Below are 42,057 nucleotides of genomic sequence, written 5' to 3'. Positions count from 1 at the left end.
TGTTTCGGATTTCCTGCCCAAACAATCCCCACTTTAAACTGTGCCGATTCAAGGGGAAATTGCCGGGAATGGGGAGGATGAATATAAGGAATTGTAGCGGGAATTGTGGGTAAAATTGTGCCAAAAATTCGAGGCAAATTCATCAGGGGAATCCAACTCTCAAACTGTTTTAACTCCTCCTGATTGGAACTAATTACATCAATACCCGAAACCGTTTTTAAGACAGAAACCAGAGGCGAAGCAACCAATGCGACTACGCGGATTCCCTGTTGGGCAAGTAAGCTGGCATAGCGGATAAATTGGAGGGTATCCCCTAAGCCTTGTTCACTATATAATAGGAGTGTCTTCCCGGTTAAATCCGCACCCTCCCATTGAGGAACGTCAAAGTGAGGTGGGGCGGGGTATCCTGTGACGCGCCAACGCCATTCGTATTCGGCAAAACCTCCGGGCAAGTCTCCGCCAATCAGCAGACTGAGGGCGAGGTTGAGGTGAGCTTCGGCAGAGTCGGGCTGGATTTGGAGGGCGCGGTGATAGGCAGCGATCGCCCCGGTGGTGTCATGTTGTTCCTGGAAGGCAATTCCTAGATTAATTTGGGCGTCAATATACTCGGAATCCAGGGCAGTCGCCCGATGAAAACAAGCTATTGCCTCGGCAATTCTGCTTTCCTCCAGGAACAGCTTACCCAATGTATTATGGGCTTCTGTATAGCTAGGGTCAAGGGTAGTCGCCTCCTGGATATGGGTGACTGCCTCCGTCACATTTCCCAACTCTTTGAGGGCATTTCCTAGATGGTAATATGCTTGACTATGATGGGCATCCAGGGCGATGACTTGGCGATAGTGGGCGATCGCTTCCTGGAAATTGCCCTCGTCAGACAAGGCATTTCCCAGATTATAATGGGCAGGCAGACAGTGAGAATCCACGGCGATCGCTTGAGCTAAATAGGAAATCGCCTCACCAGTTTTCCCAAAACTGCGTAAGGCTGCCCCAAGATTGATATAGGCAGGGAGATAGCGCACATCGGCAACGATCGCTTGCTTGTAATACCCCACGGCGGTATTAATTTTTCCCCCTTGATGGGCGATCGCGCCTAACAGTTGCCACCCTTGCGCCTGATTGGGATATTGACGCAGCAACACGCGACAACGGCGTTGAGCTTCGGCAAAGTTACCCGCTTCGTAATCCTGGCGGGCGAGGGCAAATTCCGGGCTGATTGTCGGAGGTTCGGCGAAGACAACCCGCGTCGCCAACACCTCGGTTAAACTCTGTGCCACCTCATCAAATACCCCCTGCCAATCCCCTCGTTCCTCCTGGCGAAACAGGCGCATTGTCGGATACCAAGGGGAATCTGTGCGATTCAGCATCCACCGCCAATCCGGGGCATAGCTTAACGCTACCCAGACGGGTTTACCCAAGGCACCGGCTAAATGTGCGACTGAAGTATCCACCGTAATCACTAAGTCTAATTGAGCAATAATGGCTGCTGTATCGGCTAAATCCTGCAAGTGCGGGGCTAAATCTTGAATCGGGAGATTTTGCTGGCGAATTCGGGTTTCTTCCTGACCTTTTTGTAGACTATACCACTTAATGCCGGGAATGTTGAGCAGGGGGAGAAAATAGCGCAAGGGACAGGAACGATGGCGATCGCCCTTATGTTGCGGATTCCCCGCCCAGACGATGCCCACCTTAAATCCCGGTTCATTGAGCATCACCGGCGCTAAATGGGTGGGAGTGAGATAGGGAATCTGCCCAGGGATAGTAGCTAAGGTAGTCCCCATGATGTGAGGCAAACTCAACAGCGGAATCCACACATCAATCGGTGCCAATTCGGACCAATAGGCACTGACGCGACTAATGCCCGGTACGCTTTCAAATAAGCGCACTAAGGGTTGGTTAACCAAGGCAACGACTCGCCCCCCGCGTTTGACGAGTAAGGCGGCATAGCGGATGAATTGGATACAATCTCCCAATCCTTGTTCGGCATGGAGTAAAATCGTCTTACCTTGGAGATCGGAACCGTCCCAAAATGGCCCAGGAATCGGGGGTAAATCCGGTGCCGCTTTTACCCGCCAACGCCATTCATATTCCCGAAATCCTTGGTGTAAGTCACCTTGAATCAGTAAGGCAAGTCCCCGGTTGTTATGGGCTTCGCAGTAGTCCGGTTGCAGGCGTAGGGCGGTATCATAGCAGGCGATCGCATCCTCGACTCGTCCCATGTCGTGCAGTACCAACCCTAAATTATTGTATCCTTGGGCATAGTTGGGATTCAGGGTGATTGCCCGTTCAAAGTGAGGAATGGCAGAGTCTAATTCGTCCAATTCATGTAACACCATGCCCAGATTATTATACCCCTCCACATGGTTCGGTTGCAAGACAATCACCCGATGAAATTGGGCGATCGCCGCTTCCCGATTCCCCAGTTCCCACAGGGCATTTCCTAAGTTATAATGCAACCCCACTTCTTGCGTGGCGTAAGGTAACGCTTGGTGATAACAAGCGATGGCTTCTGCAAAGTTTCCCTGATTTTTCAGAATCATTCCCAAATTCGTTAAAGCCACCGGATGGTTCGGCATCTTCTCCAACACTTGCCGATATAACCGTTCCGCCGCTGTTAAATCCCCCTCCTGATGGGCAGCAATCCCTCGTCCTATTTTTGCCCTTAATTCGTCGGGGATTTTTGCGGAGTTTGCCGTCTCATCCAACGCCTCAATTAAGGCTTGTTTCACTTCCTCAAAAACACTCTGCCAATCCCCCGGCTGGCGTTGGCGAAACAGGCGCAGGGTCGGATACCAAGGCGAATCGGTGCGATTCAGCAACCAGCGCCAATCCGGTGCAAAGGGCAACAATACCCAAGCCGGTTTTCCCAATGCCCCAGCTAAATGTGCCACGGCGGTATCCACGGTAATAATTAAGTCTAATTCCGCCATCACTTCAGCGGTATCTCGGAAATGATTCAATTGAGTAGCTAAATCTTGAATCGGGACTTGAGGAGAGATTTCAACTAATTCATTTGACTCTTTTTGCAAGCTATAGAAGCCAATTGAAGAAGTTGCAAATTCTTCTACTAATTGGAGAAAATAACTGAAGGGACAAGAACGTTTGATAGAGGTGGGATTTTCATGATTTGCAGCCCAAACTACTCCAATTTTGAAAGAGTGAGAATGGACTGAATTTGGGGGGGTATCATTCAGAATATATCCCCCCCAACCCCCCTTAAGAAGGGGGGAGTCAGAGGCATTTTGGTCGTTGTTTACTAAAGATACATCAGCCCGCGCCCGCTGGCTTTGTTCGGATAGCCCCAGCCGGGAAGGGTGCGGGGGACGCACCATCAGATAGGGAATCTCACAGGGAATTGTTTCTAACGTTGTGCCAAAAATTCGCGGTAAACTCATCAAGGGCGCATGAACATCAAATGCCGGTAAAGGTTCATCCCGCAGAACCAGGATATCCACCCCTTCTAGCTGTTTGAATAAGGGAAATAGGGCAGGATAACACTCCAGGATTACCCGCCCGCCCTGGGCAGCGACAAGGGGAATATAACGGATAAATTGTAGGGTATCTCCGAATCCCTGTTCACTATGAAGGAGAATGGTGCGCCCGGTGAGGGGGGAACCGTCCCATATCGGTTGCGAAAATGGGCGGGATTTGAGGGTTTCTGTTTGCCACCGCCATTCATATTCAATGAATCCCCGTGGGTAGTCTCCAGATATGAGGAAGGAGAGGGCACGATTCCAATGGAACATCACGGTGTGAGGTTCGATCGCGATCGCCCGATTATAACAAGCGACTGCCTCAGCTAACTCCCCAGCGTCATGCAATGCCACCCCGAGGTTATAGTGAAATTCCGCTGAATCTGGACAGCGATCGCAGACTTGCCGATACTGGGCGATCGCCGCCTCTAAATCTCCCGCTTCTTTCAAGGCATTGCCGAGATTTGTCTGGATTTGCTGATCCTGCGGATCTAAGGCAAGGGCTTTCTGATATTGAGCGATCGCCAATTGAATCTCTCCCCTTTCCAGGTGCAAATTGCCTAAATTATAGAACGCTTTGGTATAATTACCCCGCAGAGTAATCGCTTGGCAGTAATGGGCGATCGCCTCTGCCTGTTGTCCCTCCAACTTCAGGGCATTTGCCAGATTGTAATGAAACTCCGGCACATTCGGATGGATTTTGACCCCTTGCTGATACCAAGCGATTGCCCCGAGATTGTCTCCTTCTTGGGCGGCGATCGTCCCCAACAGGTTCAATGCCAGAAGGTTCTCCGGTTCCCGATGCAGAATTTCCCGACAGAGGGTTTGTGCCTGGGCAAAATTCCCGGTTTCGCACTGTTTTTGAGCCATTTCTAAACATTGCGAAATAGAGAGTTGTGAGTAAGGGTTCGCAGATTGATTCACGTCCATTATTTAAAGGCTATCGGGGAGGGTGATGATCTGAAATTTATGCCAACAAACAAGCCACGGGAAACATGATATATTCCAGGAAAAATAGTTTCCAAATAAATTGATAGCAAGCGGCGATCGCCACTTTATCCTCTAAATCCACCTCACGACTGCGCCACCATAACCCAGTCAATGCCACGCTATGGGCGATCGCCAAGACGAAGGGATTGACTTGAGGTAACCACAAAAACGCAGCTACACTGGTAGCAATATAACAGACAATAATCACCCATCGCGCCCAATCGAAGACAGTACGCGCCCCCAACCGCAGGGTTAAGGTGCTAATTTGATAGATGCGATCGCCTTCCATATCGGGAATATCTTTAAAAATGGCGATCGCAAAGGTAAAGCCCAAAACAAACAGCGTCAGCGCCCATACCGACGGGGGAATCATCAAATCCGCGTCACCTTGCATCACCCATTGGTAATGTAAAAATAACCCTAAATTAACAATAATCCCGCGCACGGTGAAAATGCAAAAAGACGCCCAAAATGGAAACCGTTTTAAGCGAATAGGCGGCACAGAATAAGCCGTTCCCAATCCTAAACTAATGAGTACCGTTGCCAACAACCAAGGACCTTGTAACCAGGCTAATGCAACGGCTAAAATCCCCGTGATTGCTACAATAATTTGCCCTTGTTTGCGGGAAAATTCACCGGCGGCAACGGGTAACTCGGGCTTATTAATTTGGTCAATTTCAATATCAAACAGTTGGTTTAATCCAACAATATAGACATTTCCACAGAGACAGGTAAACCAAGTTCCGAATAAGGGCAAGAGGGCTTGAGCGGTGAGGCTGTCCCCAGAAAAAGCTAGGGCGATCGCAAACAAGCCAATCGCACTCAAACTGGTGCCAATAATCGTATGGGGACGGGTAAATTTCCAGAACGAATAGAGCCAAGGGGCATATTTCTGGACCACATTCATTTCAGCCGGTTGAGAAACCAAAGGGGGAGAAGGAGAAAGTTGGCTCATAATCTCGTTAAAAATACAATCATCACAACAGCAAAGACCGAAAAAACTGTCAATAAAAGTTAGGATTTTGTCCCACAGAGTAACCCATATCGAATTAACCCTTGCTTGTATCCATCGCGCATCAGCCCTAGAGCCAGCGCCCCTTGAATAGTTTGCCAACCGGACAATAATAATCCCAAAAGGGCCGAGGGGTCAAAGGCAGAATCAATGACTAAATCCCAAAATGGAGCTACTGCTGTGGACCAATCTGCAACCTGAATTCCTTGGAATCCAATTTCTCGGGCAATTGTCTCATATTCGGGTAAAGAAATCACATAAGGCAGACAATAAACCTTGTAAATTTCCATTAATTGATGCCGTTCGCGATCGCTCAGGGGTGCAGCAGGGGGAGCAACGGGACGATGACACCAGGTTGCCATCATCAACGCGCCTCCGGGTGCCAAAACCCGATAGCATTCCTGTAAAAACTTCTTTTTATCCGGCATATGTTCGCCGCTTTCCAGGGTCCAAACGAGATCAAAGGAATTATCTGCAAAGGGCAATTCTAGGGCATTGGCGACGCGAAACTCCGCCCTTGGACCTGGGGTCATGCTCCCCGCTTCTGGAGTCAAAAAGGTGGAAATTTCCGCTTCTGTAGCTCGTTCTGTAGCCCGGGCTGCCTGAACCGGACTCAGAGTAATTCCCGTTGCGCTGGCATTAAACTTTTGTGCTAAGTATAAAGAGCTACCACCGATGCCGCAACCTACATCTAAGATTGTCGAGACCTGGCCGTTGAGGTCCTTGGACAACTGCACCCCTGTCCAAGTCAGGAGTTCCTCAATTAAGTCAATCTGTGCCTGTCGTCGATCCAACCGGCGATCGCCCCTCTCTCCGTAATACCCGTGATGCATGTGTTCCCCCCAAACCCGTTCCCATAATCCGGAGGAAGCATCGTAAAACTGCTGAATTTGCTCGGACAAGTTGCTCGTCATCATGGCTGGTAAAGAATCAAAAGCCTTTAGATTTCAGTAAAGCAGCCTCTATTGTAAACGATTATGAACCCATTGGAGAAATTTGCCTTATGTTAGTAAAACGGTTACCCTTTAGCTGGGATTTTTCAAACATGAAAGTGACTTACCAGATTTTTGGGGGATACGCTGTTCCTATTTTTCTCTCAATTTGTGCGGCGATTTTGGTATATTTCAATGGGGTTAGGCGAGTCAATGACACATCAAATCAGTTAGATGCAGTTCGTGGGCGTGTGGATGAAGTCGAAGCCTTAGCTTATAGCATTATATCCATGCAAAGAGCGGCTCGGGCTTATATTATTTCTCGGGATATTAATGAATTAGAAGGGTATGAGCAGTGGGATAATATCTTTTATGAACAGTCGGAAAAATTGCGATTTTTAATTCAAAGCCCGGACCAACGGGAGAATTTAAAACAGATAATTGAACTAGGCGATCGCGTCAATGAATTTGACCGACGCTTAATTTCTTATATCGAACTGGGCAAAAGAAATAAAGCCGATCAAACCGCTCGTAGTGGAGAAGGCAAGCAAGCTGCAACCCGCCTGAAAGAACTGGTAGAAAAGTTTACTGCCACAGAACAAGTGATTTTAGAACAGCGAAATCAAGAGCGTGCGGATGCCTTAACGTTTCTATCTCGGGTTGTTTTTGGAACCGCTGGAATTACTGCCTTGTTAGGAATGACCATTGGCGCTAAAATTTCCACGGCGATCGGCCAACAAATCAACCAACAAGCGGCGGCGATCGCCAAATCCGCTGCGGATATTGCCGCCACCATCGAACAACAGGAACGCAGCGCCGCTTTTCAATCCGCTGCCACCACCGAAACCACTACCACCCTCGATCGCTTAAGCTGTTCCTCTCAACAAGCGGCGAACGAAACCACCCATTCCTCCGCCTGTGCCGATCGCGCCCTCACCCTCGCTAATCAAGGGACCGAAGCCGTTACCCAAACTTTAGCGGCAATGGCAACTTTAGAACAGAAAGTGCAGGATATTGCCGGGGAAATCGGCTGTTTAAACAAACAAACCCATCAAATTGCCAACATTGCCCAATTAGTCGGCCAGTTAGCCACCCAAACGAATATGCTGGCCTTAAATGCGGCGATCGAAGCCGTTCATGCTGGGGAGAAAGGCAATGGATTTGGGGTTGTTGCCACCGAAATCCGCAAACTCGCCGATCGCAGCAAAGAATCCGCAGATAAAATTCACATCCTACTCAGAGATATCGAAGCGACTCTCGGTTCTACCATCAAAGTTACCCAGGAAGGAACCATCAGCGTCACCGCCAGTAGTCAGATTACTCAACAAACTGCTGAGGCATTTCAAGGAGTTCGTACAGCCATTGATGAAGTTGTTGCGAGTACCGCCGAAATTGCCCTCGTTGCTAAACAACAAGCTACGGCAATCCATGAAGTGCTTGATGCCACCAATACCATTGATATCTCTGCCCGAGAAAATGCCGCCGGTATCACTCAGGTCAAAATCGCCATCCAACAACTTAATCATGCTGCCCAAGAGTTGAAAGCAATGGTCTAGGATGCCGGTATAGTATTCGTTAAAAACCGGGTTTATAGCCTAGGAAATATCATCTCTACCCAATTCTCCCAATTCTCCCAATTGTAATATGCTTCAAACTAACCCTTTATCACGCCCCAAAAATCATAATTTATCCTCAGTTTTCTGTAGTTGTGGCCGGATTCATTCCCCAGGGAACTGCGACATAAATCCCCCCGCAGATGTCCTGAATTTGAGAGAGGCTTGGCAGAAATTGTCCAACCATTCTCTAGGGGAAATTGTCACCGGAAATCATCACTGCCCTGAAAATTTTCCCCGCAGTAGTGAATCCCTGCTCAATCCCTTAATCGCCGAGTCGGAACAGTGGGCTGGCGAGGCGATCGCCCGGTTTGGGGGAATTGAGGCAGTGATGGCTTCAGCTTATGGAGTTGACGCCGAGGGCGGCATTCGAGATACCCTGCCAGACAGTCCGTTTACCCGGCGTAAATTTTTGCAACAAGTGGCGATCGCTGCTGCCTTGACTGTTTTAACTAATTGCGCTATTCCTGACCCTGAAAACCCCGACTCATCCCCGGTTAGCCAGTTAGAAAAAACCAATCTCAAAATCGGCTTTATTCCCATCACTTGTGCCACACCGATTATTATGTCCCAACCCCTAGGTTTTTATCAGAAATATGGATTAAACGTAGAACTGGTAAAAATGGAGAGTTGGGAACAGGTCAGAGATTCGGCGATCGCTGGGGAACTAGATGCCTATCATATGCTCTCCCCCATGCCGATCGCCATGACTTTGGGCTTGGGGTCTCAACCCTTTCCGATTAAACTGGCAAGCATTGAAAATATTAACGGTCAAGCGATTGTTTTGGCGCTTAAACATCAGGATAAAGTCAAAGAAGCCAAAGATTTTAAAGGCTTAAACCTGGGCGTTCCCTTCCGCTATTCGATGCATAACTTATTATTACGGTATTATTTGGCGAGTAATAATATTAATCCAGACCGAGATATTAACCTGAAAATAGTACCGCCTCCCCAGGCGATTGAATTGATGAAAGCAGGAGAAATTGATGGCTTTCTGATGCCCGATGGCAATGCTCAACAAGCGGTTTATGAAAAAGTGGGGTTTATTTACCTGCTGACCAAAGACCTATGGGAGGGACATCCCTGTTGTTCTTTTGCAGCATCTAAACCTTGGATTGATGAACATCCCAGCACCTTTCGCGCTTTGAATAAAGCCATTATTGATGGCTGTAATTATGCCCGAAATCCAGGCAATCGCCTGGAAATTGCTCAGGCGATCGCCGCGCCGGAATACCTGAATCAGCCGCAATCGGTATTAGAAGCCGTCTTAATTGGAAAATTTGACGATGGATTAGGGAATATCCGGACCGTGAGCGATCGCATTGATTTCGACCCCTATCCCTGGAAAAGCTTTTCCTACTGGATTACTACCCAGTTTGCCCGATGGGGAATATTGGACCGGCAAAATGTCCCCCACGAGGCGATCGCTGACGAAGTATTTCTGACCGGATTAGCCCGACAACTTGCCAAACAACTGGGACAGACCCCACCCACCCTCATCCTACGGGATGAAAAACTAAAATTTGGCCTTTTCGACCCCAGCGAACCCGACGCCTACCTGCAAGCGCAAATTCAAAAACATGGATTTTAGAAGGGAGCATCTCAATTTTGCCTAAAAACCGATCTGACCTCTCCCCCCTGCCCCCCTCCCCTGCAAGGTCCGGGGGGAATTGACGTCTTTCTCACCCTTCCCTACTAGGGAAGGGGGCTGGGGGGTTAGGTCTCTTTTCAAAATTGAGATGCTCCCCCCCAGACTTGTACTGACTTGATCGGCGATCGACGCTTCACCCTAAAATCAAAACAATCTCAAAGCTAAAATATCATGACTGTTGCTAGAACGATTTGTCTCGGCTTTCTGGTGATAATTGCGATCGGCACATTTCTGCTGCTGCTGCCCGTCTCCACCAGTGAGGGGACCTGGAACAATTTCGTCACTGCTTTATTTACCGCCACCTCTGCTGTCTGCGTCACCGGCTTAATCGTCGTTGATACCGGCACCCATTATTCTGGATTAGGCGAATTTTTCATTGTCTTGCTGATTCAACTGGGTGGACTCGGTTACATGACTGCCAACACCTTTCTGCTGCTGCTACTCGGACGGCGCTTGGGATTGCGAGACCGAATAGCTATTCAAAAATCCTTAGATACCGCAGAAATGTCCGGGGTGGTCCCCTTGGTGCGTTCCATTGTTGCCATGACCCTAGTTTTTGAACTAACCGGGATGTTCGTACTCCTGTTGATTTTTACCCCAGACTTCGGCTTTAACAATAGCCTGTGGCTGGCAATTTTTCATAGCATTAGCGCCTTTAACAATGCTGGGTTTAGTTTGTTTGCCGATAGTTTAATGGCTTATGCCGGATCCATCCCCATGAATTTGGTCATCACCTTATTGGTGATTTTTGGGGGGATTGGCTATCAAGTCATCATGGAAATGTATATGTGGGTGCGCGATCGCATTTCCCGAAATCCCGAACGAGTCGTCTTTTCCCTTCATTTTAAAATTGTCACCAGCACCACCCTGTTACTGTTGATTCTAGGCACGATCGCCTTCTTCTTCACCGAATCCTCAAATCCCCGAACCCTAGGAAATGCAGATTTCCTCGAACGGATACTCAGTGCATGGTTTCAGTCCGTCATCACCCGTACTGCCGGATTTAATACCCTTGATATCGGTCAAATGACCACAGCGGCCCTGTTTATCACCATTGCCTTAATGTTTATCGGGGCCTCTCCAGGCAGTACCGGAGGCGGCATCAAAACTACCACAGTCCGTGTACTGGCAAGCTGCACCCGTTCCGTACTCCAGGGACGCAACCAGGTCCTCTGTTTTGAACGCCAAATTCCCCCCGAACTGATTTTGAAAGCCGTTGCCGTGGTCCTCAGTTCCCTCGGCGTCGTCGTGGTTGCCACCATTTTGCTGGCGATCAGCGACCCCAACATAGAATTTATCGAGCTTTTCTTTGAAGTCATCTCCGCCTTTGCCACCGTCGGTTTGTCTATGGGGATCACCGGCAGCCTCTCCACCCTCGGCCAACTGGTGATCATCGTCACGATGTATGTAGGCCGGGTGGGAATGGTCATACTAATGAGCGCCATGATTGGAGACCCCAAACCCTCCAACATCCGCTATCCAGAGGAAAATTTGTTAGTAGGATGATGGGATAATGGGATTGGGGAGAGTTCCCTCTTCTCAATCCTCCCCAATTCCGATATTCCTAAGTACAAATCTCCCCAAAAAGTTGGTACTCTAACAAAAGTAAATCATGCTCTTGCCGTCACCACCTCTCAGCTGAGGGGGCGCAATGGATTCCAAAGCCTGGATTCACGAAGCAGTTGGCGGCATTCACGAATGAGATGGCATTTCTAGTGGCATCTGAATCCATTGATTCCAATCCAAGGTAGCGCCTGTGAATCTATCGTCTCTGAATTTCTTTCGCAATCTGCGTTCAGACAATAAGCAATTTGCCGTGATTGGGTTAGGGCGCTTCGGTCGCGCCGTCTGTGATACCCTACATGGATTGGGGTATGAAGTCCTCGCCATTGACGTAGATGAAAAAAAAGTCACCCAAGCAGTGAGCGAACAAATTTCAGCACACGCATTGCAACTGGACACGACCGAACCCTCGGCGATTCAACAGGCAGGAATGACGGATTTCGATACGGTGATTGTGGCGATCGGGAATTTCTTGGCCCAGAGTATTATTACAACTCTTAACCTCAAAGAGGCTGGGGTTAAGCACGTTGTTGCAAAAGCTTCCTCGGAAATTCACATGAAATTGCTCAAGAAAGTAGGGGCCGATCATGTGGTGTTTCCAGAACGGGAAATGGGTTGTGCCTTGGCGCGGACCATTACCACTCCCAGTATCCTCGATCGCTTTGAACTTGACCCAGAACATAGCATCGTAGAAACCATTGTACCCCCCACCTTCCACGGTAAAACCATTGCTGAACTCGAACTTCGCAATCGCTACGGTCTAAATGTCCTAGCTGTTAGTCAAGATGAAAAATTTGAGATTAATCCTCCCGCGAACCGGCGACTCCTGGGGGGAACGGTGATGGTCGTGATTGGATCGAATAAGGCGATCGAGCGATTGAGACCTTGAGAGAACGCTGGGGGACAGGTAGCAGATTCGGTGTCTATAGCAGATCCTTTATCCGTTGTGGAATGCCCTCACCCCCAACATAAGGCGGCCCAAAGGGGGAGAGGGGAGATGAAGATGCCATAAATCATTTAGGATTGCTATAGGACTCTAAAACAATCCTTATAGTTACTAAGTTCGTTATCCCTCTTAGGTTCGTAGTAACGATTGAAGTCGTTACTACGAACATTGGAAGAAATAACGACTGAAGTTATTGCTGATGTTTGCCCGGGTTGAAAATTATCTGATTACCCTACCCCCCGATGAACCGTTTGATAAACTCCAACTTGTTTTTATAAGGCGGGTAGCGGAAATTTAAATCAAAGCGGAAAGACTTTTCTAACACACTTTTGGAGTGAGAAAAGGTATCAAAACTGGCTTTACCATGATAAGAACCCATACCACTGTCCCCGACGCCACCAAAGGGTAATTCAGAAACCCCCAGATGCATGATGGTATCGTTGAGGCAAACGCCACCGCTTGAGGTTTCTCTGAGGACTTGTTGCTGCTGTTGTTTATCGGTGGAAAACAGATAAAGGGCGAGGGGTTTAGGTCGTTGGTTGATGATGGCGATCGCCTCGTCTAGTTTATCATATTCCAGAACCGGCAAAATTGGCCCAAAAATTTCCTCTTGCATAATCGGGGAGGTGAGGGAGACGCCATCGAGAACCGTGGGCGCAATATAGCGATCGCCTGCATTAGTTTGACCCCCAACCAGAACTTCTTCATCCTGGAGTAACCCCCGCAGACGCTCAAATTGTTTGTCACTAATAATCCGGCCATAGTCAGGATTATTGGCCGGATTTTGACCAAAAAATTCGGTAATCGTCCGTTCAATTCCCACTAACAAATCTCGTTTAATCCGGCGATTAACCAACAGATAATCTGGGGCGATACAAGTTTGACCCGCATTGATAAATTTCCCCCAAACAATCCGCTTGCAAGCAGTCGGCAGGTCAATATCAGTTTCGACAATACAAGGACTTTTTCCGCCAAGTTCTAAGGTGACAGGGGTAAGATGTTTGGCCGCCGCTTCCATGACAATTCGGCCAACTTGAGTCCCGCCAGTAAAGAAGATATGGTCAAATTTTTGGGATAATAACTCCTGAGAAACTTCCACCCCGCCTTCCACTACGGCAATATAACTTGGGTCGAAGGTTTTGCGGATTAAGTCGGCGACAAGGCGCGAGGTATGACCCGAAATTTCCGAAGGTTTTAAGGTGACACAATTCCCAGCAGCAATGGCCCCGAGTAAGGGAGAAATAGTTAACTGAAAGGGGTAATTCCAAGGGCTGACAATAAAAACAACGCCTAATGGATCGGGATAAATTCGCGCCACACTCGGGAATTGGTCGAGGGGACGGGCGACAGTTTTAGGTTTGGCCCAGGATTTAAGATGTTTGAGGACATAATTGATTTCTCGAATGACGCCGACTTCGGTCAAATAGGCTTCCAATTCAGACTTTTTTAGGTCTTTATTCAGGGCATCAATGACGAGTTCTTTGCTATCAATAACGGCTTGTTTAAGCCGTTTCAGTTGTTCGATGCGAAAGTCGAGGTCTTTGGTTTTACCTGTGGCAAAAAATTGGCGTTGGGCCTCAATCACGTCACGAATGCGGGTGGTAGTCAGCATGAAGGATATCCTTAATTGATGGTAGAGGTGAACCCAGGGCGATCGCCCCTCTTCTATTGTATCTATTGTAGAGACTCTTGGAGCGTTGCTGACCTTTAAGCTAAATTCCGGATTGATAGGAAGATGTTATCCTGGAGATTGGCTGAAGTGATCAACCACAGCGATGAGCCCCCTCGGGACTGTTACAAGGGGTTTTTCGCGAGAGAATTGCTGGGAGGTGAGGAAGTAGAAAAAGGCTGTAACCATTGCTGGGACTGCTGAATGGCATAGTCCAAAGCGGTCTGATAAGCGGTGATTTTTTGTGCGACTAAGGGATGTTTACTATGAGTGGGAGGGACGGTTTGCAGGAGGGCGATCGCCTCTTGCCATTGAGAGGCGATCGCATTCCAGTCATAGAGGGAAAAGGCTGATTTTGTGAGTTGGCTGGCCGTTTCCGCAGTCGCCACAGCGCGCTCAAAGGGGTCAGTTTGCTCGATTTGTTCCCCTGTGTAAGCCAGATTTAGCTGAGATTCGGCTAAGAGTTGTTCCGCCAAGGCTCGTTTGGAATGGCTGGGAGGGACGCTTTTGAGGTGAGCGATCGCCTTTTGCCACTCCCCCCTCACCGCTTCCCATTCCCCCATTGAATTCGCCGTTTTTTCCAGCTTTCGGGCGCTTTCCACTTGATCGACTGCCCGACTATAAGGGTCAAGCTGGGCAATTTGCTGATGCACTTGAGTGAGATGGCTTTCGTATTCTGGGATTTTTGGGGCGGCTAAGGTTGCTTTTTCATCGTCCGGGGAAATGCTGACTAAGATGGCAAGGGCTTGTTTCCACACCAGGGCAACTTTCTCCCATTGTTCCATCGTTGAGGCAGTTTTAGTCAGTTCCTTGGCTTCCTCTGCTTTAGCTATTCCCTGATAAAAGGGGTGAAATTCCAAGAGTTTTTGTTCAGAAAAAGTGAGGTTTCTCTCATATTCCACCCGCTTTTGTTGAATGAGAGAATACTGGGGATAGGTTGCCGGGATTACCTGTAACTGCGTCACTGCGTCCTGCCAAGCCTGTACACCTTCCTCCCAGTCCCGTTTATCACGGGCAACGCGAGTGAGAACAGAGGCTCGACCTCCTTTAGTGAGGGCGGGTTTCAAGGGGTCTAATCGGTCAAATTGCTGGCGGGCATAAGTGAGGTTTTTGCGATAAACCGGGAGTCTTTGTTGGGCAAAATCCCAGTGAGAATGTTCCCTGGATACGGTTTCCAATCGGGCGATCGCCTCCTGCCAATGCTGTGCCACCCTATCCCACTGTTCCCATGTCCTGGCACTTTGGGTTAAATTAGCCGCTAGGGTTGCCTTGGCGACTGCTTCCGAAACCGGGTCGGGATTCTCCTCAGCAGACTTGGAAATCGACTCCACCGCCGGTGCAGCAGTTGCCTCGAATAGGATACTCGGATTACATCCGGCAATCATCACCGACAGCAGGGCGATCGTAATCGGGGGAAGGTATATCCCCAGGCAGGCGGGGGATATGCCATTAAAGGGAGACAGACTTGGTAGTTGCATAACCTGATTTGGAGATAGAGACTTGGCGATCGACAGAGGCAATTTACGCTCTTTGTATCGTTTTAGCGCGATCGCCAGACGATCGGGGCACTCCCAGTAATTTTTCTGCCTTTCGACTGATAGCGGCCTCCGTCTTTAGGTCTTATAAATTCATGTCGGCGGTGATTACATCTATCTATAGACATAAATTACAGCTATCCTCTCCCTCCAACTAACAGGATTGGGACAGGGATTAAGGAGAAATTGCTGGAAACACTCGATTCAGGTCCAGGATTAATTCCTCAAACCCGGGAATAGAAACCGTTTCATTCGGTAACTTGACTTGTTTTTGCCGATAGTCAAAGGTTCCGCTTAATTTTTGATAAGGAGTCGTATAAATTTCCAGTTGCTTTTCTAATAAATTAACAATCCAATAGTCTGAAATTCCCGCTTCAGCATACAAGGGTAATTTCACCTGGCGATCGTAGTCCAAAAAAGAATCGGCAATTTCGATAATCAGCAAAATATCATCTGGCATCGGATGATGGGAGAGGTAGTTATCGTCCCGGTTTCTTACCAGGGTAAAATCTGGTTCCGGTTCGGTATGATTCGGCAGGGTAATCGGGTCCTGACAGCGAATTTTAGCTTGACCTGACAACATTAAAATAAGTAGTTCGTTCAGGTTCATACAACAAACAGCATGGGGTTTACCTTTCGAGACCATTTCAATTGCTTCTCCTTGGATTAATTCAGTGCGATCGCCTTCCGGGAAAAATCCCAGTTCGATGAGACGATGATACTCTTCAATAGTAAAGCGTTTGGCCGTAGCGAGGGTCATAGGACTGCGGGAGTTAACGACTCTCTCAATTCTACCATACCATTTCCCAACTTCCAATTATTCCGCTACAATTAAACCAGTCAAATTAATCAAATCAATTTATGAAACGGATTGTTTTAATTGCGGGATTTGAATCCTTTAACGCCGACTTGTACCGGCAGGCCGCACAAGTGGCAATTTCGCGCTGTCCTGAGTTGGATATTCGGGTTTTTAGTGACAGAGACCTCACTGCAAAACCGGACGAGGTAGCAACGGCACTCCAAGACGCCGATGTATTTTTGCCAGTCTAATTTTTGACTATGATTCTGTCATCGAGTTGCGTTCCAAGGTCCAGCAGATTCCCATTCGCCTTGTCTTTGAGTCTGCCTTGGAACTGATGATTCTAACACAGTGTGGCCGGGTAATAATATTTTCAAAAACCCCAAAAATATAAAGTTTTTGCAGAATTTTTAGAGCAAAAATTTGGTGGGTTGGGAGGAGGTTTAATTTTTTAGGCTAAATTCCCTAGGTATTGCGATATAGCTCAATCAATTCAAGAGTGTTGAAAAAGCAAGGAGACATATTTTAGAAGCGATTTTATGTTGTTTAGAAATCAGAAAAAAAAGGAATGTTCGTGACAGTTACCTCTGCTCCAGTAGAGATTTCCGCTGAATGGCTAATTTAATTTAATTTAACCATTTTAAAAATTAGAGAGTAAGTTGCAAAAAATCCTACAATATGCTAGTCTAGTCTAGTAAAAAAACTAACAAGAGAGGTATAATGCTTGGCAAAAGCAAAAGCTCCAGATAGCTATGATAGGCGTTTACAATTAGGTGCTTCCCGTCGTCGGCTAGAAGATGCGGAATCATTGTTTGATAGTCATCGGTGGACGGGTTCTATGTATTTAGGCGGTTATGCTATCGAATGTTCCTTGAAATCATTAATTTGTTATAAAGAAGAAAAATCGAATTTAAAGGAAACTAAACCCTTTAAAGATGGACTCCAGGGTTCAAATTTGCACAATCTGACCCAATTATTAGGAAATGTTGAGTCGATTGAAAAAGCTATTGAGCTGGATAGAACCAAAGGTTATAAAACTGCCTGGACTACGGTTTGCTCCTTATGGCGTAGTGATGATTTGCGCTACTCAAATAAATTAGGGGATGAACAGGAATGTAAAAATTTTATAGAGGCGGTTAAAAAAATATACCAATTAATTTTAAGTCAACAAGGAGAATAATTAGTGGATTTTACAAATGTTCCTCAAGAAATCATAACTCAGTTGGAAAAAGAACTTTACCTAGAAGATGAGCAAGCCAATGTCCGGGTAAAACGGACATCATTGGGGTGGATAAAAATCTATATTGTGACTCGTTGCTTTGAAAGGCTGTCGTTAGAAGAACGAGAAAATAAAATTGATGACTTACTAGCACCGATTGATTTCAATTTAGGTCAATACCCCGTTTCAGGCTATCAGTTGTTGACTCCAGAAGAGGCGGATGAACAGGGTCCAGAATCTATTCAGCTTCCTTTACCACTTTGGTCCGATCTGTTAATGGCACCCGAACCCGATCAAGTAGCTGACTTGTTGGACGAGGAGATTTCTCCTCGTCCATTAGTGGTCACATTTTACTCCTTCAAGGGTGGTGTTGGTCGTTCCACCGCTTTAGGGTTAGTGAGCGGTATTTTAGCCCGCCGCAATCGTCGAGTCGTGATGGTCGATTTAGATCTAGAAGCGCCCGGAATTTCTATTTTATTTAAACCGGACATGGATCGATCTAATTCAGAACAGTATGGTGTGGTGGATTATCTACACCAACGCTTTTTAACTCCCGATCAAGATATTCCGAGTCTGGAAAATTGTATCGCTGGGATTAATTTACGCAGTCGAGGTGAATTATTTTTAGTTCCGGCTGGAGAGTATGACGAAAATTACATTCATCGATTGGCTGATTTGGATCGGGGAACGTTACAACTGTTTTATAAAAGGGAAGTTAATCCCGTTAGTCAGTTAATTGAAGATATTAAAGCTAAAATTAATCCGGATATTATTCTGATTGATGCGCGTCCGGGTTTTAATGACACCAGTGCGATCGCCTTGTTTGATTTAGCAGATACTGCCATCCTCTGCTTTTCCCCCACAGATCAAAGCTTTGAAGGGTTAAAGTGGGTTGTCCGAGGGATTCTTAAACAGCGTCAGTACCGAGGCAAGCCGGATCTCCGATTTTTGCTCACTCCGATGCCTAGCGTTGCACCGGATCAGCTTCAAATCTCGATTGACCGAGTTGAAAACTGGATTGAAGAAAATTGGGGCATCCCCCAAGGAACAACCGTGAGTGAGCTTTACGATAAAGTGTATTACAACCCCAGTCTGATCACTTTATCAAGTCTTGTTAATGATGTTCCTGATAGCCTAATCACGGCTTATTTGCCTATTGCTGAGAAGATCGATGCCAGCTTACCGGATATTACCCAAAAACCGATCCAACCCAGTCTTGATCGGAAAGCAATTTTAAATCAACTTCAATTTCAAGCGCCTAGAGCACAAGACATTGAAGCTAGTGAGATTCCCAATATTTTTCAAAAGACCGAAGATTTTCCCAATTTTCTTAATCAAAAAACTTGGTTAATTCGGGGGGCTAAAGGAAGCGGAAAGAGTTTATTATTTAGATTTTTTGTAGAGCAGCCAGATGAAGCCAAACAACTCGCTGAATCCGATGTTGATCTCCGGGATGTTTGTTTTATTCCCGGACATGGAGAACAACGATTAGAAGGACCTATTTTAGGAAGCATAGATATCAGAAGTTATGAACACCAAGTCGGGGAGAATAGCTGGCAAAACTTTTGGCTTAACTACGCTTTATTACAACTGTGCCATGCTAAACCCGAGTTCCGTTCTCTTCCGGATTTTGATAAAGAATTAGGAACTTTAAGTGCTGAACAGAACCCATCCCATGAGAGCATAGTCTCCTGGTTAGTACAGCGTGCTAAATCTCCACAAGCTGCATCAAAAGCGGGGGATCAATTAAGGGCTATCAATCGCTGGTTGCAAGAGCATCATCAACGGGTATGGCTCCTCTATGATGAACTTGATGTGGGATTTGGTCATGCAGAAGCTGATTATAATCGTCGCAGACAAGCACTAAATGCGCTGCTGGCTTGGTGGTTGGAGGATGGATCTGCCCTCGGTAAAATTGTCCCTAAAATATTTTTACGGGAAGATATTTGGGAACAACTTAATTTTACAAACAAAGGACATTACACAACAGCAAAAACTCTACCATTACGCTGGGATGAAGCGGACCTATGGCGACTGGTATTGCGTCAAATTTTAAAAAGTTCAGAGGCTTTTCGAGATTGGTTAGGGAATCAATTTGGGGTAACAGTAGAACGATTGAATAGGATTGAGCTAGAGCAATTACGAAAAAGCTTATATCCACTTTGGGGGGAACGAATGGGAAAGGGGAAAAAAGCCTATACCTATAATTGGATTCGCACCCGAATTGAGGATAGTCAAGAGAATCGCTTCCCCCGTAGCCTCATTTTACTCCTAGAGGAGGCCGTTAAAAAAGAGAAAGAGATTTCAACGGAATACAGTGCGGAGGTGATTGTGCGTCCGAAAGCACTGATTGATGCGTTTCCTTATGTGTCGGAACAACGAGTGGATGAAGTTCGGAATGAGTATCCGGAACTAGCGGAGTCTTTAAATCAACTAGCAGAGGAGCGTTCTCCGATTGATGCCACTCGCCTAGGGGAGCTTTGGAAGTTAAATAATGACCAATTAACAAGCCGGATTCGTGATATGATTGATGCGGGTATTTTCACAAAACGGACTCGTCCTCAAGACCCTCCCCCCGGGGTCTATGCTGTGGCAGAATTATATCTATATGGATTAAAAATGGTCCGAAAGGGGCAACGATAGTTCAGGGAGTTGAGCTTGTACAAAACATGAATTCTGATAGAATCAACGAAATTTTCAATGGAATCATCTCCCTAATCCAGGCCGTAATCTGGCCTGCTTTTGCCGTTTTTTTCGTGGTTTACTTTGGAGACTCTTTAAAGAAACTCCTCAATAATGTTAGCGAATTTAGCTTAAAAGCAGGGCCATCGGGAGTGGAGGCCAGTGTTAAGCGACAACTGGAGTCAGCGGCAATGCTAGGCGCAGCTTCAGGACAGAAAAAATCCAGTCAAGAGTCCTCAGATAATGGGGAAGATACGGATGTAAATGATGAATATCGAAAAATTATTCATGCGATCGCCCGCGTTTCTGACCCTAAAATTTCTGAGGAATTGCTGACCAAAAAGGTGCTATGGGTAAATGATTGCTTAGAAGAAAATAGTTATGAGCAAAAAGCCTTAGAAGTCTTAGGGGTTCAATGTAGTTTTTCTCGGAATACGGAAGAGGCGATCGCCCAAATAAAAGCCAGTCCCTATCATGCAATCATCTCGGATATCGAACGTCCCCCAGACGATCGCGCCGGTTACACCCTACTCGAAGAAATCCGGCGATCGGGCTATTATATGCCTTATATCCTCTACGATCGCATCATCCTCACGGAACACCAAAGCGAAGCGAAACGACTGGGTGCAAACGGCTGTACCACCCAACCCACAGAACTCTTTGAAGCGATTATTTCAGCCTTAGTGGGCGATCGCAATTAACCCAAGCAGTCGCATTCCCTAAACCCACACTCTCAACAATCGCCTGATTATTTCTTCCCATCAGGTTACCAAGGAGTACCAATGGTTATAAATCCGGACCAATAATAAGGATGGGAAAGGTCTATGCTTTGCAAGTGGGAGAGTTCCGGTGGTAGGACGATCGCCCCATCAGAACCCACCAATTGTCCATTCTCAAATCGAACCTCCCCGCGCAAGAGTTGCAGTTGTGCGCGGCGCAATCCTTCCGAACGAATGGGTGCCGATCGCAACGCTTGGTACAATTCCTTCATTAATCCTAATGTCGCTTCATCACTGACATACCACAACGAGGCGATCGCAGATTTCACCCCAGACTGTAATGCTAACCCAGCAAATCCTAACTCCGCCTGTTCATTTCCAATGGCAGTCCGGCAGGCACTCAACACTAATAATTCCACTTCTGGATTACTCCATTGTAATGCTTTCATTTCGGAAAAAGGTAAGCGGTGATTCCATAATTTAATATAAGATTCCCCCGGGTCTCCCGGTTGAAAATCGGCATGAGTTGCCAAATGAATGATGCGAAAATCTCCTTGATTTCCCCGCTGCTTTAAGATATCAAGGGTAAATTCTTCATTCAAAAATCGTTCACCAGGCCAACAAGACTCGGACCCAAGCTGCGTCTGACAAATAATAGTCTCTAACTCAACTGGAACCGCAGGGAGAGGATCTAAAGTCAGAAATTTAGAAGCGCCCATTGCCAAAACTTTCTCGGTTTTCAAGTTAGCATAGACAGGTTGGGTGAGACTAAAACTAGGCATCACGGCCAGACTGTACCGTTCAATCAAAAAGGTTTCGCCATCATGGAGTGCCGCAAAGGGAAGCGATCGCACTCCAGCATCCGGAATAAAGGCTAGATTTTGGATGCCTCGCTGTTTCAGGGTGGGTTCAATGGGTTCAATCAACAAACGATGAAGCTGTTGAGATGACTGGAGATAGCGGTGAGTGTGGATCATTTTAAAATTGGTAATTTCCCCACGCATTTCCAAGGTCAATTTCTCAACCTGTGCACGATTGGCCTCGGGAATTTGAATCCGTAGAGGTTGATGAGGTCCGGTTACCACTAATAATTCTACCGGGTCATCGGGATGGCGATCGCAAGGCCATCCTAATTCCTCTTCTCGGGTACGCTGCCACTCCTCATGGCGATCGCCAGTGGGACAAATTAAAGCAGCATTTTCAGACAACTCCGTTCGTCCAAACACGATATACACCACAGCGGTTTTGATTCCTGTCACCTCCTCGGTTTGCCGCAGCACTTGTCGGACTTCATTGAGGGATTGGATATCCACCGCAGTCGAGTCTTGAAAATAGTCCATATACTCCCGAGATAACGCTTCTTCCAAAGTCGTCACTTCCACGTCTAACTCAAGTTCTATCGACGACCCTGCTGTAATCGGTTCAGAACTGTGAGACGATTCTAAGGGTAAACCAGAGGGTTTTCCTGTCGCGTCTGATTGACTGTCCACCGAGGTGCTGGATTCAGTTTCAACGGCGATCGCCGAGGGGATAGAGGCACTCACTGCCGGTTCCGGTTCTAACCGTGAAGGGAACAACGGCAGATTTCGTGAAGGAGAAACCGTCAGCAACGATTCTGGCGTCATCTCTGCTGCTGGATTCAGATTTGGTATTTGGGTCGGTACAGGTTGTACTGGAGTGCCATTTCCCTGGGTGGATGGGATGATTTCCGGTGGAGTTATACTCGGTATTGCTGCTGGTTCTGATGGGGGTTCCCCGGTTGAAAGCAGTTCAGGTTCACTGCCTTCCTGGGGTACAGATTCTGGTGCCAGTGCGGACAAAGGTTCCCCTAGAGGACTTATCCCCGGGGGAATGAAATCTGGAGATGCCGATGCAGGTACTGCTGCTGGAGGAAGTTCCGCTTCTGGCGCGGTTAAAGGTTCCTCTGTTGGAGGAAGTTCCGCTTCTGGAGGGAGTTCGGTTTCTGGCGCGGGTAAGGGTTCTGCCGGAAGTTCTGCTGCCGGTAGTAGTGTCGGTTCTGCTTCTGGCGCGAGTAAGGGTTCCGGTTCCGGTATCGGATCAACGCCATCATCCGTGGCAACAGTAATATTTCCCTGGGTAATAGAACGAGGGAAGATTTCCCCAATATTGAGAGTAGATGTGCCAGTGGTAATCACATCCCGAGTGCCGTTAAACAGGGGATTGCCAATTTCAAACCCTTCAATCGGGTCAATATCATCTCCTCCCGCATGATTTAAAGTGATACTCCCGCCACCAGTCCCCCCTGCCGAGGAAATACTGGCAAAACCCGTCGGAGAATACGCACTGGCAAAGGAATCCGTGGCGCGGAACAATCCTCCGGTGGTTTCGATAAAGATGTTACCGCCTCTGCCATTGGTTCCCCCTTGTGAGTTAATCCAGGAGACTTGGATATCCCCAATCGGATCAAGAAACACATTCCCCGCATCTCCAATGGTAGCGCTGGAGTCGATCGCACCGGCAGTAATGGCAATCTCCGCCATCACGGTAATATTTCCCCCTTGGTTGACCCCGGAGGCAGTGAGATTGCCGGTGATGATTTCACCTTGGGTACTGGTGACTGTAATATTACCTGCGGTTGTGGCAGAAGAGGCATCTAAATTCCCAGTTTGGACATTTCCCGACTGACTTTCTAGAGTGAGTTGCTCTCCATTGGTGATAATATCAGCAACGGTCAGAGCATTTTCGCTGATTAATTCAACTCCTTGTGCCGTCGTGGTGGTTAAGTTCCCCTGAAGGGTGATAGTTCCGGTACTCAGTGCGCGGAAACTCCCTGCGGCAATGGTATCCAGTGCGGTTATATTTCCGGCATTCAGAATGTTTAGATTCCCTAACGGTTGCCGACTGCCGACTGCACGATTAAAGGTGATATTTCCCACCCCCGCACTGAGGGTGAGATTTTGAGGTAAATTGGTTTCGCTGTCAATGAGACTCTGGAAGAGAATATTGCCGGAACCCTCACCTGTGGTAATTTGGGTATTTTCCCCGAGGGCGATCGCGCTGTTAAAGGTGATATCCCCTCCATTCGTGCTGACATTTCCTCCCAAAATGGTCTGTTCCGTTGTCACCGTTAACCGATTTAAAGGGGAAATTTCTCCAATATTTCCCCGCACTTCAATCACCCCCGTTCCGGCATTCAAAGTCAAACCCGGTGAGGTAGCACTCGCGCCCGCATTGCCATCAATATTACCCACAATCTTAATATTCCCACCATCATTGTCCGTGGTGAGGGTGATATCGTTGCCGAGAATTAGATTCCCCGTGAAAGTAATATCATTCTGGGTCGTTACGACATCAGAGTTGAGGTAAATTGTAGCGGCATTCAGGGAAATTGCTGCATTATCTGAACCCGTAATCATCCCATCCACCGAAATCGCTCCCGAACCCCCTTGCAAAATTACCGGATCCGTAAAACTCAGAGGATTAACAATAACAATTCCTCCCGTTGAATCCCGGCGTCCAATCGTAATTGACGTAAACCCATCCTGAATTTGAGCTAAATGATTTTGGGTCAAATCTAAGCTATCCCCAGCATCCGTAGCATTTCCCAGGGTGATAGTTTGAGTCAGGGTTGCCGGTTCTAAATTCAGGGTACTACTGCCGGTAACTGGACCATTAAAATCGATTTCTCCCGCCCTTAAAATCAGGGGATTGTTCCCCGCATCCAGACTCGAACCAAAAGCAATTCCCCCTATTCCCGGATTTAAACTTGCCCCTGGATTTAGGGTAACTGGGGCCGTAAAACCGATATCATGATTGTTGGTTATAATTTCACTGGAAAGCGTGACTGTTCCCGTACCCGTTTGCTGGAATCCACCGTCTAAGGTAAAGGGAGTCGTAATTTCTAAGGGGTTGGTATTCGCCAGGGTGACGGGACTATTTCCTGTTGTCGTCACGGGACTGTTAAAGAGAATAGTATTAGCGGTTAGGTTAATCCCATTTGCCCCCGTTGTGGTAATTTCTCCATTAAATGTTGTCGTTCCCGTCCCTGCGGATTGAGTCAGACTCGCGGCAGTGATTGCCTCAGTGGTGACATCATTCGCATTGATAATCGTTAAATTTCCTAATGCGGTTTGACTCCCCACGGCCTCATTCAGAATGATGTTACCCGTTCCTGAGTCTAGGGTTAAGTTGGGGTTGCCATCAATCGTGCCAATCATATTAAGATTGCCACCTCCGATATCGGTACTGAGGGTGACATTTTCCCCTAGAATAATATTTCCACTCAGGGCAATATCGTTCTGATTGGTCAGAATATCGGAGTTGAGGTAAACCGTAGCGGCATTCAGAGAAACCGCTGCATTATCTAACCCGGTAATCTTGCTATTGAGGGAAATAAATCCTGACCCGGCCTCTAGGGTTACTGGATCCAAAAATGTGATAGGATTGACTATAGAAATTTCCCCAGAGTAGTCAGGACGCCCGATAGTAATCCCGGTAAATCCATTTTGAATTTGGGCTAAATCATTGCTGGTTAAATCTAAGCTATTTCCAGTATTGGAGAGATTTCCTAGGGTGATATTTTGGGTACGATTTGCCGGTTGCAAGGTGAGGGTATTCGTTCCTATAACCGGCCCATTAAAATCAATTTGTCCAGCGGTTAACGTTAAAGGGTTATTGCCCATCTCCAAGCGTGACCCAAATGCCAGACTGCCCGTTCCTGGGTTTAAAATTGCCTCTCCCGTTAAGATGACCGGAGCATTAAAACTGATAGAACTGTTGTTGGTATTAATGGTGCTAGAAAGGGTGACCTCCCCGGTTCCAGTCTGCTGAAATGCTCCCTCTAAATTTAAAATATTGGCAATTTCTAAATTATCACGATTGGCAATGCTTAACGAACCACTTCCTGTGGTTGTCGCGCTATTTAAAAACATAAATCGGTTGCCAGTTAAGATGATACCATCTGGCCCATTGGTGGTGATTGGACCATTAAATGTAGTCTGACCTGTGCCAGCTAATTGAAGTAAATGGCCTGATGTGATTGCCTGATTTGTGACATCATTAGCATTGGCGATCGCCAGAGTGTTCAAGGGGATTTGACTGCCCACGGGTTCATTTAAGATGATATTACCGATTCCGGCATCCAGGTTTAGGGTGTAATTTCCATCTATCGTCCCTCCAAAAATGAGATGACCCGAACCCGTGCGTAAGGTAATATTATTGAGCAAATTAACTGCTCCGTCTAGGGTGATATTTTGATTATTGGTGATGATGTTATTGGTGAGATAAATCTGACTCCCAGTTTTGAAGGTGAGCGCATAATTAGCACTGCTGAGGTCCATTTCTCCTAAAGAACCTACATAAATATCCCCGACTGTCTCTGAACCCACTGTTAGGGTCCCATTAGGGATGTCTAACATCAGCAATTCTGGCATTGTGAGGCTGTATTCCCCGCTTTCATCATGAATGGCGATCGCCTGTCCCGGGGCGATCGGTTCTAAGATGATGTTAGTATTACTAGAAATCCGACTCTCTTCCTGAAAACTAACATTACTGCCTCGAAAAATAACCTCGCCTTTTCCGGTTTGATTCGGATTAACAAAGCTGCTGCTAAATCCGATTCCTTCTGCACCATTAACGCCGATTCCTTCCAGCAGAATATGTCCGCTTCCAGTGGATTGGATGGTACTGTTATTCTGAACCTCAATTCCCAGATTACCTTCACCAGTCCCCTGTCCAGTGCCATTGAGTGAGATAGTTCCATTCCCAGAAACCGTGCTATTTTCCATCAGAATTCCGATGTTAGAATCCGTGCCAGTCCCGCCGGTTCCTGTGATGGCGATCGCTCCAGCTTGGGACTGGATGTTACTACCATTGACTAGACTCACTCCTTGATTCATTCCTCCCGTCGCATCACCGCCAGTTCCCCGGATTTGAATATTTCCAGTCCCTGATGCAATGTTTGAACTCTCCATCGATATCCCATAATTTTGGTCAGTTCCAGTTCCCCCAGTCCCTTCTAGGGTAATGTTTCCCGCTGTTGATTCTATCTGATTAACCCCTAAAAAAATTATGCCGATATTGGCAAATTCCGTCCCATTTCCCCCGACACCGTTTAGGCGAATATCCCCGGAATTAGAAGCGATAGAAACATTATTATCAACATAAATGCCGTAATTATCCACCGTCCCGTTTGCGCCGGTGCCTTCTAAGATAATCGACCCCATTCTGGAATGCAAAGAACTCCCATTCATTAAGCTAATTCCATCATTGACATTTTCGGTGCCTTTGCTTAACCCCGTCAATCGGATATCTTCATAAGCGGAAACTGAAACCCGATCTCGAATAGCTACTCCTGTATTAAAATACCCCTCAGTTCCCCCGATGCCATCGATAACAATTGCTCCGGTTGTTGATTCAAGGTGAGTGTGATTTATGACACTCACCCCTCGATTATTGATTCCGCTCCCTTTAGCTGTTCCCGTGAAGCGAATATCTCCAGTTGCAGAGAAGATAGACTGACCAATTAATATCCCGGCAGTCCAGTCAGTCCCATTAACACCGAATCCCTCTAAAATAATCGTTCCACCCCCCGATTCCAGGCGGCTATTCTTTTGAATATTGATACCCGGGTTGAATTCTCCCGTGCTATAACCCCCTGTACCCATCACTCGAATATTGCCGGTTTCTGATTGGATTATCACCCCATCCAAAAAGATTCCCCGATTGAAATCTACACCGTTACCGCCAGTTCCAGTCAGAGTAATATCGGCATTGCCTGATATCGTGGTATTTTCACTATATATCCCCGTATTCCAGTTAATCCCGGCACCGCCTGTTCCATTTAAAGTAATCGTCCCATTTTTGTTAGTTTCTATCCGACTCCCTTGATTAATCAGAATACCCGCGTAATCACTGCCTGTGATTCCACTAAATCCGGTTCCAGTAAGCTGGATGTTCCCCCCTCCGGCGTTGATGATACTGTTAGTAATCCTAACGCCTTCCGCATTGCCTAAATTTCCATTTCCCGTTGCCGTGAAGTTGCCTCCTCCGGTATTAATCGTGGCATTGAAGAGGGAAAGCATTCCCCCATTGGCATTGTCAATATCGGCATTCAAGACCAGATTTAAAAAATCCCCACCGGGAACACCGTCAATAATATTGGCATTGATAATAATATTGTTGTGTGCGTTCAAAGTTAGGGTGTTATTTTCCCCAATTCCGTTATAATCAATCGGCGCACTAACGGTAATATCTCCCTCTTGTATCCCCCCATTTCCGGTTTCAATCGTTACGGATTGATTCCCCCCCCTGAGCGCATCTACAATCAGTTCAACCCCTATTTGTGCTGCATCCCCGGTCGTCATAAAGGGATTTGTATTGTTAATATTACTATTTCCCGCCCCAGCTACAATCTCGATATTATTCGGGTCGATTAACCATTCTCCACCGATTCCGCAGGTGGGAACATTCGTACAACTAGGGCGAGCATTGGGAACGGTGGTGACTTCTATAAATTGCAATCCACTGGTTTCTATAAACCCACCATTTCCACCTAAGATACCACCACGGGCGCTGATGTCTCCGTAAATCTGGGCGGTTTCTTCTGCAAATATAATCACTCGTCCACCATTGCCCAATTCAGTGGCATCGGCAGCAATAGTAGAATCCTCGCTGACAAAGGTTTGTAAGGCATTGGGCACGGTTCCTTTGCCGCGCATATCGCCACCGATGAGGATGGTTCCACCGCCATTGTTTCCTGATGTATTGATATCCGCATCAATCACGGCAATGCGATTTCCTAGGACTGCAATTTGCCCCTCTGTTGCAGCAATGTTTCCAGAAGCAATATTATCTCCGGTTTGCGTATCAATGCGACTTCCTGAACCGGATAACTGCACGCTACCATCGGCATTAACGGTTACCTGATTGGCATGAGTCGCACCGGAACCTGTGAGCAATTCAGGCAAGGATTGCGATTCATGCATTGCTGTTCCGAATATTTCCGTATTTACCTCTAAACTTAACAGGTGATTCTCTTGAGAAATTCGGACAACACTCTCTCCCGGAACCGTAGCAATGGTTATATTGCCTTCAGGGGCGGATAAGGTGCCGGTATTGAGAATGGTTCCGCCTAATAGGGTTAAGTTGTTACCCGGTTCTAGGGTTAAATTTCCGAGGTTGACTAAGGCACCGGGTTGGAGGGTGGAAAAGGCAAATTGAGAGGGGTTTCCAACTAGATTGGACCATTGATTATCTCCCACGGCATTAAACCAATTGCCTTGACTAAATCCGATTCCCGTGGCAGTTGTAGCGAAAAAGTCAGCGGGGACATTTAATTGAGCATTGGGTCCAAATAATATCCCGGCAGGGTTCATTAAGTAAAGGTTGGAGTTTCCGCCGGTGAGTTGAATTAATCCGTTAATAATAGAAGCATCTCCCCCATTGATGCGTCCTAAAATGTTTTGAATGTTGGGATTGGAGAGGAAGTTAGCTACTTGTCCGGCATCGAGTCCAAATTGTTCAAAACTATGGAATAAATTTGCGCCGTCTTTGGAGAGTTGTCCGCCTTCGATGTTAAATTGCGGTCCATCTGGATTGACAATTGTGCCGGTGCCATCGGAGGCGGGGGTGATGGGTTGCGCGAGGGAGGATTTAGCAATTCCGGTTAGATAGGAAAGCAACAGTAGAGATGCGATCGCCCTGATGGTGTGGTTCATAATGATGAAAATGAGTTAGATACACAACAAAACTTGACTAGAAATCCAGGCAAATTCAAGGGGTGACCCCTAAATTTTGGTGGTCCCTCTCAATCCACTCCTAAAAGGAAGTTTTCTCCCTCTCGATTCCCGATGAGGTTGTACTCTGGTCTAATATAGGGAACTCCAAATCCTCCCATCATTTCCCTCAATACTTTTCAGGACAAGGCAGTGCCGCTTCCCTCTGGTCCAGGGACTCAGTAGGTGTTGTATCCTTTTGTTTTTTGGTATTGTGGAAAATACGGAGGTTTTGGCCAGGTTAATCAAGGATTATACCATACCCTAGAATACAATGTCAATAGAAGGTTGAAAAATTGCGGTTTTAATAAAAACAAGGGCACTTAGCACTTCATGAGTTTCTCTCTCCTGATTTGTGGTCCTCTTGATTTCAGGATTTAAGGTGGTCTTTACAATTTCAAAAAAAACGCTACAATAAGAGTGAGTATAGGTTGAAATTTATGTTGTGGTTCAGATTGAGGCGGTAGACTCGGAATACAATTAACAATAAAATAAGGAGAATTAACCCAATATGAAAGATATAACGCTAGAGCAGGTTTGGCGTGGGTTGAGAGGATTCGGACTAGCGGGATTGATGGTGACTGCCCTGGGATGGAATCAACCCAATGCGATCGCTCAACCGCGACTCAATTGCAACAATCCCCAAACTCAAAGTGAAATGAATGCTTGTGCCGGACAACGGTGGCAAACGAGCGATCGCCAACTGAATCAAATTTATCAAGGGCTCATCCCGCAACTGTCCAATACCAGGCGGCAACAATTAGTCACCGCACAACGAGCTTGGATTACCTTTCGCGATTCTGAATGCGCCTTTTCCAGCAGTTTAGCCGAAGGTGGATCGATGCAACCGATGCTGCGATCGGGCTGTTTAGGGAAGTTAACGGACATTAGAAATGCTGAACTTTCTCAGTATCGCCGAGGACAAATTCCCCCAGCGCGAGGACAAAGTTATCAAACGGCAGATAACCGCCTAAACGTGGTTTATCAGCAGGTGATGAGGGAACTTTCTGGAAATCGCAAAGAACAGTTAAGGACGGCACAATTGGATTGGATTAAATATCGCGATTCTCTCTGTGAATTTGAGCGCAGTGGCGGCGGTAATGCCGGGTTTAATATCTGTCAAATTCGCCTAACTGAAGTGAGAGTAGATCAATTGGAATCTCATTCAGAAGAAAGATAGCGCATTGTGATAATTGAGGGGTTTGGTAATACTTGCCTGGGGATTTCAGCCGGGAGATATTAGGCTATTTCCCAGTCATTTTTATATTATATATCAATTGAAGGTGAGAGGATAGTTCCGATAAAGCTATGAGGCGGCAGAGCCGCAAGAGGCCCGTGTCACGGCGGAGCCATGACACGAGAGGGGTTTTTTCCGGTCCCCTCCCCTTAGCAAGGGGAGGGTTAGGGAGGGGTTCCCATGCTGTCGCCACCCCCCCCCAGTCATCCCGATACCCTCCGCAAATCTAATGTGAGGGGATATTCCCGACTGGGTAAAACCGATCGCACCTGAATCTCGCCCGGAGTATGTCCGATGGGAACAAAGCGTGTAATCAGTCGGCTGTGAGCTTCCCGGGAGTTAAGGGGAAATGTTGTCCAGTCTACACCGCCTGGATGTTCGGCGTAGTAAGTACAGCCTCCAAGCGATCGCCCCTGCCAGGTATCCACAATATCAAAGACTAAGGGAACATGAGGGTCGATCGCCGGATGTAATCCTGCTGCTACTTTGCGGGCGCGATATCGCACTCCTGCAACACATTCTCCTGCTGTATCCGTCCCTTGTAATGGCACGGGATAGCCGTTGCAGGTGACAATGTGCCGTCCCGGGGTGGCATTCCTCAAGAGGACCTGGATGCGTTCCATTGATGAGTCTACATACCTTGCCGTACCTGTAGTTGTGGCTTCTTCTCCTAACACATACCAGGGTTCGATCGCCCGTCGCAGTTCCAGTTCGACTCCCTCTCGGACGATCGCCCCATATCGAGGAAACCGGAACTCTAAAAAGGGTTCAAACCATTCCCACTCAAAGGGATAACCGCTATCAGTTAACTCCCGGAGGATATCCCGAAAATCCACCGCAATGTAATACGGCAATAAAAAGCGATCGTGTAAAATCGTCCCCCAGCGCACCAAATTTCCAGTATAGGGTTGCTGCCAAAAGCGGGCAACGAGGGCGCGAATCAGTAATCCCAGGACCAGGGCCATGCGCGGATGCGGGGGCATTTCAAAGCCGCGTAGTTCCAGCAATCCGAGTTGATTTTTCCAATTTTCCACCGGATAGAGTTTATCCACACAAAACTCACTGCGATGAGTGTTGCCGGTGACATCGATGAGCAGGTTCCGTAATAGGCGATCGATGACTTCTGGAGGAATCTCGGTTTTGGGGAGTAAATGTGCGAGGGCAATTTCTAATTCATATAAATTTTCAGCCCGCCCTTCATCGACTCTCGGAGATTGGCTAGTGGCCCCGATAAATAAGCCAGAAAACAGGTAAGATAAGCTGGGATGATGCTGCCAGTAGGTGATTAAACTCCGCAGTAAGTCTGGACGACGGAGTAAGGGACTCTCGTCTAGGCTAGGACCGCCCAATGTGATGTGAGAACCGCCTCCAGTGCCGATGCGGAGTCCATCTTTGGTATATTTTTCCGTATCGAGGCGGCTGAGTCGGGCTTCTTCGTATAAACAGGTTGTGGTTTCTACCAGTTCTTGCCAATGGGCGGCAGGATGCAGATTGACTTCGATGACGCCGGGGTCTGGGGTGATTTGAAAGCCTTGCAGACGCCGATCGCGCGGTGGGGTAAATCCTTCGATACGGACGGAATAGCCGGTTTCGGTGGCAGCATCTTCGATGGAGGCGATCGCATCTAGGTAGTTTTCTGCTGCACTAATCGGCGGCATGAAACAGTACAATTTGCCCTCTCGCACTTCCACGCATAAGGCGACTTTAACGCTATTAACGGTATCCACCCCGTGAGGTTTCTCACTCACTCGACTGCGAACTCGGGCAAAAATATCCCCTAATGGGTGAAAACTGTCCTCTGGATTGACTTCGACTTCAGTTTGCAGTTCTGCCGACGATGCCCAATTCATTGCACTCAGGGGTAAGCGGAACCCTGCCGGAGAATCTCCGGCAATTAACGAGAGGCGATCGCCCGGAGGATGCCAAGGACCTGTTACCCAGCACTCTGTTCCCTCACTTTTTGTCCAAATTAAGGGCAGAACGTAGGCACAGAGGTCTTTTTCCGGGTTCTTGTCGTAGGCGGCGATTACCGAGTTCGCATTCACCCCTAGCCGTTGGGCGACTGCGGTGATAAAAATTTTGGCATCTTTGGCTGTATAATTTGTATCTTCCTCATCGGGGACCAAGGGACTGCGCCAAATCGGAATCCCATCCTTGCGCCAATAACAGCCTAATGCCCAGCGGGGTAAGGGTTCCCCGGGATACCACTTGCCTTGACCCTCATGCAAGAGTCCCCCGGGGGCGAAGCGACTGCGTAATTGTGAGAGCAAAACCCCGGCTAATCGCCGTTTTTCTTCCCCTAGCGCCCCGGTGTGCCATTGAGCCGATTCGCGATCGCATTGGGAAACAAAAGTGGGTTCTCCCCCCATTGTTAACCGCACATCAGCGGCTTGTAACTGGGTTTCGACTGCCTCACCTAGCTGAGTGATAGCTTGCCATTGTTCTACTGTATAAGGTTGGGTCACCCTCGGTTGTTCTTCAATCCGGGTTACCGTCACCGAATAGGTTAACTCGCTCTCACAAGGACCGATTGACCCCGTAACGGGTTCAGCATTTCTGGGGTCAGCCGCCGCCGCGAGGGGAATATGTCCCTCAGCGGTGAGGATTCCCGATGTGGGGTCGAGTCCAATCCATCCGGCCCCCGGGAGATATACTTCTGCCCAAGCGTGCAAATCTGCCTTATCTGCCTCGGGTCCTGGAGGACCTTCTAAGGGGGTTTCATCGGGTTTGAGTTGGATTAAATAGCCGGAGACAAATCGCGCCGCCAACCCCAGATGCCGCAGAATTTGGACTAATAACCAAGCGGTATCGCGACAGGAACCGAGGCGTTGGGAGAGGGTGTCTTCACAGGTTTGAATTCCCGGTTCAAAGCGGACGGTATAGGCGATATCCTGTTGGAGTTTTTGACTGAGATTGCCAATAAAGGTGGTGATGAATGGGTTGGAGTTTTCCAGTTGATTCACCCAATCGTTTAATAAGGGTCCCGATTCTTTAATTTCCAAACATGGTTGCAGTTCTGCGGTGAGTTGTTCGTCATAGGTAAAGGGGTAGGAACTGGCGTATTGTTCGACTAAGAAATCAAAGGGATTGATGGGATGAAGTTCAGCAATTAAATCCACTTGAATATGGAGGAAACTGCTCATTTCGGGGAAGTTAACTCGGGCCATAAAATCACCGAAAACCCCTTGTCGCCAATACAGGGAATGATTCTCCGGTGCAATGTTTAAGGCATAACTCTGAATGGGGGTGCGGCAATGGGGAGAGGGACGCAAGCGGAGGACATGGGGACCCAAAACCGCAGGGCGATCAAAATGATAGATGGTTTGATGGTTGAGGGCAACTTTAACAGACATTTAGGGTGAGGCAGAAAGAGTGCAGTGAAAAGAAGAGGTGGGGGGAATTAATCGGGCGATCGCGCTTAGGATAACCGATGGCCGCAATTTGCACAAAAGCGGTCATTTTCTTTCACCGGCGCACCGCATTGGGGACAGAAATTTTGGCGGTAGGATGGGGTCGATTCTCCCATACTCATAGCCATATTTCCCATCTGCATTTCCATCGGATTCATTCGCATTTCCATGTCCCCCATTTTCATTGGTTTCATGGGTTCCATCGGTTTCATGGGTTCCATTGGTTTCATGGGTTCCATCGGTTTCATGGGTTCCATTCTGGCCTCTGGGGGTTTTTCTGCAGTTTGCATCGGCATCACTTGAGCATTCTCCAAATTCGGGGTTGTGCCGATCGCACTCATGGAGGACCCTTGCAATTGCACATAATGCGGACCGCGATCGCTTTCTATTCGCAAAATGAAACCCCCGGCATTGCGATATAAAATTGGCAGCGCGGTCCATTTTCCCGTGGAAAATCCGCTACTTGATTGTTGCTGTTGACCCGGAAGAGTCCCACTGAGGGTCACAATCGTTTGATTGTCCTGATTGTAAACAAAAACCTGCTGGCCGTTACCCAGGTTACACATATATGCCATAACCGAGCCTCAAACGTTATTAAACGAGGATCTTTTCTAGTTTAGGATAGTTTGGGGCAGAAACGACGATTGAATCCGAAACGAAACAAATTGAAATTAAACGCCGGATTATTTCATAAACCAACCCCCAAATTTTCAGACCCCGTTGGGTCGCTATAGCAGAACCTGCCTCTGCTATTGCCACCGCAGTTTCCGAACGAACTGGGGGTAACCCTTCTGATGGATAAAAATCTTGTCCCTGTCATCAATTTTTGACCTCAATTTACACCTTCCTCTGAACAAGGGGAAGAGTTGAGAGGGTGCGGTCCGAGTTTCTCGATATCAAGAAGCTGTGACAAAATGCCCAATAGTCTCCGGGAAAAGTTGCCCAAAATCAAAAATCGGTGACAATGGTGGGGCTTGAGAAGGTTCTGGAATAAGTTTCATAACAGTAGAGAGAAACTGAATCGAGTCAGGAACCATGCCATTGGAACAGCCTTGGCCGAATCTGTGGGCTTAATTGAGCGTTGAACAGGTTATCTGGTAACTAATATCAACCGTCGGTTTAAATATAAAGGAAAAAAGCCCGGTGAATTCTTGAATAATCATCAGTTCTGGGGCTGACTTTTCAATCCACAACTTTGATTAATCCCAGATGCAATCCCTGATAAATTTTATCAACCAAGTCTTGTTCTCGTTCTCCGAGATAACTACCGCAGAGGAGGCGCATCAATTGAGATTGATCTTGACGGCTAATTCGACGAGAGTTCAGAATTTTTTCCGTCAGTTCGCCTATGGTAGATTCTGATGATCGATGAGAGGCAGACATAAGTATAATCACGGTTAAATTACAGTTGCTTACTTTTCTAATTTATGTGTTTTTCCCGTTGACGGGTGTGATGTTTTTGTTGTAATGACGCGATCGAGATCGGTAAGCCGGAGTGATGGGAGTCACTAAAAACCCTTCCTATCAAAGGGTTATGGCATTATCTGCATGATCATTCGCCTCCCCTTCCTTCCTGGATTTTCCTCCCACAGAGCGATCGCCGTCTCAGGCTTTTCCCAGTTTTGTTAAGTTTCTTAAAAATTCGCAATCTGACCTCAATACAATTGAGGCAGAGACTGCCCTTCCTCTCAAGTTACATCAAGAGGATACCCGATTTCAACCGGCCTGCCGCTAATAAACAGTATGAGGCGCAGTCTCCCTTGCCCGTTGGGGGGGGGGAGACTGCGCCTCATACCAAATCCGGTTGGTAAAAGTCGGTTTTCGCTTTGACGCCGCGCTTGAAGGGCTTTGTCCGTGTATAGCGTTTCTCATGTCCAGAAGGTACAGCCCTCACCCCTTTCTCGTCGGCGGCCCAAGACGAGAGAGGGGCTCTATTGGCATACCTCATGAGTCCACCGAACCGCTATAGACCCACCCTTGAGGGTGCGAATTTCTATTTTTAAAACCGGCTCCCCAGTCATCGTTTCAATAGAAATTGCTCGCCGTAACTTAATAAATCCTCCAGGGTTTGCAGTCGATTTTCCCAAGTTTGAATCTGATAGGGTTTTTGCAAAGAATAGAGATTCATCCAACCCCGAAACTGGCCGCGAAACTCCCTCAAAACTGAATGAGCTTGTTGGAGATTTGGCCCGGAAGGATCACTCGCCAACTCTTCCAACGCTTGAGTTAATTGCAATCCCTTATCCTCAAACCCGGTGAGGTCAACCTCTCTCATAGACAACTCTTCCGTATCCTGCAAAAATTGCCATTCCCGTTGCAATCCGGCAAATCGAGCAGCAGCAGCGGCAAAAGGTTCTCGGTAGGGAATAGGAGTGCGATCGCCCAAGGCAGAAGGTCCTTGAGTCCGCTGAAAAATCCCATTCAATACCGGGTTAAGATTTTCCGCCGCAAACAGCGCATATCCTCCCACAGACTGATTCCTTAACGCCTGGATTTGGTCTACTGCAATAATCTCCGGTAGATCCAGCAAACGAATCGCCGGTAATATCAAAGCTGCCCCCAAATCCTCCTGATTAATCCAAGGTTGCGCCAACTGTTCCAGACGATTAGTATCCATTGCATAAGTCATCGGCACAATTAAATCAACCTCCCCGCGACGTGCCCATTCTTCCCAATTTTGTTGAATTTTGTTGCGGCGATCGTGAGGATTCAACGGAAACACCGCTACCGACAAGATTAAATCAGAACGCAGAGTTCGCAGCCGTTGAGAAGCTTCTGAGACAAAACTATCAACTTGACGGACTCGAAAATCAGTCCATTGCTGCCACAAATCCCGATCGCCTGGAGTAATCGTCATCGGGTCCACGCCGGTTAAATTCTGAAACTCCTGACGTGCAACTTTGCCATATCCATAACTGCGTTCCGCACTTGGGTCCTGAAAAGGATATCTAATATAATCTAACTGCACCCCATCCACGTCATACCGAGTCGCAATTTCCTCTAAAATATTTAACAAATAACGGCGAACTTCGGGATTTGCCGGGTCCAGAAAAGGCTTAGTTTGTCCTCGGGGAATCATCTGTCCGTCGTTAGTATAACTCGCCCAATCGGGATGAGCAGCGATGACAGGACCGGGATAATTGGGGTCTAAATTGAGTAAAACATTGTGTCGCTGATTCCCGGCGGCGAAAGTCCAGATCCAAGCGTGTAACTCCATGTTGCGATCGTGAGCCAATTTGACCGCCACCGCCAAGGGGTCCCAATTGCCAATTAAAGGATTTTGCTGCGGTGCCACCTGGGAGGGATAAATTGGATATCCGGCATTGACGGTTTCAAAAAATACCGTATTAATCCCCGTAGCGGCGAGATTGTCAAAAATCCGGGCTAGACCCTGTTCTGAACCCGCCCGCACAATGGAACCGCGATCGAGCCAAATAGCGCGGATTTCCGGTTGAGCTAAAACGCCATTAGTGGGATAGTTTTCCCACAGGAGGTCGCGAATTTCCACCCATTTAGCGCGAGCACCGGCATAGTCCTGTTGCTGAACTAATTGGGGGAATTCCAACAGCAGCGATCGCGCCGTGGCGATCGCCTCACTGGTGGGAAGAAACGCCTGTTCTATCTGGGCGATCGCCTCCCCAATTTCCGCCCCTGTCTTCTCCCCCACAACAACCAGGGATGCAGAGGCGATGGGCAATTTCTCCCTCATCTCCTCTTCACTCTGTGAACGAGCTTGCTGAGGACCTTGAGCATGAACCGAGGCGGTAATCAGGGCACTTTCCACCCGTCCTAACAAATTTTCCAATTCTTGCCGCATCTCGATCGCCTGGAACGAGAGAATCGGCAATGGCCCTTGCTCCACTATCAGCCCCGGAGGAGCCGTTTCTTCCGCCGGATCCAGCCCTGGCGGGGAAACCGCTTCTGCCTGTACCGTACTCCGGTCCGAGGGAGTAGAACTCTCAGGAAAAGAGGGGAGAGTATCCGAGGGAGAAGGACGCGCTGGCGCTTGGGGGACTGGCGCCGGAGGCGGAACCGGAGTGATGGGTTGAGGCGGTTCTTCCGACGGTTGCCGTCGTTGCACTTCCGCTTCCCGCAATTGTTCCGCCTCATTTGGGGCCGGAGACGAAGGGGCCTGGGATGGGGGTGGGGGTGGAGTATTCTCCTGACCCGCTACAGTGCGATTGACCCGGGGTCCGCGTTGAACTTCATTTCTTAACAGAGCCGCCCGTAACCAGGCGCTATCATACTCCACATCGGGATGGTTGCCCCACTCCCAGCCAAAAAAGGTCATGCGATCGCCAATCAAGACCGCTGGATTCCCCGGTGCAGGACCCCAGGTAGTCATCACTTCCGTGTTATAGCCACTCGGCGCTAAAATGCCCCCAGGAATCGCGATGCGGTTGACCTCTGGGGGAATCCAATTAGAGGGACAGAGTAGTTCAGTGCGGCAATAGAGGGGTTCCATCGGCGTCGGTTGGGACAACTGACCTTGCCAAGTCCCGCCAATGGTTGCAGTTAAAGCGTGACGAATCCCTGCTGCCGAGTTTACACCTAAAGGTCCTGAGACCACTGCATGAACCCCTTGACTGAGTAAACTTTCAAGGGCCAGGGCCTGTTCAACAGTCCAGGTGGAGATATTGGGGATAAACAGGACAGTAATATTGGCGGCGATCGCATCATCCAACAGGCGATCGAGTTCAATAGTCTCATAGACCAATCCTGCCGCCCTTAAGCGGGCATCGATCGCCTCCCATTGGGCTTCATTTTCCGGACTGCGAACCACCCCTAAGCGCAACGCCGAGTTTTCCGTCAGGGATTGGGAGGGAACTCGACCCGGTGCCATTTGACTCAGGGAAGTCTCGGGAATCCTTGCCTCGGCTGGAATCTGCTGTGCGATCGCCCCAGGGACGGGGGTACTCAGTAGCCCCAAACTCGCCACTAAAGTCCCAATCACCCATTGCCCTCGGTGGGTGTAGATGATGGGGTCGAGTCGGAGTTGCACCTTTCTCAAAGATTTTCCCAGATGATAACGGCGATCGCTCATCAAACTTTTGTTCCTTATTCCTGCGTCAAGACAGTAAGGAGCAATTCTAACAACTTTGGGAGCGAAACCCTCACCCTAAATCCCTCTCCCCTGAGATGAGGGCCCAAAATTCGTAGGGTGGGCACTGCCCACCTGCCTTGTCAACTACGCTAGGTGGGCAGTGCCCACCCTACAATGACTTCAGTTATTATCTACGGGATGCCCGGTGAAGCGAGAATACTGCACCTGTCCTGTACGATTAGGGTCTGATACAGCGGCTACTCCCTTCAGCTTTTTCTCAAAATAAATGACTCCCCCAATCTCATTCTCTACCGTAAAACTCCCATGAATAAAATCATATTCAGGAATCTTGATGAGCAACATATTCTGGGGGTCTTTCTTAAAAAGTTTCTGAGTGATTAGCGGGATGACTTCTTTCAAAAAAGGATGATCAACAGGTCCGCCAAAATCCAGAAATTCGGGATGGTCGATAAATCTGTCCATATAAAAATTCCAGAACTTCCCTAAATCTTTGTCCCGATCTAATCTGATTTGAAGTTCTCTTAATTTATGGATATTAAATGAAGGGGGTGGGCTAGACTTTGACATGACTAATTTATCCTGATGATTAAGATGGACTCTTCCCCCATTCTATCAAGCCGATTGGCATTGTTAAGGGGCTGGCTATTATATTAACTTCACCTGATGCTCCCCTCCCCTCTGTCTTAGGGAAAATTAGGGTCCTACAAGGGTAGGTGTTTTCCGCTTCACTCCACCTCCGGTCCCCTCCCCTTGGCAAGGGGAGGGTTAGGGTGGGGTCCTCTGCTGCTGGACTGTTTTATAGCGTAGGTATTCAATAAAACTGGCAAGCTCGTTCAGCATTTCATCCGGCAGGGTATTGATTGCCTCAATCAAGTTTTCTCGTTGTTCTGTGGTGTTAGACATCATTAAACTCCTCATGGATTGGGTGATTTTTTGAACTATTTAGCACCTTTGGTTTTGCGTTTTCCTGACTTTTTCCCAGACTTTTGCTGGCTGGTCATTTTACTGTACATTTCAAACAGTTTTTCTAGGCGTTCGGTGTCGTTTTTGAAGCGGCGACCGATGTAGATGCGTTCGAGGATTTCGTCATTGCGATCGTGTGCCTCCCGGACTAGGGGAAATTCGCTATCCATGCGATCGCGATCGTACATATCGGCAATAGTAGCGGGGAAATAATGCTCTCGCGCCAACAAAATATCTTCCGCACAACGGGTGAGGTCAATTTTGTTTTGTTCCGTGAGAGTGGGGACAGGGAAGGTGTTCCAGCCGAGAGTGTTGGAGTAGGAGAAATCGGTTCTCATTCGCACGCAGACTGTGCCAATCCAAACCCAGTGCAGGCGTGAGGCAATGAGTGCCATGTTCCAGAGTGGGGCATCGTAGAGGGCGTAAACCTTATTCGTAATAGTTTCGTGCGGACTGAGTAATCCACATGGTAGGAATTGACGATTTTCTGATGAAATAGCAGCCACAGCGATCGTTTGGGTCTTCCCGATATTCATTTCCCGAAACTGATGCGAACGCGCAGCCATATCATTCGCATCTTTGGCACGACTTGCTAACCGCATTTTACGAACCTCTTCAATTCGCTGCCTAATCGGTTCAATTGCTAATGCTTCATCAAGATATTCATCCTCAATCCACAGACAATAGCGAGACAGACCGCGAATAAATTCGGCTGATCCATAAATCCGTCGGATAAATTTTTCTTGTTGCTTTTTTGTCAGTCTAAGTGCATTGACATCATCAGTGGAAAACAGCAAATTTCCTCCATCTACAGGTTTATTGCCAAAGCTCATTTCAGATAAATCACCTAACGGCTTTGCGGCTTTTTCAATAATCACGTTAGAACTAGAGACTAAATAAGCATTTATATGAGCTGAATCTATTGCTACGGTGTCGCCATTATCTTCAATATAAAATAAAAATTTAGCTTTGTTATTCTGTCGAGAAATGCCAACAATCACAACCGTCACCCCAGCATTATGGCTCGCCAAATTTGCCCATTTAAACGACGTATGAGCAAAATTAATCTCATGACCCGTCTCAAAAATAAGCGGCCATAAAATCGGCACTTGTTGCCCCTGACAAATCGAATTCGTAGAAACAAAAGCCGCCGCAGCATTAGTTCGCGTCCCATAATCTGCCGCTTTCATAAACCAACCTGCCACATAATCCAGCGACTTCCAACTTTTGGTACGACCCTCAAAAATTTGTTTTAAATCGTCTTTTTGTTCCTGTGATTGCCAAGTAGAACCCAAATAAGGCGGATTACCACAAATATAAGTTTCTCCCCCCTCATTCTCAAACTCAATCTCCGCCTCGTCTCGCGTTTCCCCCCACAAATCCAAATCCTCACGCTGCACCGTTACCCCCGTTCCCGTCGGTGGACAAAGACTCAACCAATCCCACCGCAACGCATTGCCGCAAGTAATCCAATTGTCAGCCTTCAACGGCAAAAACTCCAACAAAGCCAACTGCGGCCCCCGATACAACACATCACATTGAAACTCCGCAATAATCAACGCCAACCGCGCAATTTCCGTCGCAAAATGCCGAATCTCAATTCCCCGAAAATTGGTTAAGGGAATCTTAGAAGCGCGAGCCGGTTCACCCTGAAACTCATTAATTTTTGCCTCAATTTTCCGCATCTCCTTATAGGCAATCACCAAAAAATTCCCCGACCCACAAGCCGGGTCAAATACCCGAATCCTTGCCATCCGTTGCCGCAAATTCTGCAATTTCCGAGCATTATCTCCCCCTGCTTCTAATTGCTCCCGTAAATCATCCAGAAAAAGCGGATTCAGCACTTT

23 protein-coding genes and 1 pseudogene are annotated in these 42,057 nt (G+C 47.6%); 9 read left to right on the top strand and 15 right to left on the bottom strand.

Going from position 1 to position 42,057, the window contains the following annotated elements; translation table 11 throughout:
- The 3 genes from J0895_RS04730 to J0895_RS04720 form a co-directional block, all read right to left on the bottom strand.
- Positions 1 to 4,400 (bottom strand): tetratricopeptide repeat protein (locus tag J0895_RS04730; protein WP_207086963.1); only part of this gene is annotated, 4,400 nt, incomplete at its 3' end.
- Between the two features lie 37 nt (positions 4,401 to 4,437).
- Positions 4,438 to 5,415: a homogentisate phytyltransferase gene (locus J0895_RS04725; RefSeq protein ID WP_207086962.1), complete on the bottom strand. Its 978-nt coding sequence runs from the start codon at positions 5,413 to 5,415 to the stop codon at positions 4,438 to 4,440.
- A gap of 59 nt (positions 5,416 to 5,474) precedes the next feature.
- Complete coding sequence (locus J0895_RS04720; protein ID WP_207086968.1) at positions 5,475 to 6,386, bottom strand: methyltransferase domain-containing protein; 912 nt, start codon at positions 6,384 to 6,386, stop codon at positions 5,475 to 5,477.
- Positions 6,387 to 6,475: 89 nt separating this feature from the next.
- Between J0895_RS04720 and J0895_RS04715 the strand changes: the two genes are divergently transcribed.
- The 4 genes from J0895_RS04715 to J0895_RS04700 all read left to right on the top strand — a co-directional run bounded on the left by J0895_RS04715 (position 6,476) and on the right by J0895_RS04700 (position 12,120).
- A complete protein-coding gene (locus J0895_RS04715; protein ID WP_207086961.1) occupies positions 6,476 to 7,960 on the top strand; it encodes a methyl-accepting chemotaxis protein in 1,485 nt (494 codons plus the stop codon).
- A 232-nt stretch (positions 7,961 to 8,192) separates the two neighbouring features.
- Positions 8,193 to 9,608 (top strand): CmpA/NrtA family ABC transporter substrate-binding protein, encoded by a 1,416-nt coding sequence (locus J0895_RS04710; RefSeq protein ID WP_242541053.1) that lies wholly within the window; start codon positions 8,193 to 8,195, stop codon positions 9,606 to 9,608.
- Positions 9,609 to 9,839: 231 nt separating this feature from the next.
- Positions 9,840 to 11,174 carry a TrkH family potassium uptake protein gene (locus J0895_RS04705; RefSeq protein ID WP_207086959.1) on the top strand — a complete coding sequence of 445 codons (1,335 nt, stop codon included), beginning with the start codon at positions 9,840 to 9,842 and terminating at the stop codon, positions 11,172 to 11,174.
- 250 nt (positions 11,175 to 11,424) lie between these two features.
- Positions 11,425 to 12,120, top strand: coding sequence for an NAD-binding protein (locus J0895_RS04700; protein ID WP_207086958.1), 696 nt, complete (start codon positions 11,425 to 11,427; stop codon positions 12,118 to 12,120).
- Positions 12,121 to 12,409: 289 nt separating this feature from the next.
- Here J0895_RS04700 and J0895_RS04695 read toward each other — a convergent pair whose 3' ends face one another.
- From J0895_RS04695 to J0895_RS04685, 4 genes are all read right to left on the bottom strand, one after another.
- The gene (locus J0895_RS04695; RefSeq protein WP_207086957.1) at positions 12,410 to 13,789 is read right to left on the bottom strand and encodes an aldehyde dehydrogenase; all 1,380 of its coding nucleotides are present in this window, start codon (positions 13,787 to 13,789) and stop codon (positions 12,410 to 12,412) included.
- A 182-nt stretch (positions 13,790 to 13,971) separates the two neighbouring features.
- Complete coding sequence (locus J0895_RS04690) at positions 13,972 to 15,324, bottom strand: hypothetical protein (protein ID WP_207086956.1); 1,353 nt, start codon at positions 15,322 to 15,324, stop codon at positions 13,972 to 13,974.
- 62 nt (positions 15,325 to 15,386) lie between these two features.
- Positions 15,387 to 15,509, bottom strand: coding sequence for a hypothetical protein (locus J0895_RS26245; protein ID WP_277989781.1), 123 nt, complete (start codon positions 15,507 to 15,509; stop codon positions 15,387 to 15,389).
- Positions 15,510 to 15,556: 47 nt separating this feature from the next.
- On the bottom strand, positions 15,557 to 16,141 hold the full coding sequence (locus J0895_RS04685; RefSeq protein WP_207086955.1) for a Uma2 family endonuclease: 585 nt from the start codon (positions 16,139 to 16,141) through the stop codon (positions 15,557 to 15,559).
- Positions 16,142 to 16,242: 101 nt separating this feature from the next.
- Between J0895_RS04685 and J0895_RS04680 the strand changes: the two are divergent.
- The 4 genes and pseudogenes from J0895_RS04680 (at position 16,243) to J0895_RS04665 (ending at position 20,782) form a co-directional block, all read left to right on the top strand.
- Positions 16,243 to 16,574, top strand: a pseudogene (locus J0895_RS04680) (DUF3479 domain-containing protein).
- A 330-nt stretch (positions 16,575 to 16,904) separates the two neighbouring features.
- Positions 16,905 to 17,360, top strand: a complete 456-nt coding sequence (locus tag J0895_RS04675) for a HEPN domain-containing protein (protein WP_242541052.1) — start codon at positions 16,905 to 16,907, stop codon at positions 17,358 to 17,360.
- Between the two features lie 3 nt (positions 17,361 to 17,363).
- On the top strand, positions 17,364 to 20,042 hold the full coding sequence (locus J0895_RS04670; protein WP_207086954.1) for a P-loop ATPase, Sll1717 family: 2,679 nt from the start codon (positions 17,364 to 17,366) through the stop codon (positions 20,040 to 20,042).
- A gap of 26 nt (positions 20,043 to 20,068) precedes the next feature.
- Positions 20,069 to 20,782 (top strand): response regulator, encoded by a 714-nt coding sequence (locus J0895_RS04665; RefSeq protein ID WP_207086953.1) that lies wholly within the window; start codon positions 20,069 to 20,071, stop codon positions 20,780 to 20,782.
- 65 nt (positions 20,783 to 20,847) lie between these two features.
- On the opposite strand, the gene J0895_RS04660 is transcribed toward J0895_RS04665, so the two are convergent.
- Positions 20,848 to 29,478 (bottom strand): CHAT domain-containing protein, encoded by an 8,631-nt coding sequence (locus J0895_RS04660; RefSeq protein WP_242541051.1) that lies wholly within the window; start codon positions 29,476 to 29,478, stop codon positions 20,848 to 20,850.
- Between the two features lie 568 nt (positions 29,479 to 30,046).
- Here J0895_RS04660 and J0895_RS04655 point away from each other — a divergent pair.
- A complete protein-coding gene (locus tag J0895_RS04655; RefSeq protein ID WP_207086952.1) occupies positions 30,047 to 30,715 on the top strand; it encodes a lysozyme inhibitor LprI family protein in 669 nt (222 codons plus the stop codon).
- 260 nt (positions 30,716 to 30,975) lie between these two features.
- Here the strand turns inward: J0895_RS04655 and J0895_RS04650 are convergent, their stop codons facing one another.
- From J0895_RS04650 to J0895_RS25645, 7 genes are all read right to left on the bottom strand, one after another.
- A complete protein-coding gene (locus J0895_RS04650) occupies positions 30,976 to 34,125 on the bottom strand; it encodes a transglutaminase family protein (RefSeq protein ID WP_207086951.1) in 3,150 nt (1,049 codons plus the stop codon).
- Between the two features lie 65 nt (positions 34,126 to 34,190).
- On the bottom strand, positions 34,191 to 34,757 hold the full coding sequence (locus J0895_RS04645; RefSeq protein ID WP_207086950.1) for a zinc ribbon domain-containing protein: 567 nt from the start codon (positions 34,755 to 34,757) through the stop codon (positions 34,191 to 34,193).
- Between the two features lie 607 nt (positions 34,758 to 35,364).
- Positions 35,365 to 35,565, bottom strand: a complete 201-nt coding sequence (locus J0895_RS04640) for a hypothetical protein (RefSeq protein WP_207086949.1) — start codon at positions 35,563 to 35,565, stop codon at positions 35,365 to 35,367.
- 634 nt (positions 35,566 to 36,199) lie between these two features.
- A complete protein-coding gene (locus J0895_RS04635; protein ID WP_207086948.1) occupies positions 36,200 to 39,226 on the bottom strand; it encodes a glycoside hydrolase family 10-like protein in 3,027 nt (1,008 codons plus the stop codon).
- 180 nt (positions 39,227 to 39,406) lie between these two features.
- Positions 39,407 to 39,709 (bottom strand): hypothetical protein, encoded by a 303-nt coding sequence (locus tag J0895_RS04630; protein WP_207086947.1) that lies wholly within the window; start codon positions 39,707 to 39,709, stop codon positions 39,407 to 39,409.
- Between the two features lie 303 nt (positions 39,710 to 40,012).
- Positions 40,013 to 40,153, bottom strand: a complete 141-nt coding sequence (locus J0895_RS04625) for a DUF2281 domain-containing protein (RefSeq protein ID WP_242541050.1) — start codon at positions 40,151 to 40,153, stop codon at positions 40,013 to 40,015.
- Positions 40,154 to 40,185: 32 nt separating this feature from the next.
- Positions 40,186 to 42,057 (bottom strand): class I SAM-dependent DNA methyltransferase (locus J0895_RS25645; RefSeq protein WP_242541049.1); only part of this gene is annotated, 1,872 nt, incomplete at its 5' end.

Source organism: Phormidium pseudopriestleyi FRX01 (genome assembly GCF_017313335.1).
GTDB lineage: Bacteria > Cyanobacteriota > Cyanobacteriia > Cyanobacteriales > Laspinemataceae > Laspinema > Laspinema pseudopriestleyi.
Note: the sequence above shows the minus strand (reverse complement) of the source record. Positions and strands in the feature narration are given on the sequence as shown.

What these genes read in the sequence shown, in the direction of transcription:
- J0895_RS04725 (WP_207086962.1), bottom strand. Translation starts at nt 5,415, where the DNA reads ATGAGCCAACTTTCTCCTTCTCCCCCTTTGGTTTCTCAACCGGCTGAA.
- J0895_RS04720 (WP_207086968.1), bottom strand. Translation starts at nt 6,386, where the DNA reads ATGACGAGCAACTTGTCCGAGCAAATTCAGCAGTTTTACGATGCTTCC.
- J0895_RS04715 (WP_207086961.1), top strand. Translation starts at nt 6,476, where the DNA reads ATGTTAGTAAAACGGTTACCCTTTAGCTGGGATTTTTCAAACATGAAA.
- J0895_RS04705 (WP_207086959.1), top strand. Translation starts at nt 9,840, where the DNA reads ATGACTGTTGCTAGAACGATTTGTCTCGGCTTTCTGGTGATAATTGCG.
- J0895_RS04695 (WP_207086957.1), bottom strand. Translation starts at nt 13,789, where the DNA reads ATGCTGACTACCACCCGCATTCGTGACGTGATTGAGGCCCAACGCCAA.
- J0895_RS04690 (WP_207086956.1), bottom strand. Translation starts at nt 15,324, where the DNA reads ATGCAACTACCAAGTCTGTCTCCCTTTAATGGCATATCCCCCGCCTGC.
- J0895_RS26245 (WP_277989781.1), bottom strand. Translation starts at nt 15,509, where the DNA reads ATGTCTATAGATAGATGTAATCACCGCCGACATGAATTTATAAGACCT.
- J0895_RS04685 (WP_207086955.1), bottom strand. Translation starts at nt 16,141, where the DNA reads ATGACCCTCGCTACGGCCAAACGCTTTACTATTGAAGAGTATCATCGT.
- J0895_RS04665 (WP_207086953.1), top strand. Translation starts at nt 20,069, where the DNA reads ATGAATTCTGATAGAATCAACGAAATTTTCAATGGAATCATCTCCCTA.
- J0895_RS04660 (WP_242541051.1), bottom strand. Translation starts at nt 29,478, where the DNA reads ATGAACCACACCATCAGGGCGATCGCATCTCTACTGTTGCTTTCCTAT.
- J0895_RS04655 (WP_207086952.1), top strand. Translation starts at nt 30,047, where the DNA reads ATGAAAGATATAACGCTAGAGCAGGTTTGGCGTGGGTTGAGAGGATTC.
- J0895_RS04650 (WP_207086951.1), bottom strand. Translation starts at nt 34,125, where the DNA reads ATGTCTGTTAAAGTTGCCCTCAACCATCAAACCATCTATCATTTTGAT.
- J0895_RS04645 (WP_207086950.1), bottom strand. Translation starts at nt 34,757, where the DNA reads ATGGCATATATGTGTAACCTGGGTAACGGCCAGCAGGTTTTTGTTTAC.
- J0895_RS04640 (WP_207086949.1), bottom strand. Translation starts at nt 35,565, where the DNA reads ATGTCTGCCTCTCATCGATCATCAGAATCTACCATAGGCGAACTGACG.
- J0895_RS04635 (WP_207086948.1), bottom strand. Translation starts at nt 39,226, where the DNA reads ATGAGCGATCGCCGTTATCATCTGGGAAAATCTTTGAGAAAGGTGCAA.
- J0895_RS04630 (WP_207086947.1), bottom strand. Translation starts at nt 39,709, where the DNA reads ATGGACAGATTTATCGACCATCCCGAATTTCTGGATTTTGGCGGACCT.
- J0895_RS04625 (WP_242541050.1), bottom strand. Translation starts at nt 40,153, where the DNA reads ATGATGTCTAACACCACAGAACAACGAGAAAACTTGATTGAGGCAATC.